This is a genomic window from Calothrix sp. UHCC 0171, assembly GCF_034931845.1.
Classification (GTDB): Bacteria; Cyanobacteriota; Cyanobacteriia; order Cyanobacteriales; family Nostocaceae; genus Brunnivagina.
This window is the reverse complement of the sequence record NZ_JAYGHN010000018.1, coordinates 57,672-110,314: the sequence shown is the minus strand read 5'-3', so window position 1 is coordinate 110,314 and position 52,643 is coordinate 57,672. Positions and strand designations below refer to the sequence as shown.

Annotated in this window: 38 protein-coding genes and 1 pseudogene (1 of these 39 only partly in view); 17 read left to right on the top strand and 22 right to left on the bottom strand. The window is 41.9% G+C overall.

Annotated elements, in window-relative coordinates; all coding sequences use genetic code 11:
- Positions 1-204 precede the first annotated feature (204 nt).
- Positions 205-1,560, bottom strand: a complete 1,356-nt coding sequence (locus VB733_RS15360; protein ID WP_323340925.1) for an NAD(P)/FAD-dependent oxidoreductase — start codon at positions 1,558-1,560, stop codon at positions 205-207.
- Positions 1,561-1,776: 216 nt separating this feature from the next.
- Between VB733_RS15360 and VB733_RS15355 the strand changes: the two genes are divergently transcribed.
- Positions 1,777-2,655 (top strand): RNA-guided endonuclease TnpB family protein, encoded by an 879-nt coding sequence (locus tag VB733_RS15355; RefSeq protein WP_323340941.1) that lies wholly within the window; start codon positions 1,777-1,779, stop codon positions 2,653-2,655.
- A gap of 189 nt (positions 2,656-2,844) precedes the next feature.
- Here VB733_RS15355 and VB733_RS15350 read toward each other — a convergent pair whose 3' ends face one another.
- Positions 2,845-3,861: a sulfate/molybdate ABC transporter ATP-binding protein gene (locus VB733_RS15350; RefSeq protein WP_323340924.1), complete on the bottom strand. Its 1,017-nt coding sequence runs from the start codon at positions 3,859-3,861 to the stop codon at positions 2,845-2,847.
- A 445-nt stretch (positions 3,862-4,306) separates the two neighbouring features.
- On the opposite strand from VB733_RS15350, the gene VB733_RS15345 reads away from it, so the two are divergent.
- The 3 genes from VB733_RS15345 to VB733_RS15335 all read left to right on the top strand — a co-directional run bounded on the left by VB733_RS15345 (position 4,307) and on the right by VB733_RS15335 (position 7,128).
- Positions 4,307-4,789, top strand: coding sequence for an LptA/OstA family protein (locus VB733_RS15345; protein ID WP_323340923.1), 483 nt, complete (start codon positions 4,307-4,309; stop codon positions 4,787-4,789).
- 147 nt (positions 4,790-4,936) lie between these two features.
- Complete coding sequence (gene lptB / locus VB733_RS15340; protein WP_323340922.1) at positions 4,937-5,665, top strand: LPS export ABC transporter ATP-binding protein; 729 nt, start codon at positions 4,937-4,939, stop codon at positions 5,663-5,665.
- A gap of 338 nt (positions 5,666-6,003) precedes the next feature.
- On the top strand, positions 6,004-7,128 hold the full coding sequence (locus VB733_RS15335) for an LptF/LptG family permease (RefSeq protein ID WP_323340921.1): 1,125 nt from the start codon (positions 6,004-6,006) through the stop codon (positions 7,126-7,128).
- A 247-nt stretch (positions 7,129-7,375) separates the two neighbouring features.
- Here VB733_RS15335 and VB733_RS15330 read toward each other — a convergent pair whose 3' ends face one another.
- Positions 7,376-7,924, bottom strand: a complete 549-nt coding sequence (locus VB733_RS15330; protein ID WP_323340920.1) for a DUF2854 domain-containing protein — start codon at positions 7,922-7,924, stop codon at positions 7,376-7,378.
- A gap of 233 nt (positions 7,925-8,157) precedes the next feature.
- Between VB733_RS15330 and VB733_RS15325 the strand changes: the two genes are divergently transcribed.
- The gene (locus tag VB733_RS15325) at positions 8,158-8,337 is read left to right on the top strand and encodes a hypothetical protein (RefSeq protein WP_096610612.1); all 180 of its coding nucleotides are present in this window, start codon (positions 8,158-8,160) and stop codon (positions 8,335-8,337) included.
- 177 nt (positions 8,338-8,514) lie between these two features.
- Here VB733_RS15325 and VB733_RS15320 read toward each other — a convergent pair whose 3' ends face one another.
- The 3 genes from VB733_RS15320 to VB733_RS15310 form a co-directional block, all read right to left on the bottom strand.
- Positions 8,515-8,916, bottom strand: coding sequence for a response regulator (locus VB733_RS15320; RefSeq protein WP_096610614.1), 402 nt, complete (start codon positions 8,914-8,916; stop codon positions 8,515-8,517).
- 223 nt (positions 8,917-9,139) lie between these two features.
- Positions 9,140-11,350, bottom strand: a complete 2,211-nt coding sequence (ppk1, locus tag VB733_RS15315; protein ID WP_323340919.1) for a polyphosphate kinase 1 — start codon at positions 11,348-11,350, stop codon at positions 9,140-9,142.
- Between the two features lie 698 nt (positions 11,351-12,048).
- Positions 12,049-12,870, bottom strand: coding sequence for a hypothetical protein (locus tag VB733_RS15310; RefSeq protein WP_323340918.1), 822 nt, complete (start codon positions 12,868-12,870; stop codon positions 12,049-12,051).
- An 867-nt stretch (positions 12,871-13,737) separates the two neighbouring features.
- On the opposite strand from VB733_RS15310, the gene VB733_RS15305 reads away from it, so the two are divergent.
- The gene (locus VB733_RS15305) at positions 13,738-15,162 is read left to right on the top strand and encodes a Rieske 2Fe-2S domain-containing protein (RefSeq protein ID WP_323340917.1); all 1,425 of its coding nucleotides are present in this window, start codon (positions 13,738-13,740) and stop codon (positions 15,160-15,162) included.
- A 38-nt stretch (positions 15,163-15,200) separates the two neighbouring features.
- On the opposite strand, the gene VB733_RS15300 is transcribed toward VB733_RS15305, so the two are convergent.
- From VB733_RS15300 to shc, 3 genes are all read right to left on the bottom strand, one after another.
- A complete protein-coding gene (locus VB733_RS15300) occupies positions 15,201-15,347 on the bottom strand; it encodes a hypothetical protein (RefSeq protein ID WP_323340916.1) in 147 nt (48 codons plus the stop codon).
- A 238-nt stretch (positions 15,348-15,585) separates the two neighbouring features.
- Positions 15,586-16,410 carry a phytoene/squalene synthase family protein gene (locus tag VB733_RS15295; protein ID WP_323340915.1) on the bottom strand — a complete coding sequence of 275 codons (825 nt, stop codon included), beginning with the start codon at positions 16,408-16,410 and terminating at the stop codon, positions 15,586-15,588.
- Between the two features lie 1,150 nt (positions 16,411-17,560).
- Positions 17,561-19,468 carry a squalene--hopene cyclase gene (gene shc, locus VB733_RS15290; protein WP_323340914.1) on the bottom strand — a complete coding sequence of 636 codons (1,908 nt, stop codon included), beginning with the start codon at positions 19,466-19,468 and terminating at the stop codon, positions 17,561-17,563.
- Positions 19,469-19,585: 117 nt separating this feature from the next.
- Between shc and VB733_RS15285 the strand changes: the two genes are divergently transcribed.
- Positions 19,586-21,208, top strand: coding sequence for a glycosyltransferase (locus VB733_RS15285; protein ID WP_323340913.1), 1,623 nt, complete (start codon positions 19,586-19,588; stop codon positions 21,206-21,208).
- A 32-nt stretch (positions 21,209-21,240) separates the two neighbouring features.
- Here VB733_RS15285 and VB733_RS15280 read toward each other — a convergent pair whose 3' ends face one another.
- Positions 21,241-21,999, bottom strand: a complete 759-nt coding sequence (locus tag VB733_RS15280) for a phosphorylase (RefSeq protein ID WP_323340912.1) — start codon at positions 21,997-21,999, stop codon at positions 21,241-21,243.
- 192 nt (positions 22,000-22,191) lie between these two features.
- Between VB733_RS15280 and VB733_RS15275 the strand changes: the two genes are divergently transcribed.
- Both VB733_RS15275 and hpnA read left to right on the top strand, forming a co-directional pair.
- On the top strand, positions 22,192-24,909 hold the full coding sequence (locus tag VB733_RS15275) for an efflux RND transporter permease subunit (protein ID WP_323340911.1): 2,718 nt from the start codon (positions 22,192-22,194) through the stop codon (positions 24,907-24,909).
- Between the two features lie 53 nt (positions 24,910-24,962).
- The gene (gene hpnA / locus VB733_RS15270; RefSeq protein WP_323340910.1) at positions 24,963-25,949 is read left to right on the top strand and encodes a hopanoid-associated sugar epimerase; all 987 of its coding nucleotides are present in this window, start codon (positions 24,963-24,965) and stop codon (positions 25,947-25,949) included.
- 86 nt (positions 25,950-26,035) lie between these two features.
- Here the strand turns inward: hpnA and VB733_RS15265 are convergent, their stop codons facing one another.
- From VB733_RS15265 to plsX, 5 genes are all read right to left on the bottom strand, one after another.
- The gene (locus VB733_RS15265; protein ID WP_323340909.1) at positions 26,036-26,782 is read right to left on the bottom strand and encodes a DUF1995 family protein; all 747 of its coding nucleotides are present in this window, start codon (positions 26,780-26,782) and stop codon (positions 26,036-26,038) included.
- Positions 26,783-27,041: 259 nt separating this feature from the next.
- Positions 27,042-28,397, bottom strand: coding sequence for a UDP-N-acetylmuramoyl-tripeptide--D-alanyl-D-alanine ligase (locus tag VB733_RS15260; protein WP_323340908.1), 1,356 nt, complete (start codon positions 28,395-28,397; stop codon positions 27,042-27,044).
- A 112-nt stretch (positions 28,398-28,509) separates the two neighbouring features.
- Positions 28,510-29,391 carry an ACP S-malonyltransferase gene (fabD, locus tag VB733_RS15255; protein ID WP_323340907.1) on the bottom strand — a complete coding sequence of 294 codons (882 nt, stop codon included), beginning with the start codon at positions 29,389-29,391 and terminating at the stop codon, positions 28,510-28,512.
- 335 nt (positions 29,392-29,726) lie between these two features.
- Complete coding sequence (locus VB733_RS15250; protein ID WP_323340906.1) at positions 29,727-30,722, bottom strand: beta-ketoacyl-ACP synthase 3; 996 nt, start codon at positions 30,720-30,722, stop codon at positions 29,727-29,729.
- Positions 30,723-30,984: 262 nt separating this feature from the next.
- Positions 30,985-32,010 carry a phosphate acyltransferase PlsX gene (plsX, locus tag VB733_RS15245; protein ID WP_323340905.1) on the bottom strand — a complete coding sequence of 342 codons (1,026 nt, stop codon included), beginning with the start codon at positions 32,008-32,010 and terminating at the stop codon, positions 30,985-30,987.
- A 504-nt stretch (positions 32,011-32,514) separates the two neighbouring features.
- Between plsX and VB733_RS15240 the strand changes: the two genes are divergently transcribed.
- Complete coding sequence (locus VB733_RS15240) at positions 32,515-33,837, top strand: D-alanyl-D-alanine carboxypeptidase (protein ID WP_323340904.1); 1,323 nt, start codon at positions 32,515-32,517, stop codon at positions 33,835-33,837.
- Positions 33,838-33,988: 151 nt separating this feature from the next.
- On the opposite strand, the gene lptC is transcribed toward VB733_RS15240, so the two are convergent.
- From lptC to metG, 3 genes are all read right to left on the bottom strand, one after another.
- Complete coding sequence (gene lptC / locus VB733_RS15235) at positions 33,989-35,230, bottom strand: LPS export ABC transporter periplasmic protein LptC (protein ID WP_323340903.1); 1,242 nt, start codon at positions 35,228-35,230, stop codon at positions 33,989-33,991.
- An 87-nt stretch (positions 35,231-35,317) separates the two neighbouring features.
- The gene (locus VB733_RS15230; RefSeq protein WP_096610644.1) at positions 35,318-35,947 is read right to left on the bottom strand and encodes an NYN domain-containing protein; all 630 of its coding nucleotides are present in this window, start codon (positions 35,945-35,947) and stop codon (positions 35,318-35,320) included.
- A 477-nt stretch (positions 35,948-36,424) separates the two neighbouring features.
- Positions 36,425-38,029, bottom strand: coding sequence for a methionine--tRNA ligase (gene metG / locus VB733_RS15225; protein ID WP_323340902.1), 1,605 nt, complete (start codon positions 38,027-38,029; stop codon positions 36,425-36,427).
- 235 nt (positions 38,030-38,264) lie between these two features.
- Between metG and VB733_RS15220 the strand changes: the two genes are divergently transcribed.
- The 3 genes from VB733_RS15220 (at position 38,265) to VB733_RS15210 (ending at position 40,880) form a co-directional block, all read left to right on the top strand.
- Complete coding sequence (locus VB733_RS15220; protein ID WP_323340901.1) at positions 38,265-38,441, top strand: hypothetical protein; 177 nt, start codon at positions 38,265-38,267, stop codon at positions 38,439-38,441.
- On the top strand, positions 38,438-39,223 hold the full coding sequence (locus VB733_RS15215; RefSeq protein ID WP_323340900.1) for an alpha/beta hydrolase: 786 nt from the start codon (positions 38,438-38,440) through the stop codon (positions 39,221-39,223). Before VB733_RS15220 ends, VB733_RS15215 begins: the two co-directional genes overlap by 4 nt.
- A gap of 181 nt (positions 39,224-39,404) precedes the next feature.
- Positions 39,405-40,880: a leucyl aminopeptidase gene (locus VB733_RS15210; protein ID WP_323340899.1), complete on the top strand. Its 1,476-nt coding sequence runs from the start codon at positions 39,405-39,407 to the stop codon at positions 40,878-40,880.
- 169 nt (positions 40,881-41,049) lie between these two features.
- Here the strand turns inward: VB733_RS15210 and VB733_RS15205 are convergent.
- The 4 genes and pseudogenes from VB733_RS15205 to VB733_RS15190 form a co-directional block, all read right to left on the bottom strand.
- Positions 41,050-41,617: pseudogene (locus VB733_RS15205) on the bottom strand (adenylate/guanylate cyclase domain-containing protein); the annotation flags it as partial.
- Between the two features lie 210 nt (positions 41,618-41,827).
- On the bottom strand, positions 41,828-42,898 hold the full coding sequence (locus tag VB733_RS15200) for an LOG family protein (RefSeq protein ID WP_323340898.1): 1,071 nt from the start codon (positions 42,896-42,898) through the stop codon (positions 41,828-41,830).
- A 680-nt stretch (positions 42,899-43,578) separates the two neighbouring features.
- On the bottom strand, positions 43,579-43,902 hold the full coding sequence (gene trxA / locus VB733_RS15195) for a thioredoxin (protein ID WP_323340897.1): 324 nt from the start codon (positions 43,900-43,902) through the stop codon (positions 43,579-43,581).
- Between the two features lie 473 nt (positions 43,903-44,375).
- Complete coding sequence (locus tag VB733_RS15190) at positions 44,376-45,539, bottom strand: GuaB3 family IMP dehydrogenase-related protein (protein WP_323340896.1); 1,164 nt, start codon at positions 45,537-45,539, stop codon at positions 44,376-44,378.
- Positions 45,540-45,750: 211 nt separating this feature from the next.
- Between VB733_RS15190 and VB733_RS15185 the strand changes: the two genes are divergently transcribed.
- The 4 genes from VB733_RS15185 to VB733_RS15170 all read left to right on the top strand — a co-directional run.
- Positions 45,751-48,300, top strand: a complete 2,550-nt coding sequence (locus VB733_RS15185) for an endonuclease MutS2 (protein ID WP_323340940.1) — start codon at positions 45,751-45,753, stop codon at positions 48,298-48,300.
- A gap of 547 nt (positions 48,301-48,847) precedes the next feature.
- On the top strand, positions 48,848-49,453 hold the full coding sequence (locus VB733_RS15180; protein WP_323340895.1) for a DUF3038 domain-containing protein: 606 nt from the start codon (positions 48,848-48,850) through the stop codon (positions 49,451-49,453).
- A 170-nt stretch (positions 49,454-49,623) separates the two neighbouring features.
- Positions 49,624-51,324, top strand: a complete 1,701-nt coding sequence (locus tag VB733_RS15175) for a DUF4335 domain-containing protein (protein WP_323340894.1) — start codon at positions 49,624-49,626, stop codon at positions 51,322-51,324.
- 779 nt (positions 51,325-52,103) lie between these two features.
- On the top strand, positions 52,104-52,643 hold the 5' end (the start) of the coding sequence (locus tag VB733_RS15170) for a hypothetical protein (protein ID WP_323340893.1). It continues 855 nt past the right edge of the window; 540 of the gene's 1,395 nt are visible here — the first part of the coding sequence; it begins with the start codon at positions 52,104-52,106; its stop codon lies beyond the right edge, outside the window.

Below are 52,643 nucleotides of genomic sequence, written 5' to 3'. Positions count from 1 at the left end.
GCAATTCGCAATTCGCAATTCGCAATTCGCAATTCGCAATTCGCAATTCGCAATTCGCAATTCGCAATTCGCAATTCGCAATTCGCAATTCGCAATTCGCAATTCGCAATTCGCAATTAAAAAACTTAGATGCAGCAAAGCTTTCAGGATTTACATCTGTATCAGAGTTTTCGTGAAATGGGGTAAGTTCTACAAATCAATCAACTATACGTTTGCTGTTGGACGACTGGCGACTGGTGAATAATATTTGTCAGTGTCTTGTGTTGGTGTCAGTATGTCACTGCCTGTAATTAATCTTGCACCTCGATTGCGGGTAAAGTAACTCCACGCCCACTGCACCATGACTATGAGCTTATTATCAAACTCAATTAAGAAGTAGATGTGAATAAACAACCAAGTAAACCAAGCTAAGAAACCTTTGAGTTTGACAAAACCCAAATCGACAACCGCAAAATTTTGTCCGATAACTGCTAAACTACCACGGTCAATATATCGAAATTGCGGTAATTTTCTCCCTTTGAGACGCGCTTTAATCAACGCAGCCACATATTCACCTTCTTGCATAGCCACAGGGGCAACACCAGGTAATGGTTTACCATTTTGGTGGGAGAAATGTGCTAAGTCGCCAATTACAAAAATATTCGGATAGCCATTTACACTTAAATCTGGCTCAACTACTACTCTACCAGCCCGATCGCACTCAACGTCGGTAGCTTCTGCAAGCATTTTACCCAAAGGTGATGCTTTAACTCCTGCTGCCCATAATACGGTGTGGGCAGGAATTTGTTCGACTCTATCGCCTTGTTTAATAGTGACAATATCATTCTCAATATTCGTCACCAAAGTATTAGTTTGTACTGTTACACCCAAACGTCTTAATGAAGCAGCCGCTTCTTGAGATAATTCCGGTGCAAAGGGTGGTAAAACCCTGTCTAAACCTTCCAACAATAAAATCTGCGCTTCCGAAGTATCAATATTGCGGAAATCATCCTTGATTGTATGGTAAGCAATTTCTGCGATCGCTCCCGCTAATTCTACCCCTGTTGGACCCCCACCCACCACCACAAAAGTCATCCAAGCACGACGCTTTTGGGGATTGGTTTCTTTTTCTGCGGCTTCAAATGCACTAAAAATCCGCCGACGCATTTCAATTGCATCTTCAACTGTCTTCAATCCAGGCGCATGTTCTTCCCACTCATCTTTTCCAAAATATGAATGTTTTGCCCCTGTCGCCAAAATCAAGGAATCATAGGGAATTATCTCGTCACCCATGAAAACTTTTTGCGCTTGGGGATCGATATTATTTACTTCACCTAATAAAACTGTAGTATTTTTACTTTTACTCAATACCGATCGCAATGGTGAAGAAATATCCGCCGGAGAAACTGTACCTGTCGCCACTTGGTACAGCAGGGGTTGAAAAAGGTGAAAATTACGCTTGTCGATGAGGGTAACGTTTACATTTGCATTACTCAGGGCTTTCGCTGCATATAGCCCCCCAAAGCCACCACCGACAATGACGACATTGTGAGGTGGCTGATTATCAACTGCATTTACCATAAGATGTCGTTCCTTAGCTTGACATTGCTGTCACTATTCTTAACAAATTTTTACCAAAATGCGATGGGAGTTTTTGTCTATATTTGACAATTTATTTTTCCCCAGAAGTATCTATTTGTACGTATTTTATGTAAATCAAGTTACGTCTTAAAGATTTACTACGGTTGACAATTACAGTATATGTAGCACTCTAATAGCTGTCTTGGTAAATTAAGAATCATTTTAGCTGGAACAGCAATTATCCATAGACCTATCGAGGGGAAAGTCAAGACTGTAACCATATCTAAAAATTGTTCCAATCAATACTTTGCAGCTATTCTGTTTGACGATGGCAAAGACAAACCAGAATCAAGCACAGACGGTAAGGCAATAGGTATTGATTTGGGGCTAACTCATTTCGCTGTTACCAGTCAAGGGTCAAAGTTTGATAATCCGAGAATACTGAACAAGCATGAGAAGAATTTAAAACTCAAACAACAGCAATTATCTAGGAAGCAGAAAGGTTCTAATAACCGTACCAAAGCTAGAAAGAAGGTTGCTAGAGTTCATAGAAAAATAGCTAACTGCCGTGAAGATTTTCTACACAAGCTATCGCGTAGGATAGTTAACGAAAACCAAGTTATCGTGCTTGAAAATCTCAATGTTAAAGGCATGATGCATAATCATTGTTTGGCTAAATCCATTCATCAAGTAGGATGGGGAATGTTTTGCACAATGCTTAAATATAAGGCAGAAATGGAAGGAAAAATTTATCAAGAAGTTGATAGATTTTTCCCTAGTTCAAAAACCTGTCATGTGTGCTTAAACCAAGTTGGTAGCCTACCTCTTGATATAAGATTTTGGACTTGTGAAAACTGCCATACAAAACATGATCGGGATGTAAACGCAGCTATTAACCTCAGAGATGAGGGACTACGAATTTTGACATGCCAGTCGCCACCCTGCGGGAAACCCGCCCACGGCGCTGGCTCCTCTGGAACGGGGGATAAAGCCTGTTGCCCAGATGTAAGTCGGAGTAAGGGAGGACGCAAGAAATCCACTACTGCGCTTTCTGTTGGACAGGAAGCCTACCGTGTACGCGAAGCGTCACTGTAGGTAGTTCACATAGGAGTCAGAAATTGAGCAGTAGTTTTACCAATTTTCCAAAAGAAAGTCACAGATGGTGACGTGGGGAGATGGGAAATTATCAAAAAATGAGAATTGTCATCGCCAAAGCCAGATTTCGAGTTGAAATCTGGCTCTTAATTTTGGGAAATATTTTTGAGATAGTTTGTTGATTTATAACTAGATGGAATAATAAAGTGGGAATGATTTCGCATCCTTTGGTTTCACATAAACCTTTTGCTGCGGTTCTAGATTCAATTCATCAAAGCGATCGCGTGATAAATGCGCTGTCATCACCTGTCCATCTTCTAATGTCAATTCTACTTGAATTTCCCAACCTAAATGGATTAATCGACTCACCCTTGCAGGTACAGTTGTACCATTAGCAACAGTATCAACAATGATGTCTTGTGGACGCAAAAACATTTCTGGATTTGCTGAATCAAATCCATTATTTTGGAAAATATGTGACGAGCTAGGTAGCACATTCACTGGACCAATAAAACTCATTACAAATGCTGAAGCTGGGTGATCGTAAATTTCCGCAGGTGTGCCCACTTGCTCGACACAGCCTTTATTCATGACTACAATCTCATCCGAAACTTCCATCGCTTCTTCTTGGTCGTGGGTGACAAAAACTGTAGTAACATGTACCTCATCATGTAATCTACGCAACCAAGCTCGTAAATCTTTGCGAACTCTGGCATCCAGTGCGCCAAATGGTTCATCTAATAGCAACACATTTGGTTCTACTGCTAAAGCCCTGGCTAAAGCTACCCTTTGTCTTTGTCCACCCGAAAGCTGTGAAGGGTATCTATTTCCCAGTCCACTTAATTGCACTAATTCCAGCAATTCTTCGACTTTATTTTTGACTTTGGCTTTTGGAGCTTTACGAATCTCCAAACCAAAAGCAATATTTTGTCTGACTGTCAAATGCTTGAACAAAGCATAATGTTGAAATACAAACCCAATATTCCGTTCCTGTACACTTTGGTATGTCGCATCCTTACCAGTCAGGAGAATTCTACCGCTATCGGGTAATTCCAACCCGGAAATTAACCGCAGCAAAGTAGATTTCCCCGAGCCCGATGGTCCTAATAAAGCCACCAAAGAACCGCTTTCTATCTCTAAACTGACATTATTAACTGCTTGAAAAGTTCCAAACTGCTTTGATACGTTCTCTACTACTATGCCCACGGTTAATCACCTTCACAGCTAATCTACGGTTTGTTAGTCGGAATACCGTGTTTTATATATACCACATAACGTAGTCATAGATACGTTAGATTTAGTTTTATTAAATTCCTCATCTGCAATTACCTGGAAATGAAGGGGAAATATGCCAAAAGTAACTAATTGGACATTAACATTGTGGACAAAATTATGGACAAATCATCACAGGGACAAAAGATTTGTTAAAACTCCATACTCTACGTCCCATACCCCATTGCTTATTGCAAGAAACATCAAGCATTGATAAAGCGTCTATAGTTGCGGAAGGTGCAACTCATTTATGAGCCACAAGCTATAAGATTGCTGGGAATGTTATGTACATAGCCAACATTCCCGAATATGTCATGGGTGCCTGGATATACTACTAGAAGTTACTAGAATAAAAACCAAAAGAATTCTTAAATCCCTTATGTTCCCCTCTCATAAAATTTCCTCAAGTTTGATACGTCGTTTCGGTTTAGGCTTATTTTTACCTGCTGTGGTTGCTGGTGTCATTTCCCCCAACCGCCTCCAACCAGCTACAGCCCAAACAGTTCAACGCAGTCCAATTCAGATTACAGCAGATATTCAAGAATATGATGCCAAATCCCAGGTGGCGATCGCGCGGGGAAATGTGCAAATGCTTTATAATGCTCGCGGTATCAAAGCAACGGCAGCCCAAGCTCAATTTTTTAACCGTGAACGCCAAATTGTTTTAAGTGGCAATGTCTATATTTTGCAACAAAGCGGTAACAGTATTCGTGGCGAACGAGTTATATATTTGATTGACTCTGGCAGATTTGTCGCTCAACCTCAAAGTGGTCGCCAAGTCGAATCAATTTATATTATTGAAGAGAATAATAACACCGCAACTGCACCAGCACCGAAAACACCTGCATTAAAACGTAAGTAAGTTTGAGTGGGGAGCGATGTGTACTGAGTGCCCTGGATGCTGAGTCTGGTAAAAACAGGGATAATAACTGAGAACTTCCGTTAATTTCTATGATTCCCAACTCAGCACTCAATACTCAGCCCTACAAATATTAATGAGGTGCAAATTGTGAGAATTGTCCTAGAGAATATTCATAAGTCTTATGGCAAACGAACTATTGTTAATCGCGTCAACATCTCGGTTGCCCAAGGTGAGGTAGTTGGGTTATTAGGACCTAATGGAGCTGGTAAAACCACAACATTTTATATTGCGACTGGCTTAGAAAAACCCAATCAGGGTCGAGTCTGGCTCGATAATATGGATATTACTACCCTACCAATGCACAAACGGGCGCGGTTGGGAATCGGTTATTTAGCGCAGGAAGCCAGTGTTTTTCGTCAATTGTCGGTACGCGATAATATTTTACTTGTGTTAGAGCAAACTAATGTTCCGCGTTGGGAATGGCAAATGCGGATGGATACATTGCTGCGGGAATTTCGATTAGATAAAGTTGCCAATAGTAAAGGAATCCAACTTTCTGGTGGTGAACGACGGAGAACAGAGTTAGCCCGTGCTTTAGCTGCGGGATGCGAGGGACCAAAATTTTTATTACTGGATGAACCATTTGCGGGGGTTGATCCGATCGCAGTTTCGGAGATTCAAGAAATTGTCGCCAAATTACGCGATCGGAATATGGGTATTCTCATTACCGATCATAATGTTCGTGAAACCCTTGCGATTACTGATCGTGCTTACATCATGCGCGAAGGGCAAATCCTTGCTTCTGGCACATCTGAAGAACTGTATAACAATCCTCTTGTCAGACAATATTATTTGGGTGATAATTTTCAAGCTTAATTTGCCCAAACTAAAATTTGATAATCGCGATCGGTCTTTGCGTGTTTCCACTTGGGAATATTTTATAGCCTGAGAATATCGGAAATTTGCACAATTTATTAAAATCAGAACGTAAAATTGAAATTAGGCTTGCTGCTTTACGTATATTACTTTTAATCATTTTTATACAAACCAATTTATACAAATCAAAATCAATTATTGTTTAAAGCTCTCTCCTTTACCCCTAATTTTTTCTCTATCTATCCTGGGTTGCAAGTTTTCTTAATCAGTTACATATGATGGCATCAAAAAAGCTCAAATCCTTTTACACTTTAGGCTCGCTCATCCCGTTCTCAACAATGGATCGGTATCTGATTAGCCAACTAATCCCACCCTTTTTATTTGGGGTCGGACTTTTTTCATCAATTAGTGTAACAGTTGATGCGGCATTTGATTTAATGAGAAAAATCGTCGAATCTGGTTTACCAGCAAGCACTGCGGCACAGGTTTTCTTGTTAAGAATGCCGGAATTTATTGTTTTAGCTTTTCCAATGTCAATACTTCTAGCGACATTGATGACTTACAGTCGTCTTTCTAGTGAAAGTGAATTAGTTGCTTTACGGGGATGCGGTGTAAGTGTTTATCGAATTGCAATTACTGCTGTGTTGATGAGTTTTCTTGTCACAATACTTGCATTTGTATTTAACGATCAAGTTGCTCCTGCCGCCAAATACCAATCAACTCAAATTCTCGAACAAGCATTAAAATCTGATAAGCCTTCTTTCAAACAAGAAAATATTTTTTATCCTGAATATAAAACTCTGAGAACCAAAGAGAATGGGAAGGAGAAGAAAGAAAAAATACTTTCCCGCTTATTTTACGCTGATAAATTTGATGGGAAAAGAATGAAAGGTTTGACTATTATCGACCGTTCTACAGAAGGTTTAAATCAAATTGTGGTTTCCGAATCTGGCGAGTGGAATGCCAAGGAAAATATTTGGGATTTTTATAACGGGACTAGTTATCTTGTAGGTGCTGACCGTTCTTATAACAACATTTTTCGCTTTGAACATCAAAAAGTTGAATTACCTCGTACACCATTAAGTTTGGCAGAACAAAGTCGAGACTATGGAGAAATGAATATTGCTCAAGCACTCGAACAATTGGAGTTAGAAAGATTAGCGGGTGACGAACAAAAAATTCGCAAACTCAAAGTCCGAATCCAGCAAAAGTTTTCAGTTCCTTTTGTTTGTGTTGTATTTGGTTTAGTTGGTTCGGCAATGGGAACTATACCCCAACGTACAGGTAGAGGTACAAGTTTTGGGGTTAGTGTCATGATTATTTTTACCTTTTATTTATTTTCATCAATTGCTAGTGCGTTGGGAATTGCTGGTGTTCTCTCACCATTTTTAGCTGCGTGGCTACCTAATTTTGTCGGTATTGCAATTGGTATCTTTTTATTGATGCGAGTGGCACAAAGATAAATATTTAGGCTCAAACATTATGCTCAAGATATTTAGGGCTTGATGAATCGGTAAATTTATTGCTGAAGCAATGATCTAATTGGGTGGTTTTCCACCCGAATCACTACTAACTAATCGCTGTGTATATAATTGTCATAGGACGAAATGACAGAGAATATAGTATTCATATCTAAACAGGCTTCCTATCTTGCTTTTTTGTTTGCCAAGAATATATGTATGCCAGTTACATGAGTCCTGAAAACTTTAGTTATTCTAAAACACGAATTAGAGCTAGTTCAATTTGATTTTCGCTTGTCTCAGTAATTTTGATCTCAACATCAGGTCCAAAATATTTAGTCATTTTTTCCTGTTTTGCTTGCCAAGCCGCAAGTGGTACAAATGGTGAATCAAATTCCACTATTAAAGTATAGGCATTATTTGTTTCCGTTTCCCGTAAACCTGTAGCAATGGGCATTTCATCTTCAGAGGAACTTAATTGCAGATATTTAAAAGCTTGATCGAGATGAGCTTCTTGTCCGTAACAATAGCGAGTAATATCTTTACGGATTTTATTTTGAGTCACAGTTGCTTGTGTCTCGCGCAGTTTGAGGATCTCTGGGGTAGTTACTTGGCTAAAGGGTACAGGTTCGAGTTCGCTAGCTTTGAGTGCTAAACCCCCTAAAAGCAGAGGAATTCCGTAAAAGAAACCAGCGAGATTGAGTGTCGCGTTATCAGTAGCATAGGCAACAAAGCCAATGATTGTTAATATGCCACCTACAGTTAAACCCAGGACAGACAAGCGAATTTTGCCGAACATAGTAATGAGGTATGTAATGAATGATGAAATCTGAGGATTTCAGTGTTACTATCATCGACTATTGTTCGTCACTTAGGAAGGGGAAGGGGATAAGGAGATTGACTACCTCTGCTGCCAAAAGTTGCTGGGAAATCAAGGGTAGGTATAAAACCATGCTTGATTTATTCTGTATTCTCTCTTCTTGTTTATGAGTTAATTTTAAATTGATGATTATTTAAAGGTTGTAAAAATTTATGGATGTACAAACTATCAAAGAACGTGTTGCTGAAGTTCAAAGTAAACGAGATTATTTACTCAGGCTCTTAGAACAACCAAACTTAGGTACTTTGAGAATAGATGTCAATCAAGCTCTAGAAGAAATGGATGAATTAATTGATGAATATAGACGCACCTTTGGAGAAACGGAGAGCTAAAACTTTGGTTAAGTAAAGTAAAGGCTACATACTACGGAAAATACGTCGGTGTTTAGGGTATTTTTAACCGGCACTGACGTTATCATCGTAATTGATCGTTTTCTCAAGTACCCTGAATTTAATTAATCGCACATTTACCGTGCAATTTAGTGGCAAATTTGCAGTAGTTTTAACCGCTTATTGGGTGATTCTACTGCCTAATTGTCGTACTAAGGCAACTAGTTCTTTTGTCGGCACATCTTTTTTACAAAATACATCCCAATTTCCAGGTTGTGTGGCATCCTTGCCATTTGCGTCTTCGACTGATGAGTAGGCGATGATTTGGGTCTCCGGCGCGATCGCTTTGATTCGATCTGATGCCGTCCAACCATCCATGACTGGCATTTGCAAATCTAGGACAATAACATCGGGTTGGTGACGTTTGACTAAATCGACTGCTTCTTGACCGTTAGTAGCTAAACCAACAACTTGTATATTTTGTTGGCAAGAAAGTGCTAATTGTAAGGTCAAACGAGTAAGTTCGTGGTCGTCAACCACTAGAACCCTCAAGGTAGAAGACTTACAGGACAACATTAACATCCAAATAAAAACAAACGATGAATAATAACTTTTATAGTTTAGAAGAATACCCTATTAAACTGACTCTATCCTATGGTTGAATAAATTGCATGTAATCCATACAAATTTAGAAATAAAACCGCCAAAAATTTGATAATGATTGATGGAATACAGAATAGAGGCTGAATTTTCTCCTCTCTATCCTGGATTCCAAATTTTACTTCAGAGTTTTTGGTCGATCAATTTAAATTCCTGAGGTTTGCATAGCTTTTCGAGGTTCGATCGCATTGGAGCCAGCACCAACCGAAGCTAATGCCATGTTCATCAGGGCTTTTTGCGAACTGGATTCAGGACAATCTTCACCAGGGCGGCGTTGAACATAACTACCATTAGCTTGTAATTCCCAGGCTTGGCGATTGTCGGCTAACATGATGCCTAAAACTTCTTGCAAATCTTTGGCGATATCTGGGTCTAAAATTGGGACGATCGCCTCAACACGACGGTCTAAATTTCGGGGCATCCAATCGGCACTACCAATAAATATTTCTTCCTGTCCTTTGTTATGAAAGTAAAAGATGCGGGAATGCTCTAAAAAGCGACCGATAATACTAATCACACGGATATTGTCGCTGATATCTGGGAGTCCCGGACGCAAGCAACAAACCCCACGTATAATTAAATCGATTTGGACTCCAGCACGGGAAGCTTCGTATAAACTGGCGATAATTTCTGGGTCAACTAAGGAGTTCATCTTGGCAACAATACGCCCAGATGAGCCATTTTGAGCGTTTTCGATTTCACGACGAATCAATCCCAGGAAGCGATCGCGCATGTTGACTGGGGCGACTAATAACTGTCGGTAGGACTTTTGCCGCGAGTATCCGGTTAAGTAATTATATAAATCAGTTAAGTCGGCTCCCAATTCATCTCGACAGCTAAATAAACCAAAATCCGTATACAAACGTGCTGTTTTTGGATTGTAATTGCCTGTACCGATATGGACATAACGCCGAATCCGGTCTTTTTCTCGCCGCACCACCAAAACTGTTTTACAGTGGGTTTTTAATCCGACTAAACCGTAAACAACATGTACACCAACGCTTTCTAATCTGCGTGCCCAGTATATATTATTTTCTTCATCAAAACGGGCTTTGAGTTCCACCAATACCGACACCTGTTTGCCATTTTCGGCGGCTGCAATTAAAGCATTGACGATTGGTGAATCTCCAGAGGTGCGATACAGCGTCATTTTGATGGCTAAGACATCGGGATCATGGGCGGCATGAGTAATAAATTTAACAACCGATGCTGTGAATGATTGGTAGGGATGATGTAGAAGTAAATCGCGATCGCGGATGACAGCAAAGAAGTCTTTACCCTCTTCTATCTCCATCAGTTGGGAGTTGACGATTGGTTCGCGAACTCTCTGTAATCTGGGAGGTACTACCGATTGCCAGGGACGGTCTTTCAAGTCCGGCGATGGCAGTGACATAAAATACATTAAGTCACGTAAGCCCAGTAAACCATCGACTTCATAAACATCATGATCTGTTAATTCTAAATCTTGCAGTAAACGCGATCGCACGGGTTCGGGGGTTTGTGGATTAATTTCTAAGCGGACTGGAGTGCCACCGACGCGACGTTTGCGTAGTTCCTGTTCGATAGCAATTAATAAGTCATCGGCTTCGTCCTCTTCAAGCGCTAAATCAGCATCACGGGTAATGCGGAAAGTGTGGTATTCCTGAATATTCATCCCTGGAAATAGGGATTCGAGGTTGTGGGCAATGGCTTGTTCTAGGGGAATACCAGTCCAAACGGCAGGTTTGCTGTTATTTTGAACACCTAATTCTGGTGGTAAAGGTAGAAATCTTGGTAGTACCTTGGGGACTTTCACCCTGGCAAAAAATTCTTCTTCGGTTTCGGGGTTTTTGACTAACACCGCCAAATTTAAACTGAGATTAGAGATATAGGGGAAAGGGTGACTAGGGTCAACTGCTAAAGGAGTGATTACAGGAAAAATTTGTTCTTGAAAATAATTATCGAGATAATTGCGTTGATTTTGATTTAACTCGATGTAGTCGAGAATGTAGACACGATTGCTAGCGAGTTGCGATCGCAAAATTTTCTGAAAATGTTGATGCTGCTGAATCACCAAAGGGCGTAATGAAAAGCTGATATCATCAAGCTGTTGTGATGGTGTACGTCCATCAAAAGCCAGTTGAGTCACCTTTGCTTCAACCTGTTGTTTAAGTGCAGCTATCCGCACCATAAAAAACTCATCCAAATTGGAACTAAAAATCCCCATAAATTTGAGGCGCTCCAATAGAGGGGTACGCGGATCCATGGCTTCATGCAATACCCGGTTATTAAATTCCAACCAGCTGAGTTCGCGGTTGAGATAATATTGGGGGTCTTGGAAATCTAGGCGGTCGGGGTTTTTTTTGGGTTTTGCCATGATGCACTTACTTGATGTTTAAGACAAGGAGGATAAGGGAGACAAAGAAAGAGAGATAATGAGAAATGGGTAAAAATAATTAAGATTGAGAACCAACAAGCTAATATTTAGGACTATGAATCATAATCCCACTAATAAGCTTATTATATGGGCTAGAAAGTATTATCCCTGCTTCAATCTTTATGTAAATGCATTTAATCGGAAACTTGATTTATAAGACCTACACATAAACAATTTAATTTCGTCATTGCCAATAATTTATGTGTAGTTGGATATATAGCTTTGGTGTCACCACAGGCTAATTATTAGCGGCGATTAGTAATCCTACTCACTTGATTTTTTGTTGCATTTATATTAGTAGTCCTAGCTGCATCAATAGCTAGATAACCGTCATGAACTGCGTACACCAGTATGACGGCTAAAAAGGATTATTCTCCTTTTCTATTTACCCGATCTTCAAATGAGGTAACTATGATTAAAGTCTGACTTAAAAGAGTCATTAGTCATTTATTATTCCTCGCGTCCCCACGCCCCCGCGTCCCCACGCCCCCGCGTCCCCACGCCCCCGCGTCCCCACGCCCCCCCGCTCCCCGCGTCCCCACGTCCCCACGTCCCCACGTCCCCGCTCCCCGCGTCCCCACGCCCCCGCGTCCCTGAGTCTCTACATCTGGCTGAATGAGAAGTATTCATCAAGCTATCTACGGATGTACAGTTTCAGCCACTAAAACGGGTTGATTTCGATATTTTGCTTCCAGTTGTCTACTGACATCTGGATTCCAGTTAAGATTGTATGTTTGCTCGATTTCACTGGTAACAAACGGACGAATTTCACCAACTACAGCAACCGTCTGACCTTTGTTAATGGCGACTTTCGGCGATGATGTCAGCAAAACTGGTAAATTGCGATCGCGAAATACTTGTCTTTTGTGTATTGTCATCAGAATTGGACTGGTAATATTATTTACCTCACCCGTAACTGCAACGGTTTTACCGTAATATCTGGCTGGATTTTGTACGACTTGATTGGGTTGTGGTGCCAGCATAATATTTTGGGCGACAATGACGGGTTTGTTTACGTAACCACTATATTGTTCCGCCTGTAAATCTAACTTGTAGTCACGCTCAAGATCGGCAATCGCAAAATCTCGTACTTTACCTGTTATTTGAATTTCGATGTTGCGATCGCTCGGTAAATTAAATGGGACTCCAGAAGCATTCACAACTAATATTGGCTCTTGTGGGGAAAAGAAGCTATCTTTGAGGGTGAAAGAACTCGTACCCATCTGTTGAACTGCTTTACTTCTAATCGTTACAGTTCTACCTCTGAGATTCTGGGAATGATTAACAACTTGGTTTACATTAATTGGTCTTAGCGCTGAAGATATATTCGCTGGATTGAAGTTACCGCTTTGGGTAGAGATGGCGAGAATAACTAGAGATACTATTACACCTACATCCCAAATACTTTGAACAGCACTGCGTCGTTGTGGTGTGGGTTCGCTTTCGATTTGGTAAGTCATAGCCGAAACCTTCCTATCCAATAGATTAGTAAAGTCCTGTCGGCGGTTAACAAGTTACAGCAAGCTGTTACAAATGGCTGCTTTCAGCAAATGAAGACAACTTGTTGTGATTTGGTTACGCGCTCCCTGGTTGATGTTGTTAGATGTCACCCGTTGGATTTGTCAGCCCTATGTTTTTATTCAAGAATAGATACAAGTCTTGACCACGCTATTTCTGAAAAATACTTGAAATTAAGATTAAATGCACCGAATACCTGAAGGCGTGACTTGTCTCTAAAATCTTGCCAAGATTCAACTCACTTTGACTATTCTATTTTTATCTAGGGTGACTCTTTGCTGTTTCTGGAATTGCCAAACTACTCGCACCACATTATATTTCTCTGTCACGGAGCTAAAGCTGTATATGTGTCCTTAGCTAAGGAGATTAAATTAGAAGCCATTTCCAGATTAAAAGGCTTCTACTTAGCTCAGTCTAAAGCTGAAAACAATGAATTAACTCCCCCATCAGAATGGAAAGAGCTTCTATCCTGAGTTAAAAACATGATAATTGAATTTAATCGATAATTATCTAAAAAAAATTAAATATTTTTAGACTTTTCTTAACTAAAACTTAATTACTTTAAGCAGATAAAAATATTACTTCAGAGTCTATTCATCAACTAAAGCTGATGAAGAAAGAAACCCAGTTTCTTAAATTTAAACATCCAGCAAATTCTTACTTGTTTGTTTGATGAGAAACCCAGTTTCCAACACAGGATTAAGCTAAATACTCGCAATACTCAGTTTCTCCTTTCCTCTATCCCCCGATATTTGTCAGAATATTGCAGAATGTAAAGATAGATATTTGCACCTGTATTTTGAGACTTTATGAGTCAGACTTCTTCTCTATTAACGACAGACATTGATGATGTATCTTTAGGCGTAATACCTGCGGGTGGGAATCAACCCAATCGTTTTGATGTCTTGGAAGCTTGGTATCCAGTACATTACGTCCAGGATTTAGATAAATCTGTACCGACGAAGTTCACTCTATTAGGTAGGGATATAGTCATTTGGTGGGATAACAGCAGTGAATCTTGGAGCGTACTCGAAGATAAATGTCCGCACCGTCTTGCCCCGCTTTCAGAAGGTCGGATTAACGAGGACGGGCTGTTAGAATGTCCTTACCACGGATGGACTTTTACCAATAGTGGCGAATGTCAAACGATTCCCCAACAAGTTGCAGGGGGACAAGCTGAATCCTCAAAACGTGCTTGTGTCAAGTCTTTACCAACTAGCGTGCATCAAGGATTACTGTTTGTTTATCCAGGAAAAGCTGAAAATGCGGTGAAAACAAAGGTTCCTTTGGTTGATGCTTTGGCGGAAATTTCTAATGATTGGGTTTGTATTGATACATTTCGCGATTTACCCTACGATGCGCTGACATTGTTGGAGAATGTTCTGGATGCGAGTCATGTACCTTTTACCCATCACCGTTCAGTCGGCAACCGCGCTAATGCTGCACCTGTGGAATTGGAAGTCGTGGAGTCTGGGAAACAGGGGTTTACAGGAAAATGGGAAGAAGGACCGCGACGGGGGACTTTGGGACGACAGGATACTACTTTTATCGCCCCTGGTTTAATGTGGCATGATATTACTTCTAAGCAGTTTGGACGCACGTTGACGGTAGTTTATGCAACTCCGATTCGTAAAGGTGAATGTCGCTTATTTGCGCGTTTTCCATTTAAATTTGCTTCCCCATTTCCCAAGTTAGTGTTCAAAATTACACCACGTTGGTATTCACATATCGGGCAAAACTCGGTTTTAGAAGATGACCAGATTTTTCTGCATTTTCAAGAAAGGTATTTGCAAGGTTTAGGGGGAAGTGAGAATTATGCCAAGGCTTTTTATTTGCCAACCGCAGCCGATCGCTTTGTTACGGAATTGCGTCGTTGGGTAAATGAGTATGCAGCCGAACCATTTCCAGGGGAAGCATTACCGCAAACCTCAAAAACCCGCGAACAGTTAATGGAGAGGTATCATTCCCATACAGAAAAGTGTGGTAGCTGTCGTCAAGCTTTAGCAAGAATTAAAAAAATTCGTACTGGGATTGGATTTGTCGGCGTGATGATATGGGCGCTCATTCCTTTATTGAATACTTTCATTCCTAGCAGTACGACAAATATTGCGATCGCATCTTTTGGGTTTCTGGTTTTGGTTATTACCTGGTTCCAACTCGGTAAACTTGAACGGAAATTTTATGAAGGGAGATTAGTTCCACCCAGGAATTTAGCAGAGAAGCAGGGGAAATAAAGGCATGGAAGGGAGATGAGGATATGATTGAAGATATATCATCTCGATATCTGCTCGTCTTTCCTCGTTTCTTCTTCTCCTTTCTTCCCAGGTAATTTTGTACCCATTTCTGTGATTGCGGAAAAAACAAGATATAAAATTAATCCAGCAACACTGGCAAGAAAAATCACAATATCATGATTCATATTGAACCCAGGTTATAAAGTCAAGTATCACAGAAACTCATACGATGTCAGGTTGAATACTTATCATTAAGACTGACACAGAGACTTAGAGACACGGAGAAATTTTAATTCTAAGTATTAGCCGAACATGATATCAGTGGTAGAGAAAACCCGGTTTCTAGGGAAATTTATGCTAATTGGGGATTTTGCATAGGGGAAAAACCGGGTGTCTGAAGATGATTCTTCGTTAACCAGCTTTTTAACCTGGATTGAAACCAATTACCCCTTCTAACAGTGCCACGACATCGCTGCGACTTAGCTTTTCTTTACCATGTGCGATCGCATCCAATGTCCCGTAAGCTAAAGTCAGGGGAATTTGACAAAAATCTAAGGCAGGACTATTTCCCAAGGAAGCATTATATGCATCTGCAAGTGCTAAATTACGGCGTGCGTAAGCTTGCATGTTATCAGCAGTCCAACCTGGGGGAAAGAAACTCACTCCGCGAGTCGAATCTTCACCATGATTGCGAAGTATGTTTACTGCTTGTAACCCGCGTCCAAAGCCAATTGCATGGGTGCGATTGGTTTGGGTTCCATCGTACCAAGCCCAAAGATCGGAAAGTAATAAACCAACTGCTCCGGCAACTCCCAGCGTATAACGATCTAAATCTGATTCATCATCGATTTGCCAATTTCGTTTTGCCCAATATGCCATTCTATCGGACATTGCCGCAGTGGCATCCCAAACGCGAGGTGCAATGGTTTCTGGTGCGAGTATTGACCATTCGCGAATCCTTAGGGTCACTTCTGGTAATATATTTTCGTATCCAGTAAACCCATCGGTAAAGGCATCCGCAGCGAATCCATCAACTCCAGCTTGTAAGGTTAAACTCACTGACTCCAATAATTTCGCTTTTGTCAGGTTATCGAGTTCGGGATGATCTTCGATTTCGTCAATTGCACGCATACATAAATAAGCAGAAGCAACTGCTTCCTGTAATCCTCGCGGCAAGCGAATTATAGGGATGTAAAAAGTTCGACTAGTTTCTTTTAATAATTCTAAAGCATCTCTACGTAAATCCATTTATCACACTCCTCTTAATTATTTTCCCCCAATTGCAGTCTCTATTATGAGACTTTATGCTCTACATATATTTAACTAAAACTTAAGCATCAAATTTTATTTTTTTTTACTCTTACATATTGGCGGTGTCATTAAACACAACGTTAACAAATAAAGGGTGATTCTTAAAGGCTAATTATTGCTATTACTGTAGATAAGTAATAGTTAAAAAATTACAGATGAAGCTGTTACAAAATTTTAGATAAAAGTTTCCAGAAGCGTTTACATAAATATACAATTTTTGTTAATTTGTATGTTCAATGATGTATTGGCGATCGCAAAATATGATAGGCATGACTTATCGATAATCCAGATTATGGCATGATGACTTTAGTAAATAGTTTTAAAGGTAATTTGAAATATCAAAAGCATAGCAGACAATATTCTTACAGTTAATGTCCTACTTGCAAAAACTCACACTTTCATGTTAGTCAAAGCTGTATTCGTCATCAACCTGCCATATATTCTCAGTATTTAAAAGCAGATAGAAATAATCAAATCCACTCCTTTAGAGAATTATCTAGACTGCTATTTTTTTGTCAAAGTTTCCCAGAGCATATCATACTTTCGGATGATTTTAATGAATCAAATTTGATGTTTTCTTAAGGCTTGACTCAAGTGAGATTACAGTCAAATTACTCTTTTGACTTCAGCAAAATTTCCATATTAGTTAAACTAATAATTGATGATTGAGCAAAATTAAGTTATTTTTGCTACATCATTTCCAATGGTAATTTTCTCCAATAATTTATCTAGAGTTAGCTAGAACAGGCAACATACCCGTTCTAGTTTGAGAAATAGAGATACAAACACTTTGGCAAAATACTGGTAAGTGTGTGGTTACAATCAAAACAACTTAGGTTTTTGTATTTAATTGAACCTAGTACAGTTTGGTGGAAACGAACAAACCATTCTCAAGTGACAAAAAGCTTATTTTAGAAGCTTTATTCCTTCTAGCTTGAAAGAATCATTTGTCATTTGTTATTCTCCGCGTCCCCGCGTCTCCGTCTCTCCGTGTCCGCCTTCTATGCTTGGCGATGAAAATTTTTCATTGGGACTGCCTTTTTACTTCTGCCTTCACGTACTAGGGACTGAGAAATTGTATCCAGAATTAAGCAAACTGCTTTTGATAGCGCCCCAGTGCCAGCAAGGGAAAGTATTGTTGATAAAAATGGTACTTCAGATAAAAATGACAGGGGAAACCTGTTCCTGTAAATTCATCTTCGTTCCAAGTGCCATCGGTGTGTTGAGTTGTGACTAAGTAATTGACACCACGTTGAATGGCATCTTGGGCAAAATCACCCACCACTTCCGCCGCCGCGAGCAAACCGATTAATGCCCAAGCTGTTTGTGATGCTGTGCTGTTTCCTTTACCTTTCAAACTGGGGTCTTTGTAGCTTTGACAGGTTTCACCCCAACCTCCATCTGGATTTTGGCAAGATACCAACCAGTTTGCACCCCGTTTAATGCTTTGGCGTTGTTGCGGAGCAATTAAAGCGAGAGCAGACAATGCGCCGCTAGTACCATAAATGTAATTGACTCCCCAGCGCCCAAACCAGCAACCTGGGGGTTCTTGTTCACGGAGAAGATAGTCAAGGGCACGATGGAAATCATCTTCGTTGATTGATGTGTCGCAACAACCCAACATTTCTAATACGCGGGAGGTGACATCCGCCGTATTCGGGTCAATCATTGCTTTCAGATCACTATAGGGTAGAAGATTCAACCAATCTTGATCGTTATCCATGTCAAAGGCTGCCCAACCACCACCTTGGCATTGCATTGTTGCTACCCAATTGATTGCCCTTGTCATTGCGGCTTGTTTGAGTTTTTCATTGGGGAGTTTGGCGAGTGCCAGTGCCATCACCACAACAGCCGTGTCATCCACATCAGGATAAAAGCGATTCTCAAATTCAAATGCCCAGGCTCCTGGTTGACCAAGTTTATTTTTTACTGCCCAGTCACCGTAATCAAAAATCTGTTTTTGGAGTAGCCATTCACCACCACGTACAATAGCTGGATGGTCGGGGGCAACCCCAGATTCAATCAGCGATCGCATCACCCAAGCAGTATCCCATACCGGAGAAATGCAAGGTTGGACACAATATGTATCAGTAGTTTCAATGGCAAAATTATCGATCGCCTGGAGTCCGCGTGAGATAATGGGGTCATTCACGTCATAACCAAGCGATCGTAAAGCTAACATTGAATTCAGCATCGCTGGGATAATTCCCCCCCAGTCTCCGCTTACTTCCTGTCGTTCTAATATCCAACGTTCTGCCGCTTGGATACCGGCTTCACGGAAGGGAATTAAGTTGAAATTCTCCGCAAATTTAAAAGCTTCATCCAATCCTACAAAGATATCCGTCCAGTCGTGATTACGGGGTAATTCATACTTGACATTTTCTACTCCTTCTGCATAGAGTTCCTTTAAACAGATGGCAGGATTGGTAACGTAAACAGGTTTTTTGTCAAAGACAATTAGCAAGGGGACAGTGCTGGAACGCGCCCAACTGGATAATTCGTAGATATTAAACCAGAAATTTTCCGGCAGTAACATTACCCAAGGAGGTAAGGAAGGGATACCGCGCCAGCTATAACAGCCAATTAAGGCGAGATGGAACTTGGTAAAAATTCGGGTTTTGCTGATGCCGCCGCGTTTGACAATGAAATCTCGCGCTTTTAGCATCGCCGGGTCAGATTCCGGTACTCCCAATAATTTTAAAGCCATATAGGCTTCAACAGAAGTACTCAAATCACCGCCATCATTATAAAAAAGCTCCCAGCCACCATGTACTCGTTGCTGAGAGCGCAAATATTTTTCTGCTTTGTGGAGGGGGCGAGTGTTGTCTGTTCCCCAAATCTTGTGCAACAGCACAACCTCGGCAGTAATCGTGACATTTGATTCCAATTCTGCCCACCAGTAACCCTCAGGGTATTGAATGGAAAGAAGATAGTTCTGACTGGCTGTGATGGCGGTTGGAATTTTTGAGGCGATTACCCTGTCTTGAGTTTGCATGAAATACTACTCAGTCTCCAAAATAGGTGTGGATACGGCAGCAAAATGGCTTGTATTGTCTCTTGCGAAAGAGAAATCGTATTTTCTTATGTTACCGCGATCGCTTGCACTAGGTCTATGACAGTTATTGAATTGGTTCTGACATTTCTTTCTTTGGTTATCTGGGTTGTGTTACTTGTGGGTAGGGGAGGCTTTTGGCGGATAAGTCCTCTATTGGAAGAGTTAGAGGAAGACGCGGTGAGGGGGAGACGCGGGGAGGAGGTAGAGGAAGACGCGATGAGGGGAAGATGCGGGGAGGAGGTAGAGGAAGACGCGGTGAGGGGAAGACGCGGGGAGGGGGAAACACAGAACTTCAATGTCTCTGCATCGTCCTCATATTCTTCCCTGCCGACTATCTGTGCGATAATTCCAGCACGCAATGAAGCTGATTTATTACCTGTAACTTTGACTTCGTTGCTTTCACAGGATTATGCTGGTAATCTTACTATTTTTCTTGTGGATGATCATAGCAGCGATCGCACGGGAGAAGTTGCTCAGTTAATTGCCGAAGGTTTACAAAAAACATCCCAATTACAGGTAATTAATGCTGAAACATTGCCAGCAGGTTGGTCTGGTAAACTGTGGGCATTGGAGCAAGGTATTCGTCAAGCATCTCTACTCAAACCTGATTATTTTTTGCTCACAGATGCAGATATTCAGCACGATTGCAGTAATTTAAATCGTCTTGTCACCAAGGCTGTGCAGGAAAATTTAGATTTAGCTTCGATAATGGTGAAACTGCGCTGTGAAAGTTTTTGGGAAAAGTTATTGATTCCGGCTTTTGTGTTTTTTTTCCAAAAGTTGTACCCGTTTTCGTGGGTTAATAATCCCCATAAATCAACTGCTGCTGCTGCTGGTGGTTGTATTCTCATTCGTCGCCAAGCTTTAGAAAGGATTGGCGGAATCGAATCTATTCGTGAAGCTTTGATTGATGATTGTGCTTTGGCTGGGGCGGTGAAATGGGGACAGGGAGACGCGGGGATAGGGGGACATGAGGATAGAGACATAGGGGGACAGGGAGACGCGGAGACACGGGGACATGAGGATAGAGACATAGGTGGACATGGGGACAGAGGCATAGGGCAGGGGGACGCGGAGACACGGGGACATGGGGACAAGGGGATATTTAATTTCTTGATTTCCCTCTCATTACGTCTCCCCCTCACCGCGTCTCCCCCTCGCCGCGTCTCCCCCTCATCACGTCTCCCCCTCACCACGTCTCCTCCTCACCGCGTCTCCCCCTCACCGCGTCTCCCCCTCACCGCGTCTCCCCCTCACCGCGTCTCTTCATCTTTCCCTATCTGGTTGGGATTGAGTTCCCAGACAAAGAGTTTGCGAGCTTATAATTCTTTAGAAAGTATCTGGAATATGGTGGCTCGAACTGCTTTTACGCAACTCAATTACTCGTTATTTTTATTATTGGCAACATTGATGGGCATGTTTGTGATATATCTGGCTTCCCCTGGGGGATTTATTTTGGGTTTGGTGACGGGGAATTGGTTAGTTGCGGGTTTGGGCTTGTGGGGATGGTTGTTAATGAGTTGGGCTTATTACCCGACTATTCGTTTTTATCAATGTTCACCGTTGTTTGCTTTTTCTTTACCAATAATTGGTTTTCTCTACACTTTAATGACGTTTGATTCAGCTTTGCGTCATTGGCAAGGGCGCGGCGGGGCTTGGAAGGGAAGGGTTTATGAGTAAGTACGCCAAAGAAACTTGGATTCCGCATCATTTCAATTTTTAACCTGAAATAAATCAGTTGTAATCTGCTCCAATACTTTTAACCCCTGTAATGAACCTTTGATTAACCTTGTGGCGGCGATAGGTTGACGGAGCATTCCTAGTGCTAGAGGTAGGGTTTTTAATGAGCCTTCTGGACTGATGGCAAAATTTAAGTCGGGTAAGTCGTGTTGACTATCGTCGCTCACTACCCGCACCATTCCTACTGATGCACTCAGGGAATTAAAAAAATCTAGAATTGCGAATCCTTCCATATCGACGACATCTACGTCGTTGGTTTCTGCGAGATGCTGTTTTTCCTGGGCAGAAGATATAATGCGATCGCAGGTTATCCCTTTTACCCTCGAAATCTTTTGGGAATAATTTAACTTCAATTGTTTTTCTAAATCATTTGTCAAACTTCTATCAAATTCGCGAATCAATTTGTGGTTTAAGTTTTGGTGATAAATGCAACTTTCGTAAATAACGACATCACCGACTTGATATGCTTCTTTTAAGCTGCCACACAAACCCATTATTAATATTTTTGGTTGTACTTGTTTGCGTAATTCTGCGATTTTATCCAAATTTTGCAGGTATTGAATTAATCCTGGACTACCGATGGGAATCGCGATAGGTTGGGGGAAATCTGTATGAATGCAATTCTGATTCTGAATGCAACTTAGTCCTTTACGTACTGCTTGATATTCCGCACCTTGGGGAACGAGAATTACTTGAATTGATGAGTTTACCGCAGATGGAGGCTGATTCACGCCGATAAAATACCTGGGATTAAGATAATCACGAATTCTCTTTTTATTTTAGAAAAAATATCATCTATCTCAAGATTGATTTGTGTGCAGAAAAAATTGAAAAAACGGTCAAAAAATAAATTTTTTGCTGCTACGGCGATAGAAGGGAAAAAACATTTTAAAATCAATATCCAGTGACAAGCACAGTCAACGATGGTAAAGTCTATTCGCCCGAAATTAACACGCGATCGCTATAATATTTCTCGATGGGCAATTCAACATTCTTGGCTGACGCTGGGTTTTTGGATTGCGGTGATGGTAGCAGGAATTTTGGCGTTTACTTCTCTGAAGTATGCTTTGTTCCCTGATATTGCTTTTCCTGTGGTGGTAGTACATGCAACTGCTCCCTCAGCTACAGCATTGGAAACAGAAGCGCAATTAGCAAAGCCTTTAGAACAACGTTTGCAATCTTTGGAAGAAGTTGATGATATTCGCTCATCGAGTTATCCAGGACAAGCGGTAGTTAGTTTAGAATTTCCTGTGGGGACAAATTTAGATGCATCCACTCGTAAAGTCACAGAGGCACTGAAGCAAGTAAAGTTAACGGCAGGTGCAGAATATCAAGTTATTCCCTTCAATCTCAATGAATCTGCGGTAATTAGTTATGTCGTTGAGAGTGAGAAGTTGAATTTAGAGGATTTATCAAATTTAACTCAGCAAAAAATTATTCCGACTATCTCGAAATTGCCTGGAGTCCTCAAGGTGCTATTGCTGGGGCAACCTGTTCCATCTCAAGGTGTAAATAATTTACCCGGACAGGGTGCAACCTTAATTAGATTTAATAGCAAAGATGCGATCGCATTTCAAGTAATTAAGCAGGGTGATGCGAATACTTTGGAGGTTGTCAGTCGCGTCGAAGCACAAGTGAGCAAATTAGCCTCTAGTTTAACTGATGTCAAATTAAAGTTAGCCGCCACCCAAGCAGAATTTATTCGTAAAGCTACCCATGCAACGATTGATTCACTGATTGAAGCAATACTTTTGTCGGTGCTGGTAATTTACCCATTTTTACGTAATTGGCAAGCGACAATTATTTCCGCCTTAGCAATTCCCATTTCCCTAGTGGGAACGTTTATTGTCATGGCTGTCTTTGGTTTCAATTTGGAGACAATTACCTTACTAGCATTAGCGTTAGTAATTGGCAGTATTATAGATGATGCGATCGTTGATGTGGAAAATATTATGCGCCACATCGAGAAGGGGGAAACTCCCCGTCAAGCAGCTTTTTCTGCGACTTCGGAGATAGGTGTAGCAGTGACAGCAGCAACCTTAACTGCTGTTGCCGTATTTTTGCCAATTGGGTTAATGGGTGGTGTTGTCGGACAGTTTTTTAAGCCATTTGGGATTACGGTTGCAGCAGCAATGTTAACTTCCCTGTTGGTGGCAAGGACTTTATCTCCGGTGCTGGCGATTTATTGGATTAAACCGAAACCGACACCACAGCAAACACAGGAAAATATTGAGAATAATCTCCAACAATGGGGTTATTTTGCTCAGAAATATCAAGATTTATTAAGATGGTCTTTGCAGCATCGTCGCATAGTAATGGGATTAGCAGGATTAAGTTTTGTAATTGCGATCGCAATTATCCCAATTATTCCCAAGGGTTTTATTCCGAAGTTAGATAGAGGTGAATTTAATATTACCTATACCGCATCTTTAACGAAGTTAGTCGAACAAAGTCGGCAAAGTACGCAGGATGCTTTGGGAAATATTTTTAGTGCTGATGGAACGCAATCTTCACTTTCTGTGACTGGGGTTGCCATTTCTAATCCTTTAAATGATTCTCTCGATATTGCTAAGAGGTTGGAGGCTGTCGTCAGAAAACAAGCTGATGTGGAAAATGTTTTTGTCACTGTTGGCTCGCGTCAAGGTGAACCGAATAAGGGGACATTATATGTGAAATTGCAAGAAAAACGTAATCTCAAAACTGGTGATTTACAAGAACAATTGCGTAATATCTTACCTAAAATTCCCGATGTCACAGTCAGCGTTGAAGATATCCAATTTGTTGATAGTGGTGTACAAAAACCTCTGCAAATTGCTTTACAGGGTGAAAATTTAAATAGTCTGAATCAAGCGGCTCAGAAAATTGCAGAAACTGTAAATAAATTACCAGGTTTTGTAGATGTGACTTATACAACTGAAGGTAATACAGATGAGAATATATTACAAATTGAACGCTTGAATAATCAGCGTGTTGCTTATATTAGTGCAAATTTAGGTCAGATAAATGCCGGTGAAAACTTATCTCTAGGAGCAGCTACAGACAAACTAGTTGATGTTGCCAAATCAGTAATTACCCCAGATGTAAAATTAAACTTAGAAGGAGATTCTGCCAGACAAAAAGAGGTTTTAGGTGGTTTTACTTCTACGCTATTACTATCAGCATTATGTATTATTATTGTCTTGGTTTGCCTCTTTGGAGGATGGCAAGACCCGTTAGTAATTGGTATTTCCTTACCTTTAGCAATTGTCGGAGCTATCATTTCTTTATTGTTGACAAAAAGTGACTTTGGTATGATTTCCCTAATTGGGTTTGTCTTCCTACTTGGTATTAGTAATAAAAATGCAATTTTACTCGTAGATTATATTAATCAATTACGCAGAGAAGGTGCAAATAGAACCGAAGCAATACTTAACGCAGCACCAATTAGATTTCGTCCCATCATGATGACAACAGCATCCACAATATTAGGTATGGCTCCCATTGCCCTGGGATTGGGAGCCGGATTTGAATTGCGATCGCCTATGGCTGTAGCTATTGCTGGAGGTTTAATTAGTTCCACTATTTTAAGTTTAATAGTCGTCCCCATTTTATATACTATTCTTGATGATTGGTTTCCTCGCGATCGTAAATTTTTTAATTAAAATTTAAGCCATTAATTAATAATTACTAATTCATAAAAATTAAAATCTCACTAATGAAAAAAGTATTTATCACGGGTGCTACGGGGTTTGTAGGTGCAAATCTGACTCGCTTACTCACATCAGAAAATTACTTCGTTTCTGCACTTGTCCGTCCAGATAGTAATATTAATAATTTAAAAAATATTCAAAATTTAGAAATAATGACAGGCGATTTAAATGACTCGAATCTATGGGAAAAAATTACAGGTTGTCAATACTTATTCCATGTTGCCGCACATTATTCACTCTGGCAACGGGATAAAGAATTACTCTATCAAAATAATGTTCTGGGAAGCAGAAATATCCTCGCCGCAGCCAAAAAAGCAGGTGTAGAACGTATAGTTTACACAAGCTCTGTAGCAGCTATTGGTGTGGGCAAAAATCCAGTTGATGAAACTCATCAAAGTCCCATTGAGGAACTTGTTGGAGATTATAAAAAATCTAAATATTTAGCTGAACAAGAAGCGATTCAAGCCGCAAAATCAGGACAAGATATAGTCATAGTCAATCCTAGCACCCCAATTGGTCCTTGGGATATCAAACCAACCCCCACAGGGGGAGACATTATTGTGCGTTTTCTCAAGCGACAAATGCCAGCTTACATCAACACCGGACTGAATTTGATTGACGTACGTGATGTTGCTTGGGGACATCTTCTTGCCCTCCAAAAAGGCAAATCTGGAGAAAGATACATCCTGGGCAATCAAAATCTCTCACTTAAACAAATTCTCGATCGCCTTGCCACAATTAGCAACATTCCCGCACCAAAAAATGCCATACCCGCTTGGATACCTTTTACCGTTGCTTGGATTGATGAAAAAATCCTTGCACCTTTGGGGAAAACACCATCAGTTCCCCTTGATGGCGTAAGAATGGCAAGACATCCAATGTACTACAATCCAGGCAAAGCCATTCGTGAACTTGGTTTACCCCAAACACCCATAAATATTGCTCTCAAAGATGCTGTTGATTGGTTTGTGTCTAATGGTTACGTTAATTAAGAATCTGGATTCAATAAAGTACAAAATAGGGTGCTGTTAGCAGTAACGCACCATTCCATTCCTCAAGATTCGCAACGCCAAAAATACTAACTACTCAAAGCTTTCAAAAATCGTTGTAATCCTCGCATCATTCCAGGTTTTTTAGCAGGTATAACTTCCCCATCTTCTGTAGTCGTTGTGGGTTTTCCTTTCGCTAAAATCAAATCCAGTTCATCACCAGATGGTTTATTTGGTAATTCTGCAACCTTCTCATAGTTGCCAGCATTCTCTACCCAAACTTCCCACATTCCAGGGTAACAGCGAAAGACTGCGGCTTCTTCAAATATTGGACGCAGGTAATAACAGGATTCGATAGTACCAATAAAACGTTGTCGGGTTTGTCTTCCTGCATAACCAATTCCCACTACTCCTGAATCTTCAAGACGAGGATTTAGCATGATAAAAGGACGATTTTCGCCGATTTCCTGACAAATTTGCTCTAATTGTGGTAACTCTACTGATGTTGGCGAAACAAATAAGAAAACTTCGTCTTCTGGCTTGACTTTTGTTTTAATTGATGCTGCTCTACCCGTACCAACATCTTGGATTTGATAGGTGACATCCGCCCATTCCCGACGCGCCAGCGCGCAAGCACCTGCATCAGCAAAAAATACTTTGAGTTTGTCGCCGTAGGATTCAAAAATTGGTAGAAATTGCTGGGCAACGGGCATAAATTTGAGTTCGGGAAACAGCAATTCGACTTGTAGGCGGGTATAACCGTCTGCTAAAGCTGCTTGGGTTGCTTGTTGGGCTTGAATAATAGCGTCTTCTAAAGTTTTTGGTAGTTCAGGCATATTAAAAAGGGATGAGGGGGAGATGGGGAGATGGGGAGAGGGGGAGATGGGGAGACACGGAGATGGGGGAGATGGGAGACACAAATAAAATTTTCTATTTTCTATTTTCTATATCTCCTTGTCCCCGCGTCCCCGCTTCACTACCTCCCCGCGTCCCGATTGTCCCATCATTTCTTTGTCTTCCTGATTTTTGGTTCTAATATTATGATTTTACAGGTTGACACTACACGATCGCCTATTGGAAGCAATTCTCATTCATTTACAGGGTAAATTCGGCTCGTAATTGGTTCACAACTTGATCAAGTCCGACAGAGTGGGCGGCTTTGAAAAGCAACCTATCGCCAGCTTGAATATAACTCCTTAACCTCGCCACCATATCGGCATGATTGGCGAAGCATTCAGATGGGATTCCTTCTGCACTTTGAATGATTGCTTCGGCATCTTGTCCGTCAACCAACACCAATAAACCATCCAAATTCAAGCTTTTTACCATCTCGCCGACTCGTTGATGCAATTGCTGCGATCGCTCGCCTAATTCTTTCATTGCCCCCAATACCGCGATTCTGCGAGTTCCTGGGGTTTCTGCTAATAAATTTAATGCCGCTAGCATAGCTTCTGGTGCAGCATTATAGGTCTCATCTAATATTATGACATCATTCGCTAACGTAATTCTTTGCGATCGCCCTCCTGGCATATCCACCGTCACACCCGACCGTAATGATGACCAGTTGATATTTAGCACTTTCGCCACTGCCAAGGCTGCTAGGTAATTTGTGGCATTATGTCGTCCCGCCAATGGTAAGGGCAAACGTATTCCCGGCATTTCAATGGTGTGATTGTCGATTAATTTCCCGTGAATATCCCCACCCGACAACCCGTAGGTAATCACTTCACCCCGCCATACTTTTGCCGCCATCTCCATTAATAAGGGGTTGTCATGATTGAGAATGGCGACACCATCTTCAGGCATTTCCGCCAAAAGTTCACATTTAGCTTGGGCGATAGCTACTTCCGAACCCAGTAACTCGATGTGAGCCGTACCCACATTTGTAATTACCCCAATATTCGGACAGGCAATTTGTGTGAGTTCAGCAATTTGTCCCCTGCCCCGCATTGCCATCTCCACCACAGCAAAATCATGCTCTTCGTTAATTTCTAACAAAGTCTTGGGTACACCAATTTCATTGTTGAAATTTGCATAGGTTTTATGAACCTTCCCCGCAGTGGCTAAAACTGCTGCAATCAACTCCTTTGTCGTCGTTTTCCCTACCGAACCGGTGACACCAATCACAGGAATATTAAAGAGATTGCGCCACCAATAACCCAGTTGTTGATAAGCTACTAAGGTGTTTTCTACCCGGAATACGGGGAATTGCGTATCTTCATAGGCAAAATCAACAATCGCAGCTAGGGCTCCTTTAGCGATTGCCATTTCCACAAATGCATGTCCATCAAAATTTTCACCACGTAAAGCTAAAAACACCTCACCCGGCTGTAGTTTCCTTGTGTCTGTTTGAATACCAGTACAAACGGATGACAGAGACAAATCGGATACATTGGTGATTTTGGCAGAAAGAACTTCGACTAGCTGAGTGAGGGTAGCAAAACAGGACATCTTACTTGGCTTTTGTGTTTAGGTAGTTCATTGTTTATATTCCAGCGTCCGCAATTAACGCAAGGAAAAAAGCAAAATCAGTTATACACAAATTCGTTCCCGAAAGCAAATTCTACTCACCAGGTAATTCCGCAGCAGTGCGAATATTCTCTAACTGCAAATTGCCACAAGTCCGCTTAATTAAACCCGTTAACACGTTACCAGGACCAATTTCTATGACTTTTTCAATCCCATTTCCTGGTAATGCTTGCGAAATCTCTCGCCAGCGTACACTTCCAGTCATTTGCTGCATCAAACGCTGTTTGAGAGCGATCGCATCTACCGTCGGTGTTGGGTCTACATTTGATAAAACTGGTACATTTGCAGTCTGAAATTCTACCGATGCTAAAACACCTTCATATTCGGCGGCAGCAGTAGCCATAAATGGTGAATGGAAAGCCCCAGATACATTTAGAGGAATCGCCCGTTTTGCCTTGACTTTCGCCATCACTTCCTTGACGGCTTCCGGAGTGCCCGATATTACCACTTGTGCAGCACTATTATCATTTGCCAAAACAACATCAGCATTTTCAGCTAAAGTCTGTTCCAGTTGTCCTTGATCAAATCCAATTAGAGCCGCCATCATTCCACCGGCGGCACTATCCATGAGTTCAGCACGGCGTTTGACTAAGCGCAACCCATCTGACCATGCAAATACACCAGCCGCATACAGAGCTATATATTCGCCTAAGCTATGCCCAGCAACTAAATCGGGTTTTTGCTTTGCCAGCAATGCGTCAACAAGGATACTTTCAATAACGTATAAACACGGTTGTGTGTAGAGAGTACGCGATAACTTTGCTTCGTCATTTTGGCATATATCAACTACCGACCAACCCAAAATATCTTCAGCTTGAGCAAATTTTTCTTTAGATAAAGGTAGCTCGATTAAATCACTTCCCATTCCCAAACTCTGGGAACCTTGTCCGGGAAACACCCATGCGGTTTTAGTCATCTCTTCAAAAAAGTTTAGGAGTAAGCAGTCAGTACAATTCGCAATTCGCAATTCGCAATTTGCAATTAATGCCCACGGATAAATCCGGGGGCTTGAACCGCAATGTTTAAATATATCTGTCCATAAATTAATTTAGGGGCTTTTACCATTAAAGAATTATCGGTCAGGAGTAAGGAGTTAGAAGTTAGGAATGAGGAATGGATAATATGGCAGTTATCAGGGTGACTACAACAACCTGAAAAACTTAGATACTCGTGCAGATAAGAGTGGGAAAAATCTGATCATTGACTGCTGACAGCAGAATTGATCACTCCTAATTCTTAACCTCTAACTTGTTACTTTCCCCATTTAAAAATCGCTGCACCCCATGTTAATCCGGCACCAAAACCGGAGGCAGCGATCGTATCATTTGCCTTGATTTTCCCACAGCGTACGGCTTCGTCGAGGGCGATGGGTATAGAAGCTGCGGAAGTATTGCCATAATTGGCAAGATTGCTAATGACTTTATCTTTGGGTACATGCAAACGCTGGGCAACAGCATCAAGAATGCGTTGGTTTGCTTGGTGCAAAAGCAACCAATCGATATCTTCGGCGCTGAGGTGAGCGCGAAATAAAGCTTTATCAATAACTTCAGGTACTTTTTGAACGGCAAACCGATAAACCTCTTTCCCGTTCATAGTAATTGCTTGATAACCACCTTTGCTGACGGTGATACCTGGGGCTAGTTCTTGGGTATTGGGGACATAGGCGAGGTTAAGGAAATGATTTTGTGTGCCATCGCTTTTGAGTTCAAATCCCAGTAATTTGTCGCTAGCCGAAGCCTGCATGACTACAGCCCCCGCACCATCACCAAATAATACACAAGTTGTGCGATCGCCCCAATCTACCCAACGCGAGAGAATATCCGCCCCAATTAAAAGTACATTTTGATATACTCCCGTGCGAATATACTGGGCAGCTGTCACCATCCCAAACAAAAACCCCGAACAAGCGGCAGTTAAGTCAAAAGCAACAGCATGGTTTGCCCCCAATGCTGCTTGAACTTGACATGCACTACCAAACAAATCATCGGGGGTAGAGGTCGTCAATAAGATTAAATCAATATCCTGAGCAGTAATCCCAGCCATAGCTATTGCCTTGAGACTGGCTGCGGCAGCTAGACTACTTAGTGATTCGCGTTCCGATGTAATCCGTCGGTTTTTAATCCCTGTTCGTGTAGTTATCCACTCGTCTGATGTCTCGACAAGTGCCGTCATTGCTTGATTTTCCAAACAAGCAGTAGGCACTGCCGAACCACTTCCTGTAATTGCTATTCCTGTATTTTGTTGCACTCCTACTCTCCCACGCGATCGGCGAAATAGTGCTGAGTTTTGAGTGTTGAGTGCTGAGTATTCAAATTAAGATTATTTTAGTCAAAGCACTTAATTATCTTAATTATTCAGTTTTTATTTGACCCAACACCTAAGACTCAGCGCCCAGCACCCAGCACTCAGCCCTGAAGACACACCACAGACTTTGACAAGCCCAGCAGCGCGTCTACAGTACACTCTCCGAGAAGGCAAAGCGCCTACAGAACTCAACACTCAGCACTCCTTAACTACCTTCGTGTTGTAGGCTTTGATATTGAGACTGAATTCGTTGTAACACCTGGTTATCCACAGCTTCTTTTGCCATCCGAATCGCATTAAAGACCGAAGGGGCTTGGGAGCTACCGTGACCAATGATACAAATTCCATCTACGCCTAAAAGTAAAGCTCCGCCGTGTTCTGCATGATCCATACGTTGCTTAATGCGCTTTAGATTTGGTTTCAAGATTGCACAGCCGATTTGACCTTGCAAACCTTGAGGCAATTCCTCGCGGATAATTTGCAACATTACTTCTCCGACAGCTTCTGCAAATTTCAGTAAAACATTACCGACAAAGCCGTCACAGACAATGACATCAAAATCACCAGAGAGGACATCACGCCCTTCAGCGTTGCCAGTAAAAGTGATTTGATGATTTTCCCGTAGCATTTGGTGGGTACGGACTGCGGCATCGTTACCTTTGCAGTCTTCTTCACCTATATTTAACAAACCAACCTTGGGTTCGTTTACACCCAGTACGTACTGACTATACACAGAACCCATGACGGCAAACTGCTCTAGAAACTTGGGACGGCAGTCAACATTAGCACCAACATCAAGTATGAGTACTTGTTTGCTGGCAACCATTGTGGGGAATACCGCACCAATTGCCGGACGGTCAATACCTGGCAGTCTGCCTAAGCGCAACAAAGCCGATGCCATAGCAGCCCCGGAGTGTCCCGCCGAAAATACTGCATCTGCCCGTTTTTGCTTGACTAAATCCATCGCCACGTTAATGGAGGACTTGGGCTTGCGCCTTACCGCAGTTAAGGGTTCTTCCTCCATCTCGACTGCTCCCTCGGAAGGAACAATCTCAACATCCGCCATATTGGTATTTGGCGGCAGCACAGATTCAATTTGTTGGGGATTACCTACCAATAGTATTTCCACACCCAGTTCTTCTCGTGCCCGCAGAGCGCCAGTCACGATTTCACCGGGTGCTAAGTCCCCTCCCATTGCGTCAATTGCGATCCTCACGCAAGTCGATCCCATTGCTTAAAGCTTTTAGAAACCTTACAAATTTTACCAGATGCCTTTACTCAAAGAAGTATGCTTCTGGGTTCTCTCATTACATGTAACTACGTTAACAATTATTGACAATTCAAACAAGGGGATGAGTAAGAGAGAAGACGAAATCGCCAAGATATGGGGATGTTCAAAAATTGAGTTTTTTGGAAAAATTTACCATAAAGTTTCCAGATGCTGGTCAATAATTGCAGAAGAGAGTAGACAAAATACTCATTGCGTGCATTAATGGTTTTGCAAAAAGTGATTTGTGTCGAAAAAACCATTTTGGATGGGTGACACTTAACACAATTTTGGAAATCAGTAACTTCTCATCTTGCAAATATCTGGTAATGAGTCATCATATTGTGTCAGAACCCACTTCCGCAGCGAAAAAACACCAGTTACTATGATTACTCAGTCTGAAAAATCCCAGAAGACTGTATAAAACCACAGAAAATTAACAAAAATATCCCTATTGAGGACTAAAGAATGCTGGAATTGTTTGGGTCTGGCTTGTTTTCACTTTGGCTAGACATGGCTGGGGTAAAAGTTAAGCCTTTAGATGCCTTGGAAGCGTTAGCTTGGCAAACGAGTCCTGGTTTAGTTGTTGCACCTGATCCAAACCCAGCAGGAGCCAAAACTGTTGAACAGTATTTTAAAGACTTAGTCACCGGGAAACTAGTGGCGGGAAACACGATCGCCAGTCAGGGGATTTGGATACAGTCAGGTCCAATTCTCATGGCAAATCATGAAGGCACAAAACCAATGCCTGCCGCCTCCTTGACCAAAATTGCAACCTCGCTGGTGTCCCTAAAAATGTTGGGGGGAGAACACCAATTTGAGACTTTGGTGAGTTCGAGGGGAGCAATTCAAAATGGCGTATTACAGGGCGACTTAGTTATTACTGGTGGTGGCGATCCATTATTTGTCGTTCAAGAGGCGATCGCACTGGCGAATACTTTGCACAAGATGGGGATTAAAGAGGTTAAGGGTAATTTAATTGTGGTTGGTAATTTTGCCATGAATTTCCAACGCAATCCCACCCTTGCAGGTGAATTTTTCAAAAAAACCCTGAACCATACTACTTGGTCGCGGGATATCACCCTACATTATTCGATCATGCCCAAGGGCACGCCGAAGCCACAGTTGAGAATCGCAGGTCGAGTCATTTTAGCGACAGAACCAGTTGCCTCAACCACTCTACTTGTGAGACATCGCTCGTTACCCCTCAAACAGTTGATTAACGAGATGAATGTGTTTAGCAATAACGACATGGCGGAAATGCTAGCTGAGGCGGTGGGAGGTCATACGGTTGTCCAAGCGACTGCGGCAAAATTAGCGCGAGTACCCGAATCTGAAATTCAATTAATCAATGGTTCCGGTTTGGGGGTTGACAATCGTATTTCTCCCCGTGCTGTCTGTTCAATGTTGATGGTTTTACAGCGTGAGGCGGTTGTGAATGGGATGACAATAGCAGATTTATTCCCAACTTCGGGAATAGATCATCGTGGGACTATGCATTCGCGTCATTTGCCAAATGCAACTGTGATGAAAACAGGAACCCTGCGGGATGTTAGTGCTTTAGCCGGAGTTGTACCCACACGCGATCGCGGTTTGGTTTGGTTCACCATCATTAATCGAGGTCCATTTGTTTCCTCATTCCGTCAAGAACAAGATAAACTCTTACAAAATCTGGTCAAACAATTACAATTACCCCAAACTGTCCCCACTGCGATCGCACCTCACTCTGGGATTAAAAATTTACCTAGTCTCGGTGCAGGCGATCGGAATGAAGTTGTCTTCGGGGGATAGGGAAGAGGAGGCGGGGATGCGGGGAAGAGGAGGCGGGGATGCGGGGAAGAGGACGCGGGGACGCGGGGACGCGGAGATATAGAAAATAGAAAATTTTATTTGTGTCTCCCATCTCCCCATCTCCGTGTCTCCCCATCTCCCCATCTCCCCATCACTCACTCTTTGGTTCCGATGGCACGATGTTAGTAATTACTCTCTGTCCACTACCACCACTTTTGACAACAATCTTCTCTTGCTGAATATTACCTGTAGCACTTTCGCCAGTAAATGTTAGGGATGGCTCGGCTTGTTGATAAACTACATTCCCCTGGGCTTCCACTTGTTGGTTATTTAAATACCAAGTTAATTTATCTGAGCGAATTGCTTGACGACGTTTGCCGATCGCGTTAACTTTTCCCTGTAAATATACTGTGTTTTGTGGTATTCTCAGTTCCCCTTGGTTGGCTGTCACCAAGATGTTTTCAGTGAGATGCAAGACGCGAATTGGTGTTTTGGTGGTGACAATTTCTGTGTTGAGATTCCATGCCATCGAGTTACTGACGATTTGCATTCGTGGGTCTGCAAGTTCGATTTGGGCATTTTTAGTAATGGTGACTATTTTTGTTTTTAGATCGATATTCGCAGCGTCACCCTTACCCCGATCAGTAATTTGATTATTTTTAGAGCGAAAAAATTGTAAAGGGCGATCGCCAATTAATTTCTCTTGTTTTACCTGCCAAATTAAGTGTTCGGTTCGCACCTGAAATGGCGGTTCCAGGGAATTTGCAACCACCCCACCAAAAAAGTCTACTCGTTGTTCGCGAGTCTTTACCCTTGCTTCTTGAGCTACCGCATCTAGCTGCTTATGTTTACCAGTCAGTTTGTTGCGAACGATTAATAAATCCTCTTTGGGTCGCCATTCTAATTCATTTCCCCGTAACACAACTCCGTTGACTGGGTCTGTTGCCACTATCTGACCTCGGAGAATTAGAACTAATTTCTTGTCATTTTGCTCAATATCTGCTTTGTCGGCGGTAACTTTATAAACTACTTTTCCATCCTGAAAAAGCTCGCCATAGGGATTTTCGGCTTGACCAATTTCTTTTTCTTTGATGTACTTGGCTTGTTTGGCATCGACTCGCCAAAGTAATTTTCCCGACTCATCAATTGCATCGAAAGAACCACCAAATACTGTTAATTTGCTATCAGATGCTTGTTCGGTGGGTTTATCTTTCGGTTGAACTTTGTCACCAGGACTACTACAAGCAAATAATCCCGTTGTCAGTAAAATTGTGAGGATTAGACGCACAGGGAAAAAAAGAGGTGAGGAAGGGAGGGTGACAGGGGAGCCACTTGCTTGCGGGGGTTGCCCCGGGAATTGGAGTGGAGAGGCGGAAAAAATTTGATTTTCCATATCTCCCCAAATTTTCTTATGTCTCCCTATCCCTATGTCACCCTGTCTTTTTTCCTTACTCATCCCCATCTCCAATTATTTCTGGCATCACGATTCTGGGATTTCCAGATGTCCTTCCATGTCAGGTTGTTCCAAAAAACCCATACCCGATAGTGGACGATAGGGGTAACTTTGACGTGGTGTTTTTTGAATATCTTCTTTGATGGCTTCCAAATCTATGTAGCGATCGCTCACATTAATTAAACTATCACTAGTCATCGATCGCAAACTCACAACTTCTACACGCACACCTCGGTAGCTGACGGAGTTGACTGCATAGGCTAAATCTCCATCCCCACTGACCAGGACTGCGGTATCGTATGAATCTACTAGTGCCATCATATCTACGGCAATTTCCACATCCAGATTGGCTTTTTTGGAACCATCGGGTAACTGCACTAAGTCCTTGGCAATCACACGATAACCATTACGCCTCATCCACAGCAAAAAACCCTGCTGCTTTTCGTTGGTTCGATCAACACCTGTATAGAAAAAAGCACGTAATAGGCGGGAACCACCAGTTAACCGACAAAGTAATTTTGTGTAGTCGATTTCTATACCTAGTTGCAATGCTGCATAAAATAAATTCGAGCCATCAATAAATATGGCTACACGACCTCGATTTTCTAATACCTGTTCTGGTGTAAATATGGAATCGTTTTCTAAATTATTCAACATTGTTGTCATACCTCATTTCTTATCAAAGTAATAAATGATACTAATTTTCGGAGTTTTTACTTATTTGAGTGAGAATTATGATCAAGCAGAATAGCCTGCGCTCAGGCTAACTTACAAAAGTCAAAATTCAATACTGTTCGGTTGAGGAAAAAAGATTCAAAATTAAAAAGTCAAAATCCTTGTTTTATTAGCATTCTCAACCTTGTTTCTTCCCCTTGCTTTCCGTGAGCCAAGTAGCATTGATTCCAAATAGTGAATCAATTAACTATGGTTTCATACCATGCTTAATTGTAGACTGCCCTTAAACAGGGAGGAGATGAAATCCTTTATACCTTTTCCCATCAGTAAGCTAAAGCTACCAGTGGCAGTGAATACGCAAACAGTTGTTTGGTTCTGGATGAGAATTACATTTTTTTGAATCATTGTTTCTGGGCGAGTCAAATCTCACCCGAAAAAATAGCTCAAAATGAGAGATGTCTACTCATCATTTTTAGGTAATTCTATGCGCTTAAAGATGGGTTGGGGAACACCCAAATTTTGTTCGCAATTTAACAGTCCCCATTGAGAATGGGTTTGAAAAGGTGCGACGATAGATGTATTAATTTGGTTGTTAAAATCAATCTCAAAGCCCAGTTGCTGATAAGCAGCCGTACTGATAGTTGGAATAACAGGGGATAAAAGATAAGCAGCTAGCCTAACCGATTCCAGCACCGCATATAACACTTTCTCCACTGCTGCTTGTTCTCCTTGTTTATATAATGTCCAGGGTGCTTGGTCATCAATAAACTTATTGCTAGCTTGTACGAGTGACAGAACTAAGGTGCAAGCTTGATTAAAAGTTAATGCTTCGTAAGCATCTTTCACCTGTTCCCCCAAACCCAAACCAATAGCTTTCAATGGATTCTCAGCAGGGATATCTTCGTTAGCAACAGATGGAATGTTGCCACCGCAGTATTTCTTCACCATGCCTAAAATGCGATTGAGCAAATTTCCAAAATCGTTCGCTAAATCTGCATTTAACACATCGATGAATCTAACTTCATTAAAGTCGCCATCTTTGCCAAATTCGATTTCCTTAAGAAAGTAATAACGAACTGCATCTGTACCGTAGGTATTTACCAAGGCAATCGGATCGATCGTATTACCTGTTGTTTTGCCCATTTTTCGCCCATCTTTGGTCAAAAATCCATGTCCAAAGACTTGATTTGGCAATGGCAGTTCGGCTGACATTAACATTGCGGGCCAGTACACTGCATGAAAGCGCAAAATGTCTTTACCAATTAGATGGAGATTGAATGGGTACCATTTTTTTAATGCTGCTTCTAGTGTTGGTTTATCTTCCGGTTCCAGTAATGCGGTAATATATGCCAGAAGTGCGTCAAACCAAACATAAAGTGTGTGTTTGGGATTTTCGGGAACAGGAAAACCCCAATCGACATTCACCCGTGAAATCGAGAAGTCTTGCAATCCTTGATTGACAAAATTTAAGACTTCATTACGACGACTTTCGGGTTGCATGAAATCGGGGCGATCGCGATAAAATTCCAGTAATTTGTCTTGATATTTAGATAAGCGAAAGAAGTAGTTTTCTTCATCGCGCCATTCGACTTCCTTATTAGTATGAATGGGACAGCGATTTCCTTCTAATAATTCCCGTTCCTCTTTAAATTCTTCGCAAGAAACGCAATACCAGCCCTTTTGTTGCCCTAAATATATATCACCTTTTGCCCAGACACGTTGGAAAAACTCTTGCACTATCGCTGCATGATTTGGTGCAGTTGTCCGACTAAAGCGATCGTACTGGATATTTAGTAATTCCCATAGCGAAATAAAATTGGGAACTATTTCATCGCAGAATTCCTGCGGATTCAAGCCTTTAGCTTCCGCACTTCTCTGAATTTTTTGACCATGTTCGTCAGTACCAGTCACTAATAAAACCGAATGCCCTAGCAATCTGTGAAATCTCGCAATAGCATCGGCGGCGATGGTGGTGTAGGCACTACCGATATGTGGTACATCGTTTACATAATATAGCGGTGTTGTCAGCGCAAATGTTTTTTTTGTTATATCCACTCGATTCATGCAAAATAAAAAACTTGTTATAACCTTTATTTATATTTTAGTTTTTAGCTAAAACCACGTAATTGTATAACATCTATCACTATTTTTCAAGTAACATATTCATATTAGCAAATTTATTTTGAATAAGCTTATTTTGTAATAAGTATAATTTTGGATAATTTTAGTTAACTTTTCCCAAAATTTGCAATATTTCAGCCATTTATTTAGTCAGAGCAAATTGCTTATGAAATTTCTTGTGACTAGAAATACAGTTGCGGAGGTGTCACAATTAAGAACAAAAATCAAAGTTAATGCAGATTCTGCTTTTTCGCAATTTGATACTGTTGATTCGGAAGTGTCTATGCAGAGGGTTTATGATTTAATTATCAAATTCGCGTTAAATAAATCATCACAAACGACTATTAGCCAATGACTGCGACAAAAGTTGAATTCAAACCTTGTTTTTTAAGTCCAAAAAAACTACAGCCAGAATACCCTCTATTTGTATATTTACCTGGGATGGATGGCACTGGTCAACTGTTACGATCGCAAACCGCAGGATTGGAAAGGGGTTTTGATGTGCGGTGTTTGGCGATACCACGCCAGGACTTGACTACCTGGGACGATTTAACCAACAATGTCCTCGATTTAATTGAACGGGAATTAAGCAGAAATTCACAACGTTCGGTTTATTTGTGTGGTGAGTCATTTGGTGGCTGTTTAGCTCAGAAAGTCGCAATTAAAGCACCACATTTATTCAAGCGTTTGATTCTCGTTAACCCTGCATCCAGCTTTAAATTACGTTCTTGGTATGTTTGGGCATCTCCGTTAATGGATTTAGTGCCCGAATGGGTGTATGGTGTTAGTTCCGTTGGACTATTGCCATTTTTGGCAGCCCTCGCGCGAATTCCAGAAAGCGATCGCCTGGAACTTTTGGATACTGTGAGTTCGGTTCCCAGGGAAACGATCATTTGGCGCATTTCTCTCTTACGAGAATTTGCTATAGATGAAGTAAAACTATCGCAAATCACTCAACCAACATTAATCTTGGCGAGTTTAGAAGACCGACTTTTGCCATCAGCCACGGAAGCAGAACGGTTAAACCAACTTTTTCCCAATTCCCAAATAGTAACCTTGCCCAATAGTGGACATGCATGTTTGCTGGAGGCAGATATTAATCTCTACAAAATCCTCAAAGTCAATAATTTTTTGTAAAAAATAAAGTTAAAATTATCAGCCTGATGATATGGACGCGGAGAATTTTGAATTACGAGTGATTCGCCCAACATGATATTGAGCAATTGCCAATTCCCAATTACCCACATCCCATGAAAAAGCACAACTTCAGAATTTTAAGCAATACTGGTACATGTTAGTCGAAATAGAATACAAAAAAATGGAAGTTCGTGCAACGAATAACTCTCTCTTAGAATGGTCTGGAGATGGTTTAGCTGTTGGATTATTTGAAGATGCTACAGAAATAACTGGCGATTTGGCGACTCTCGACCAAAAATTTGCCAGTGTAGTCAAAGAATTAATTACCGAAGAAGAATTTAAAGGTAAACTCGGTAGCACTATCGTGACTCGTATTGGTGCAGGTAGTCCTGTACGTAAAATAATTTTGGTTGGCTTGGGAAAAGCTGACACCTTCAAAATCGAAACTCTCCGACGGGCTGCTGCGACTGTGGCGAGATTGGCAAAAAAACAAAAATGCAAAACTCTAGGCATTAGCTTACCCATTGCCAATCATAATCCGACTGCCACCGCACAAGCGATCGCAGAAGGGGTACAACTGGCACTTTACCAAGATATCCGCTTTAAGTCGGAGCCTGAAGAAAAACCAACACAAGTAGAATCAGTGGATTTACTAGGTTTGGCAGGAACAGAAGAAGCGATCGCCCGTGCTACTCAAATAACTTCTGGTGTCATCTTAGCTAGGCAATTAGTCGCAGCCCCAGCAAATTCTCTAACCCCAATTACAATGGCGGAAACTGCCCAAGCTATTGCCAATGAATCCGGTTTGCAACTGGAAATTTTAGAACAGGCAGATTGCGAAAAACTAGGTATGGGTGCTTTTTTAGGAGTTGCCCAAGCGTCAGAAATCCCCCCGAAATTTATCCACCTTACCTACAAACCTACAGGGACACCACGCAAAAAAGTGGCGATTGTCGGCAAGGGTTTAACCTTTGACTCTGGTGGTTTAAATATCAAAGGTGCGGGAAGCGGTATCGAAACCATGAAAATTGACATGGGCGGGGCGGCGGCAACATTAGGGGCAGCAAAAGCGATCGGACAAATTAAACCTGATGTGGAAGTACATTTTATTTCTGCCGTCACCGAAAACATGATTAGTGGACGGGCAATGCACCCAGGAGACATCCTCACCGCATCTAATGGTAAAACCATTGAGGTGAACAATACCGATGCTGAAGGACGTTTAACGCTGGCTGATGCCTTGGTTTACGCCGATAAATTGGGTGTAGAGGCAATAGTAGATTTGGCAACTCTCACGGGTGCTTGTGTTATTGCTTTGGGTGAAGATATTGCCGGATTATTTACACAGAATGATGACTTGGCGAAGCAGCTAGAAACCGCAGCAGAAGCCGCAGGTGAAAAAATCTGGCGGATGCCGATGGAAGAAAGGTATTTTGAAGGCTTGAAATCTGGTATCGCCGATATGAAAAATACTGGACCCCGTGCAGGCGGCTCAATTACTGCATCATTATTCCTGAAGCAATTTGTCAAAGAAACCCCAGCTTGGGCACATCTTGATGTCGCCGGACCAGTTTGGGCTGATAAGGAAAACGGTGTCAATAATCCTGGGGCAACTGGTTACGGTGTACGTACCTTGGTGAATTGGGTGTTGAGTTAACTAACAGCGTAATATCAAGTTCGTTTCCAGGCTAATCGTGAAGTTGACATCAATTAAGAAGCGGAAACGTGGAGAAAAATTGATGATAGCTGATGATCTATGTGGACTTGATATTACGCACCAAAAGTATTAGCAGGTATTTGCCCACACCCAACATTTTTACATAGGTTTATGGGGATATTTGGCTGGGTTGGGAATTTACTTTTGCTTTCAGCCAATAGGTTTGCATTTCGCCTTTGCCTTTAACGGAAATCGTGCCCCTTTCTTCAAATAAAAAGTTATCTTTCAGTAACTTAAAAGTATCAGCACTAACATGAATCCGACCGGGACTACCATGAGATTCCATGCGGCTAGCAATATTTACGGTATCACCCCAAAGGTCATAAATAAATTTTTTAATCCCAATGACACCTGCAACCACAGCACCACTATTAATCCCAATCCGAATTTGAAATTGTTCACCAGTATCAAGATTAAATTGGGCGATCGCATCAATCATATCTATTGCCATACTTGCGATCGCATCTTGCATGATCTACGCGCGGATTGGGTAAACCACCGACAACCATATAAGCATCACCAATAGTTTTAATTTTTTCCAATTTGTAAAACTCGGCAAGTAAATCAAAGCGGGAAAATATTTGGTTGAGCAAATCAACCAATTTTTGCGGTGGAATGCGACCCGATAAATCTGTAAATCCAACAATATCAGCAAACATGACTGTGGCATCATTAAAAAATAAATCTTGAGCAATATTTTGGAGCAAAATAAAAAACCAGTTTGAATGTAAAACTGGTTTGATTAAAACTATTTGCTTTTAATTCAATTTTTTTGTCAGCTAATCGTCATTAATTTTTCCAGACTAACTCGCTGTTAATCAGGGCTACCCTACGGGAACGCTCCGCCAACAGACTTGGTGGGAGGAACGTAAATGCAATTAGCTTACTTACTTCAATTCTGGATGTGCCCTATCTTCAGCACTAGGTTTACCCATTTTGTTAATCGCAGCAATCATTTGATACAACCGACCTAAATCCCGTTGGTTAAAACTTAATATCAAACGAGGTAGATTGTAAGTTTCGTCTTGTCCTTCCTGCGGTAATGCTTGAGTCTTTTCAATTTTACCTTGGACGAGAATATCGCTAAAATCGGCATTCAACTGCTCAACTTCAGCATCAGATAAATCTGATTTGAGACGAATTACTAGCCTGTTATTAACATACCGGCTCGAATGATAAACCTGGAAAAATTTAATAATCGCATCACAAGCAACATCTATATTGTCGGTGATGGTATACAAACTTGGGTCTTCAGGACTGACTAAACCAGTTTGCAGTAAATGTTTATCAACATACTGACTCCATGAGTGCCAATAATCACCACCAGGATGATCAATTAACACTAAAGGAACAGGTCCAAATTTACCAGTTTGGCTTAAAGTCATACACTCAAACACTTCATCTTGAGTCCCAAAACCGCCTGCAAAAACAGCTACAGCATCACTTTCCTTAAGCAAAAACAACTTCCGGGTGAAGAAATATTTGAAATGGATTAATTTGCGATCGCCCTCAATATACGGATTTGCTTGCTGTTCAAATGGTAACTGAATATTCAAACCAAAGGAATTCTCCCGCCCAGCACCTTCATGCCCAGCTTGCATAATCCCACCACCACCACCAGTCATCACCATAAAACCTAACTCGGCTACCCGACGGGCAAATTCCAGTGCCATTTTATATTCTGGGGTGGTTGGGGAAAGGCGCGCTGAACCAAAAATCGTGACTTTCCGTACATGTCGGTAATTATAAAACATCTGAAAACCACGTTCCATATCAGCCAAGGAAGCTGACAAGATTTTCCAGTCAAGACGCTCAACTTCATCATCAGCTAAACGCAAAATGGTTAATAGTGCCTGCTGGATGAATTGCCGATGCTTTGACTGTGGTAAGCGATTAATTAATTCAGCAATATCAGTTTGGAGAGACTCTAATGTCTCAAACGACGTATCCGAAGTCATGAGAGATGCTGCCAAAAGGCTTTATATTTTACTTAGGATTAGATGTAGATTTTATGATCCGCACTGCGGAGTATACATTTTACGTTTTGACAACAAAAAGCACCTTAGGTTTGCTTAAACCAAGGTACTGGTGACGTTTATCGTCGCCATTTATCTTGTTAGCAGCTGCCATTTAAAAGGTAACCATTCAAACTTAACCTACTTCGATCACTGTCGCAAGCTATGCAAAATTATAAGCACAATAGCTAAAACAGAGCCACAAAATAAAAAAGCGTCTTTAGCTGTGTCACTAAAGACGTAGTATCTAGTTAATTAAACCTAAAGTCATTCTGATACAAATCAAGAACTATCTAGAAAACAAGACTTAGGAGTCAAAATGATTAAGGTAGTTTTTTACACTAATCTCAATTTAGCCAGACAAAATTCGTAATGAATTTTGATTTCTGATTTTTGACTTCTAATTCCTGTAGAGCATTCTTTTGCGAGCTAAAAAATCAAAAAGGAGCCAGGATGACTTGCGATTACACAACCAGGATTTATGTGATTGAGCAAAGTTAAGTGATAAAAGTAATAGCGATCGCTGCCACAAAAAAGTCATGTAAAATTTTGACTTGACTGCAAGCAACTGACTGCAAAACTCTTGCTGACTCCCACGTTCTTTTCTACAAAATTACTTAACCTTACAGATACTTTTCCAAAGTGTTTGCTAATGTAGTCTTCGGAACAGCTCCGACAACCATATCAACTTTTTGTCCACCTTTAAAAATCATCAAAGTCGGAATACTGCGGATACCATACTGACTGGCAACATTGGGATTCTCATCAGTGTTAACTTTGACAACCTTGATTTGCCCTTCGTACTGAGCGGAAATTTCATCCACAACGGGGGCTACCATGCGGCAGGGACCGCACCAGGGTGCCCAAAAGTCAACTAGAACAGGGACTTCACTGTCTAGAACTTCCTGCTTGAAAGTAGAGTCGGTAACTTGTGCGGCTGCTGACATGCCTTGAAACCTTATGCCTATTATTGTTTTTGATTTTTGTGAAAATTCTACCACAGTGAAATGCACTGCTTCGGACTAGTGCATATACATTTACAAGTACCTTTAGAATTTATTTATATTGTGGAGGATGATTTTGAGATTTTGGGCATCACAAATTATTTTTCCTCAATTTTCATTTAGCTCCCCAAATAAGGAACCGCCCGAACAGTAGTCCGGGCGGAGTGTGGTGTGAGGAGTGAACGGAAACATGCGTCTCCGCTATCTCTATTGTAGGCGACATATGAAATTTTTCCAGCGATTGTTTGCGAGTCTGAAAAAAATTTCTTGAATAATTTGATCAGAGATGAAAAATAGGGGAAAAATCAAGGCAAAGGGGAAAAGCTAAAGAAATGATCTTTCATCTTCTATTTTCGGATTTTTTGTCTCAATCTCCTCTAATGCCTTTTTCCCTTTCCCTTTTACTCTTTCTCTGCTTATTTTCCCATCCCCAATTGTTGAGCTTTTTGGTATACTTTTCCTTCGGTAAGTAACGAAGGTGCAATAACTACTTCGACTTGTTGCATTTCTTTAATATTTTTTGCACCCAAAGTTCCCATACTAGTCTTTAAGGCTCCCAATAGATTATGCGTGCCATCGTCTAGTCCTGCTGGTCCCCGGAGAATTTGCTCTAAAGAACCTGTGGTGGCAACGCGAATCCGAGTCCCACGAGGTAAAACCGGGCTAGGTGTTGCCATACCCCAATGGAAACCGCGTCCAGGGGCTTCAGTCGCACGCGCAAAGGGCGAACCAATCATCACACCATCGGCTCCGCAGGCAATACATTTACAGATGTCACCACCCGTAATTAAACCACCATCGGCAATGACGGGAACATACTTACCAGTTTCGCCAAAAAAGTCATCACGGGCAGCAGCACAATCAGAAATTGCTGTGGCTTGAGGGACTCCCACACCTAATACACCACGGGAAGTACAAGCTGCACCAGGACCAATACCCACCAATACACCAGCTGCACCAGCCTTGAGCAAATTCAAAGTGACTTCATAAGTGACACAGTTGCCCAAGATTACGGGCATTGGCATGTCTTGACAAAAATTTGCCAAGTCCAGAGTCACAACTGCATCAGGTGATAAATGTGCTGTCGAAACCACCGTGGCTTGCACAAAAAACAAATCAGCCCCAGCTTCTGCGACAGTTTTGCCAAATTTACTTGCCCCTGCGGGGGTAGCACTGACTGCGGCAATACCGCCCTGCTGTTTAATTTCTTTAATTCTTTGTGTAATTAGTTCAGGTTTAATTGGTTCGGCATACAATTCCTGCATCAACCCAACAAATTCATCTTTGCCAACCGAGGCAATGCGGTCTAAAATTGGCTCTGGATTTTCGTAGCGAGTTTGGATTCCTTCGAGGTTGAGCACGCCCAATGCACCCAACTTCGATAAAGCCACCGCCATGCGGACATCGACTACACCATCCATAGCACTGGCAATAATGGGAATTTCCCGCTCAATATTGCCGATGCTCCATGTTGTATCCGCTAAACTGGGATCGAGTGTTCGATTTCCAGGGCAGAGAGCAATTTCATCAATACCATATGCTCTGCGGGCAGTTTTTCCCCGTCCTATTTGAATTTCCACGCTGCTAAGTTCCCAAATCTGTTTAAGCTAGGGTATCAAATAGTGGGGGTACTTGGAGCGTTTTTTTTCTAATATATGGTTATATGGGCATTAGTCATTTGTCATTGGTCATTAACAAAGGAAAAGTGACAAAAACAAATTACACCCAATGGATAAGCATTAGAACCACTGAATATTGTTAACATTATTTAAGATTTCCCCTTTGACTCCCTTGATTCAATCTGAAACCCTAGAACTACTCGAATGGTCGCGTCTGTGCCAGCATTTGTCTACTTTTGCGGCGACAAAGTTAGGCGCGATCGCATCTCGTCATCTACAAATTCCTGCTTCGCAAGCCGAAAGCGAGCAATTACTCACACAAACAAAAGAAGTATACGAACTCGAAAGTCGTCTCACCTCTGGCTTATCCTTTGAGGGGATTCAAGATATTGGCGATTCCCTCGAGCGGGCGGAACTCCAAGGAATTTTAGCAGGAGATGAATTACTAGCGATCGCGACTACACTGGCGGGGGCACGCAATTTGCGGCGTGTCATCGATAGCCACGAAGATTTGACAATTTTAACTGACTTGGTGGCAGAACTGCGGACGTATCCGGAGATTGAGCAGGAAATCCACCGATGTATCGATGAACGCGGGCAAGTTACCGATCGCGCTAGTCCAAAACTAGGTGATATCCGCGCCGAACTGCGAAAAGCACGCAGTCAAATCACCCAAAAACTGCATAACATCATGCAGGTGAAATCCAATGCGGTGCAAGAACAAATTATTACCCAACGTGGCGATCGCTTTGTGATTCCGGTGAAAGCCTCGCATAAAGACGTAATTCCTGGTATCGTTCACGACAGTTCCACAAGTGGCGTAACTTTATACGTTGAACCCAATTCTGTTGTCCCCATGGGGAACCAACTTCGGCAACTCATTCGCCGCGAAGAGGTGGAAACCGAAGCCATTCGGCGTAAGTTAACTGAAGAAGTTGCCGCAGTCAAGCCCGATTTAGAAAGACTTTTAGCAATTGTGACAACTTTAGATTTAGCCACCGCAAAATCCCGTTATAGCTACTGGCTCAAAGCCAATCCTCCCCGCTTTATTAGTCGCGAAAATAAGGAAAATATTACTTTACGGCAATTAAGACACCCTTTGTTAGTTTGGCAAAATCAGCATGAACAAGGGCATGATGTCATCCCGGTGGATATGCTGGTGCAGCCAGAAATCCGAGTTGTGACAATTACGGGACCAAATACGGGTGGGAAAACGGTAACTTTAAAGACACTTGCTTTAGCCGCACTTATGGCAAAAGTCGGTTTATTCGTCCCTGCACGGGAACCTGTCGAGTTGCCCTGGTTTGATTTAATACTGGCAGACATTGGCGACGAACAATCGCTTCAGCAAAGCTTATCGACATTTTCCGGTCATATTCGCCGGATTAGTCGGATTTTAGCGGCATTGGGGAATGAGGCAGGGAATGGGAATGGAGATGTGGAGACGCGGGGACGCGGGGACGAGGGGACTGGGAATGGGGATGTGGGGACGCGGGGACGCGGGGACGCGGAGACGGAGGAAAATGAAGTAGATATCTCCCCCTCTCCAGATTCCCCCCTCTGCCCATCACCATCCTCACTGATTCTTCTGGATGAAGTCGGAGCCGGAACCGATCCAGTAGAGGGTAGTGCCTTAGCTATTTCCTTGCTGCGCTATCTTGCGGACAATGCGCTGCTGACAATGGCAAGTACCCACTTTGGCGAACTCAAAGCCTTGAAATATCAAGACGAACGGTTTGAAAATGCTTCCGTAGAGTTTGATGAGACAACCCTGTCACCAACCTATCGCTTGCTGTGGGGGATTCCTGGACGTTCCAATGCCTTAGCGATCGCCCAACGTTTGGGTTTGAAAGCGGAAGTTGTCACCGCCGCCAAGCAGGAAATGGGTGGTGCAAATGATGAAGTCAATGAAGTGATTGCGGGATTGGAAGCCCAACGCAAGCGCCAGGAAACCAAAGCCGCAGAAGCTCAGAAATTATTACAGCAAGCCGAGAAACTCTACAAAGAGGTATCCGAAAAAGCGACTAATTTAGAAGAGCGGGAAAAATCCCTGAAAGCCGAGCAAGAAATTGCAGTCCAGCAGGCAATCACCCAAGCTAAAGGTGAAATTGCCCAAGTCATCCGTCGTCTCCAACAGGGTACTCCCACCGCCCAAGATGCCCAACAAGCAACAAATGCCTTAAATCAAATTTCCGCAAAATTTAGCCAGAAACAGCATTCCCCAGCCAAACCTGTTGGTTTTATGCCAAAAGTAGGCGATCGCATTCGCATCTCCAAATTAGGGCAAACTGCGGAAGTAATCACAGTACCTAACGAAGATGGAGAATTAAACGTTCGCTTTGGCATTATGAAAATGACTGTGAAATTGGCAGATATTGAGTCGCTAGATGGGAAAAAGCCGGAACCAGTCGAAAAGACGCGGGGACGCGGGGACGCAGGCAAGAAAGTTCCAGAAGTAGTTCCACCCGTTGAAGTCCCAATTATTCGTACTTCCAAAAATACTGTCGATTTGCGCGGAAAACGGGTAGCTGACTCGGAAATAATTGTAGACAAAGCCATTTCTGAAGCTAGTGGAGCAATCTGGATTATTCACGGACATGGCACAGGCAAACTCCGGGAAGGTATCCAGGAATTTTTGCGCCAACACCCAAGAGTGAGCCGATTTGAAGCCGCAGCCCAAGCAGATGGTGGCACTGGTGTTACGATTGCTTACATTTATTAAAATTGTGCAAGCAAAAAATATCACTAGTAGGGGTTGTTAAAAACGACATTATCTGCATCTACAGTTCAAGTGGAGCCGCAGCGAAAGTAATTGCTGTTAGCGGCTAACACTTTGGGGAAACTTGCAAATGCAGGATTGATGGAAGTGGAAAGTTTTGGGTATAAATTGGCGTTTGCTGATAGATTACATAGATGATTGGCTCATTTATATGAGTAAAATCAGGATAATTTTTTGTGCCCGTACTTTCTTCAAAATGGGTTTCGTCTTAGAGTAAGACAAAGAAAAGATGCTGTTTACCAAATCGCTAGAAATTATTGACACTTGGCTACCATTTGCTGGATCAGATTAAGGGCAACAAGGAAGATATGGAGATAAAGGGAACACAAACACGAGAAGCATATTCTTTCTTGCTTGTCTCTCCTTTACTCTCCCCCTTGCTCCCTTTTCTCACATCCAGAACAACGCCAGGGTGGGAAACCAATCGAAATAGCCGAGAGTCTGGTTTCAAAATGGGTAACAGCAACAGCCCCTACCAGCCCGATCGCGTATGCTAAAAGTTATGCACCCTGCCGCCAATTCGCCCAACCCAACATCACAGTGGGAGGACTTGACCAAAATAGGTACTCCCGACCTAACAGAGTGGGATAACATCAAAACTCAGTTGGATTTAGTGTTGTTGGCGCTTGAAACATTAACAGGCATTGGCTCCGAAGCAATGCTGAGTGCTGCAATTGATTTAGGCTTAGAATCAAAAGTGCCCGATCGCGTGGCGCTGTGGCGACTACGCCAGTCAAACCCATTACGTAAAGGACAAGGAGGAAGAAAAAAACTTGATGTCGAAGAAGCGCGATCGCTTGTTCTCATCACCTGCCACCTTGCCAAACAGCATCAAGAATTGATTCGTCGGGCAGTCAGCTTACTCGAACAAATGGCGGAGAGCGATCGCGAACCCCATCAAGCTGCCCTACTCGGAGATTATATTGACGCTTTCTGCAACACATACCAAGAGCGGATGGAGGAAGACGAAGAAATCTCCACGGATTTATTAACCCATTTGGCGTTGAAATTGCTAGTAGATTTACTTTTTTACAGTGGTCCTGGTGGTCATCGCCGTCTCTGGCTAGCACTTATCGACCGCTCAACCAAATTTTAGATTTGAGGTTTGAGATTTTAGATTGGTCGGTTGTTAATGCGTCATGGTTAATGGTTAATTGATTCAAAACTCAGCCTTAACAATTAACAACTACCTGCTACTAGCAAAAATCCAAAATCCAAAATCCAAAATCCAAAATCTTAAAATTGTCCCCCATTGCACTTTCTGCTATGCCTCTATCAAATTCTGTCATCCGTCGCTATACACCTCCTACTTGTACGCTGGAAGTTAAGGCGCAAAGCTCACCATTATCACAATGGATGGGTAAATCAGTTCTCAAGCAACTACGCTTTGAACTTCGTTTTGACGATCCGCGATTACCAGAAGAACAGAGGATTGCAATCAGAGGCGATCGCGATCGGCTGGAAGCCTTGTATGCAGTGGTGACAGGCTACGTCAAGGAGTTCCTCCAAAAATCTCCAGATCAATTTTGGGAAAGCTATTCAATATCATCAAATCAAGATCGAGATTTAAACAATACAGAAATACAAGATTCTGCGAATTTTTCATCGCCAACCAGCACTTTAGGAAAACCATTTAATCCCGAAATACCCAGAACTGCACCCAAGGGTGATATTTATATCGAACCCAGCAGTCACTTATCACATAATTTATTTCTCGGTTCATTAGCTTCCCAAGTACCTGGAGGAGTAGTTAAACTTAGCCTCCTGCAACTCTTCGATCTTGCATCTGCCCTTGACGAGTATTCCAGTGATGTACTGGCATTACCCAACCTGGAAAGCCGTCGTCGCAGTTCTGGAGTGCCAGCTTGGGCACCAATTGCCGCAGTTATTGCTGTGGCTGTAGGTTTAACACCTCTGACTCTACAGTATGCAAATCGTAGCCGCCAACAAACAGCAAATAAAGAAACAGCTAAACAGGAAAACGTCGCTCTGCAAGCTCCAACTTCAGAGACACTACCAACACCTTTACCCAGCCTGTTAACACAAGATGGTTTGCCCAACCTGGGAGGATTACCGCCAACACCACCCCCTGGTTCCACAAACGTAACAATACCTAATGCTGGCGCAGTTCCTGGTTCGCCAACCACCACGACACCTGGGGCACTTCCTCCCAATGCACAGGTATCTCCGGGTACTGGTGCTAACTCAGTCGCACAATTACCAGCAAATGTAGGGACTAACGCTCCTTCTAGTGCTTCTAATCCGGCTAATTTCAGTTTTCCAACTGCACCCGTACCGTCATCGGGAAGTGCTTTTTCTATACCTGGAGCAGCAAATCCCAAATTACCAGCCATTAGTAGCAGTAATATACCTCAGACACCACCTTCGCTGCCGCCTTCAATTCTCCTGCAACCCAATATTAGTCAAAGTCCCACGAAAAATACTAATTCGGCAAGGGAAAGCTTACCTACAGATATCTCCGCCCTACCGCTCTTGTCACCAGAGCCAAAACCAGCAAATCCCCGTACTAGCACACAAACTCAAGGGACTTCGCGCCCGAATGCCAATGATCCTTCGGAATTAATTGGTAGATTGCGGGATGCTAGAAATACCACCGATTTGGCTACCACCAGTAATACCAGCAGAACTAGTAATAGTCCTGCAAATCAAAGCGGTACAATTTTTGATACTCCTCAGGTTGCAGAAGCTAGAAATGCCCTGAAAAGTCGTTGGCAACCCCCTACAGGGTTAAAGCAGAGTTTAGAATACAGTTTATTAGTTGGTGTTGACGGCACAATTGAGCGGATTTTACCTTTAGGTAGAGCTTCACGGGACTATATCGATCGCACGGGAATGCCTCTGATTGGTGAACGTTTTGTATCTCCCAACCGTAATGGGCAATCTATACGTATTCGTGCTGTTTTTGCTCCTGATGGTAAAGTTCAGACTTTCCCGGAAACCGATTAAATATAAAAAACAAAAGGGTTGTGGTAGCAACCCTTTTAAATTTATTGTGAGTTCGATGAGTGATAAAGGCTGAAACTATTATCCAGTATTATGTGTGATAACTAAGAGTTTCTAAAAATCTCTGAGTTTATTTGAGAATAGAATTCAGTAACCCTTGAATTTGTGAATTATTGATTTGGTTCTCAACTAATGATTGAGGTAGCTTTGAGCCTTAGTGTCCAAAACCATTGATTCACAAGGTTTATAGCGTTTGAAATCCGTCGAATTCACGTTAAATTATAGGGAAAATCACAGAAAGTTATTGAGCGTCTAGATACGGGAGCGATGGTAAATGTCCTTCCCTATCAAATAGGAGTTGAATTAAAAGCTATTTGGGTAGAGCAGACAACAATGCTTGAACTTAATAACGTAATTTGCTAGTTACTGGTCAAAAATTTATCAAATTAATACAGAATAGTTTATTTTAGAAGTATAAAATACTTTAAAGCAGTATTTTATACTTAAGATACAGTGTTTTTATGATCATATAGATAAAGTTGACATTTGTGGTTCTTCCGTCCTCTTTATGGGGATTGAGATTTTTTGTCGCAAAACCATTACGGAACACATAATTAAAAGCAATTATGTTACTTTTCTATGTTAAATCCTTACGCAATAGTGCCTTTGTTATTTTTCTCTAAAAAAAACAAAAGAATCATATTTGTTGTATCTGATAAATATTGAAACATCAAAACGAAATAAAGGTTTATTTAAGATTTAGAAAGCAGGACTAAGGTTGTATGCAACAGAATAAATGGATGTGCAACGGCATTGCAGAGGATGGTCAGCAGCATCCGAACCAAGAGCTTGAAGGTATATATAAGCCATACGATAACTCTGGTAATGATTATGTCGTATGCCATCAGAGACAGGAACAAGTGGTAGGTGACGCTTCTAAGTCTCCTTTTAAAGCGATCGCGATTTCACTACTTGCAGGCATCATTGCAACTTTAGGGGTTGGGTGTGGGACGGTTGGTGGTTCGTCGTCACCGACTCCGTCAGCCTCAGCTTCACCATCAAAAGAGACCGGATATCAATGCAGTACAGATAAACTTGTCAAGAAATCGGGTAATTTGTTTGGTGCTATTGAGATAGGTAGTAAGGGTGTAAAAGGAAAGGTGATTCAAGAACTGGAAACTCTTAATGAGGATGGAGCTAAACTTATAGTTTTTAGAAAAGAAAAAATTGAAGATCGAAATGTGAATGCTGCTGACCCCAACTCAAAATCGGTAACTATTGTGGAAGCTGTAAAGTCTACGTTTCACGATATCCAAAAGCGA

Excerpts from the sequence above, each read along its gene's own strand:
- VB733_RS15300 (WP_323340916.1), bottom strand. The coding sequence starts at position 15,347 with ATGAATCATGATATTGTGATTTTTCTTGCCAGTGTTGCTGGATTAATT.
- VB733_RS15180 (WP_323340895.1), top strand. The coding sequence starts at position 48,848 with ATGCTAAAAGTTATGCACCCTGCCGCCAATTCGCCCAACCCAACATCA.
- VB733_RS15285 (WP_323340913.1), top strand. The coding sequence starts at position 19,586 with ATGACAGTTATTGAATTGGTTCTGACATTTCTTTCTTTGGTTATCTGG.
- fabD (WP_323340907.1), bottom strand. The coding sequence starts at position 29,391 with ATGACTAAAACCGCATGGGTGTTTCCCGGACAAGGTTCCCAGAGTTTG.
- VB733_RS15360 (WP_323340925.1), bottom strand. The coding sequence starts at position 1,560 with ATGGTAAATGCAGTTGATAATCAGCCACCTCACAATGTCGTCATTGTC.
- VB733_RS15305 (WP_323340917.1), top strand. The coding sequence starts at position 13,738 with ATGAGTCAGACTTCTTCTCTATTAACGACAGACATTGATGATGTATCT.
- ppk1 (WP_323340919.1), bottom strand. The coding sequence starts at position 11,350 with ATGGCAAAACCCAAAAAAAACCCCGACCGCCTAGATTTCCAAGACCCC.
- plsX (WP_323340905.1), bottom strand. The coding sequence starts at position 32,010 with ATGGGATCGACTTGCGTGAGGATCGCAATTGACGCAATGGGAGGGGAC.
- VB733_RS15175 (WP_323340894.1), top strand. The coding sequence starts at position 49,624 with ATGCCTCTATCAAATTCTGTCATCCGTCGCTATACACCTCCTACTTGT.
- metG (WP_323340902.1), bottom strand. The coding sequence starts at position 38,029 with ATGAATCGAGTGGATATAACAAAAAAAACATTTGCGCTGACAACACCG.
- VB733_RS15210 (WP_323340899.1), top strand. The coding sequence starts at position 39,405 with ATGGAAGTTCGTGCAACGAATAACTCTCTCTTAGAATGGTCTGGAGAT.
- VB733_RS15230 (WP_096610644.1), bottom strand. The coding sequence starts at position 35,947 with ATGTTGAATAATTTAGAAAACGATTCCATATTTACACCAGAACAGGTA.
- VB733_RS15330 (WP_323340920.1), bottom strand. The coding sequence starts at position 7,924 with ATGTTCGGCAAAATTCGCTTGTCTGTCCTGGGTTTAACTGTAGGTGGC.
- VB733_RS15240 (WP_323340904.1), top strand. The coding sequence starts at position 32,515 with ATGCTGGAATTGTTTGGGTCTGGCTTGTTTTCACTTTGGCTAGACATG.
- VB733_RS15310 (WP_323340918.1), bottom strand. The coding sequence starts at position 12,870 with ATGACTTACCAAATCGAAAGCGAACCCACACCACAACGACGCAGTGCT.
- shc (WP_323340914.1), bottom strand. The coding sequence starts at position 19,468 with ATGCAAACTCAAGACAGGGTAATCGCCTCAAAAATTCCAACCGCCATC.
- VB733_RS15265 (WP_323340909.1), bottom strand. The coding sequence starts at position 26,782 with ATGCCTGAACTACCAAAAACTTTAGAAGACGCTATTATTCAAGCCCAA.
- VB733_RS15335 (WP_323340921.1), top strand. The coding sequence starts at position 6,004 with ATGGATCGGTATCTGATTAGCCAACTAATCCCACCCTTTTTATTTGGG.
- VB733_RS15320 (WP_096610614.1), bottom strand. The coding sequence starts at position 8,916 with ATGTTAATGTTGTCCTGTAAGTCTTCTACCTTGAGGGTTCTAGTGGTT.
- VB733_RS15325 (WP_096610612.1), top strand. The coding sequence starts at position 8,158 with ATGGATGTACAAACTATCAAAGAACGTGTTGCTGAAGTTCAAAGTAAA.
- VB733_RS15215 (WP_323340900.1), top strand. The coding sequence starts at position 38,438 with ATGACTGCGACAAAAGTTGAATTCAAACCTTGTTTTTTAAGTCCAAAA.
- trxA (WP_323340897.1), bottom strand. The coding sequence starts at position 43,902 with ATGTCAGCAGCCGCACAAGTTACCGACTCTACTTTCAAGCAGGAAGTT.
- hpnA (WP_323340910.1), top strand. The coding sequence starts at position 24,963 with ATGAAAAAAGTATTTATCACGGGTGCTACGGGGTTTGTAGGTGCAAAT.
- VB733_RS15345 (WP_323340923.1), top strand. The coding sequence starts at position 4,307 with ATGTTCCCCTCTCATAAAATTTCCTCAAGTTTGATACGTCGTTTCGGT.
- VB733_RS15295 (WP_323340915.1), bottom strand. The coding sequence starts at position 16,410 with ATGGATTTACGTAGAGATGCTTTAGAATTATTAAAAGAAACTAGTCGA.
- VB733_RS15200 (WP_323340898.1), bottom strand. The coding sequence starts at position 42,898 with ATGACTTCGGATACGTCGTTTGAGACATTAGAGTCTCTCCAAACTGAT.
- VB733_RS15260 (WP_323340908.1), bottom strand. The coding sequence starts at position 28,397 with ATGTCCTGTTTTGCTACCCTCACTCAGCTAGTCGAAGTTCTTTCTGCC.
- lptC (WP_323340903.1), bottom strand. The coding sequence starts at position 35,230 with ATGGAAAATCAAATTTTTTCCGCCTCTCCACTCCAATTCCCGGGGCAA.
- VB733_RS15275 (WP_323340911.1), top strand. The coding sequence starts at position 22,192 with ATGGTAAAGTCTATTCGCCCGAAATTAACACGCGATCGCTATAATATT.